Raw genomic sequence first — 54,174 nt, forward strand, 5'->3', positions numbered from 1 at the left:
GCTGCTGCGCGCCCAGCTGGCCGCCCGCCGCTTCGAACCGGCCAAGGTCCTCAACACCTATCCGGACCGCCGCCTGGCGCGCGCCTGCGGCATCGTCACCGTGCGCCAGCGCCCCCAGACCGCCAAAGGCACCATCTTCGTCACCATCGAAGACGAAACCGGCCCGGTCAATGTGGTGGTCCGCAATGAACTCATCGAACGCCAGCGCCGCGAACTGCTCGGCGCCGTCCTGCTCGGCGTCTACGGCACCTGGCAGAACATCGACAACGTCCGCAACCTCGTCGCGCAGCGCCTGGTCGACCTGTCCGCCCTATTGCAGCAGCTCGACGAAGACGGCCTGCAAACGCAGAGCCGGAATTTTCATTGACCTCACGGTGCCTGACACCTGCCCTATCGACCACGCATGGCCGACACCGCCTAGCCCAACACCGCCCGCCAGGCTTGCAGCTTCTCCTCAAACCCCTGCGCCGCATGCGCGGGGCTGGTCGAAGGCAGGGCCAGCACGCGCAGGCGGCTGTCGCGGCCGGCCAGCATGGGGCCGACGTGGCGGCGGTAGAGCTGGGCGGCCTTGGCGCCGTTCAGGCCGATGACTTCGAGCCTGGGATGGCGGGCCAGGAAGCCGGCGAAGTCATTGGGCACGGCGCTGGCCGCGACGATGGCCGCGTCCAGGCTGCCGGGCCGCTCGCAGGCGGCCAGCACGTCCCACAGGGCCACGCCCGCCTCCTGCAAGGCCCGCAGGCGGGCGTGGTAGGGCGCGGCGGCGTCCACCCCGAACAAGGCCTGGGCGATGCGCCAGAAGGCATTGCGCGCATGGGCGTAGTACTCGCCCCGCGCCAGCGAGACCGCGCCCGGCATGGTGCCCAGGATGAGGATGCGCGCATCGGCGCGGGCCGCCGGCGCAAAGCCCTGCACACGCGGCGAGGCGGCCTCAGCGCGCATGCAGGCGGTCCAGGCGCAGGCGGCCGCGTCCGTCGCTCAGGCGGTGCAGCGCCGCCCAGGACACGCCGATGGCCGCCAGGCCGCTGGCGCCGCACAGCAGGAAGAGAATGAGGATCTGGTACTTGACGGCCTCGACGGGATCCATGCCGGCGATGATCTGGCCCGTCATGATGCCGGGCAGCGTGATGATGCCGGCCGCCGCCATCTGGTTGATCGAAGGCACCAGGCCGCGCCGCACGGATTCGCGCATCAGCATCGAGAAGGCCTGCCTGGGCGTGGCGCCCAGGGCGATGCGGGCCTCGATGGCGGCGCGTTCGCGGCGCACGCCGACCAGCATATTGTCCAGCGCCAGGCTGCCGGCATTGAGCACGCTGCCCAGCACGATGCCGACCAGCGAAATCAGATACCGCGGGTCATACCAGGGATCGGGCCGCAGCGCGGTGCTGAGAATGAAGAGCGCGGTGACCGCCGTGGTGCTGACCACGGCCAGCGCGCCGATGCGCAGATTGCCCGCCGCGCTCAGGCGTTCGGCGGGCCGGGCCGCGACCTCGCGCGCGGCCAGCCCCATCATGATCAATACCACGATCGTGGTAAGCCAGGGCGCGGCGTTGGCGAAGACCACGCGCAGGATATGGCCGACCAGCAGCAGCTGCACCACGGTGCGCGCGGCCGCCCAGAGGATGCTGCGCTCCATGCGCAGCCGCAGGCCCAGGGAAATCAGGGCGCTCAAGGCCACCAGCGAGGCGGCGATGGCCAGGTCGCTGGCTTGCAGCGTGAGCACGCCCTGCACGGCGGGCTGGGTCAGGCTGTTCATTGCGGCTCCAGTCGGTGGTTGCGCAGCAGATAATGCCGGCTGGCCAGGCGCTGGGCCTGGGCGGGGTTGTGCGTGACCACCATGGCCGTCATGCCGCCGGCCAGCGAGCGCAGGATCAGGTCTTCGACGCGCTCGGTGGCGGCCTCGTCCAGCGAGGCCGTGGGCTCATCGAGCAGGATGACGGGCGGCCGGTCGCGCAAGGCGCGCGCCAGGCCCAGGCGTTGCCGCTCGCCGGTGGACAGCTCGTTGACCTGCGCCTGCAGGATGTCCTGGCGCAGGCCCAGCGCCTCGAACAAGCCCTCCAGGGCCGCGGCATCCATGCCCGGCCCGGGCGCGAAATGCGGCGCCACGGCGTCGTCCCACCAGCCGGCTTCGGCCTGGCAATAACGCACGAGACGGCGCCAGGCCGGCCCCGGCATGCTGGCGCGCGCCGCGCCGTCGAGCCAGATGTCGCCCAGCCCGGGATCCAGGTCGGCGACCTGGCGCAGGAAAAGGGATTTGCCGGCGCCCGAGGCGCCCATGATGGAGATGCACTCGCCGCGCGCCAGGTCCAGGTCGGCCGGCACGAAGCCGGCCGGCGCCACGCCGCGCAGACAGAGGTAGCCGCCCTTGGGCGGCAAGGACGAAACGCTCATGGCAGGAAAGCGGTGATGCGGGACATGGAGGGCATTATGCCGCCCTGCCCCGCATCCGGCCAGCCGGGGCTCAGGCCGCCAGGCGGCGCTCGATTTCCGACTTGGTCCGCGACAGCGCCGGCGGCAGGCCGCGGGCCAGCTGCGCGAACAGCTCGCCATGCAGGCCCAGCTCTTCGCGCCAGGCCGGCGCGTCCACCGAGATCACCTGCTGGAACTGGTCGGGCGTGAACTCCAGGCCGGTCCAGTCGATGTCGCCATAGGCGGGCGAAATGCCGAAGACCTGCTCCTGGCCGCCCGCCTCGCCGTCCAGGCGGCCCAGCATCCACTTCAGCACGCGCATGTTCTCGCCAAAGCCCGGCCAGACGAACTTGCCGTCCGGACCCTTGCGGAACCAGTTCACGCAGTAGATGCGCGGCAGCTTGGCGCCGGCATCGGACAGCCGTTGGCCCACGGTGAGCCAGTGGTTGAAGTAGTCGGCCATGTTGTAGCCGCAGAACGGCAGCATGGCGAAGGGATCGCGGCGCACCACGCCCTGCTTGCCCGCGGCCGCGGCCGTGGTTTCCGAGCCCATGGTGGCGGCCATGTAGACGCCTTCGACCCAATCGCGGGCCTCGGTCACCAGGGGCACCGTGGTCGAACGGCGGCCGCCGAAGATGAAGGCGTCGATGGCCACGCCCTGCGGGTTCTCCCATTCCGGATCGATGGACGGGCACTGCGAAGCGGGCGCCGTGAAGCGCGCGTTCGGATGGGCCGCCTTGCGGCCGGTCTCGCGCGCGATCTCGGGCGTCCAGTCCTGGCCCTGCCAGTCGATCAGGTGCGCCGGCGGCACGTCGGTCATGCCTTCCCACCACACGTCGCCGTCATCGGTCAGCGCCACATTGGTGAAGATGACATTGGCCTTGAGCGTGGCCATGGCATTGAAGTTGGTCTTCTCGCTGGTGCCCGGGGCCACGCCGAAATAACCGGCCTCGGGGTTGATGGCGCGCAGGCGGCCGTCGGCGCCCGGCTTGATCCAGGCGATGTCATCGCCAATGGTGGTGACTTTCCAGCCGTCCATGCCGGCCGGCGGGATCAGCATGGCGAAGTTGGTCTTGCCGCAGGCCGAGGGGAAGGCGGCGGCCACATGGTATTTGCGGCCCTTGGGCGAGGTCACGCCCAGGATCAGCATGTGCTCGGCCAGCCAGCCTTCGTCGCGGCCCATGGTCGAGGCGATGCGCAGCGCGAAGCACTTCTTGCCCAGCAGGGCGTTGCCGCCGTAGCCCGAGCCGAAGCTCCAGATCTCGCGCGTCTCGGGATAATGGACGATGTATTTGACCGGATTGCAGGGCCAGGCCACGTCGGCCTCGCCGGCGGCCAGCGGCTTGCCCACGCTGTGCACGCAAGGCACGAATTCGCCGTCGGCGCCCAGCACGTCCCACACGGCGCGGCCCATGCGGGTCATGATGCGCATGTTCACGACCACATAGGGGCTGTCGGAAAGCTCGACGCCGATATGGGCGATGGGCGAGCCCAGCGGGCCCATGGAAAACGGCACCACGTAGAGGGTGCGGCCGCGCATGGCGCCTTCGAACAGGCCTTGCAGGGTGGCGCGCATCTCGGCGGGCGCGGCCCAGTTATTGGTCGGGCCGGCGTCTTCCTCGCGCTCCGAACAGATGAAGGTGCGGTCTTCGACCCGGGCGACGTCGGAGGGATCGGACCAGGCAAGATAGGAATTGGGACGCTTCTCGGCGTTCAGGCGGCGCATGGTGCCGGCCTGCACCATCTGCTCGCACAGACGGTCGTATTCCTCTTGCGAGCCGTCGCACCAAACCACGCGATCGGGCTGCGTCAAGGCGACTACGCTCTGCACCCAGTCGACCAAGCGGGCGTGCTTGACATAGGACGGGACATTCAGCGGCGGCAGTTTGACCTCGGCGGTTTGCGTCATACGGTAAATCTCCTGGATATGGCTAAGGATTGCTGCGCGGCGCCCTTGGCGGCACCGCGAAAAAACGTGGCCCGGCAGACCAGGTCCCCGGGCAATGCGGCCATCATACTTGGGAGAATGCGGGCCGACCAAGCGACTTCATATCCGTTTACCGCTGGATACTACGGGTTTACCCGGGCCGATTCCGCCGTTGTTTGGGCCGGCCGCGGCCCGGCCCTGGCGCGCCGGCGCCCGCGGCGGCTATGACATAATCGGCCAGCCTCAGGGCCCTCTTTTTTTCCGCATATGAGCACCGCCGTTTTCCCTCCCTTGAATGCCGAGCGCCTGTGGGCGCGTGTCGAAACCCTCTCGCGCATGACGCTGCCGGGCCAGCCCTGGACACGCCGCGCCTTCAGTCCGCTGTTCGATCAGGCGCGCGCCTGGCTGCGCGCGGAATTCGAGGCCGCGGGCCTGGCCTGCCGCATCGATGCCGGCGGCAACCTGATCGGCCGCCTGGCCGGCCGCGACGCCGCGAAAAAACCCCTGGTCACGGGCTCGCATTGCGACACCGTGCTTGAGGGCGGCCGCTTCGACGGCATCATCGGCGTGCTGGCGGGCATCGAGGTGGCGCATACGCTCAAAGACCACGGCCTGAGCCTCGATCACGCCTTCGAGGTCATCGACTTCCTGTCCGAAGAGCCCAGCGACTACGGCATTTCCTGTGTCGGCAGCCGCGCCATCAGCGGCCATCTCACCCCGGACATGCTGGCCGCCCGCAACCCCGACGGCGAAACCCTGGCGCAGGGCATCGCCCGCGCCGGCGGCGACCCGGCCGCGCTGGACCGCGCCTTGCGCGGCCCGGGCGAGACGGCCGCCTTCGTGGAGCTGCATATCGAACAAGGCCCGGTGCTGGAGACGCGCGGCCTGCCCATCGGCGTGGTCAGCAATATCGTGGGCATCCGCCGTTCGCGCATCGTGGTGCAGGGCCGGCCCGACCATGCCGGCACCACGCCCATGGACATCCGCCGCGACGCCCTGGTGGGCGCGGCCCGCATCATCGACGCGGCCCATCGGCGCGCCAGCGGACTGGCCGGCAAGCCGCACTATGTGGTGGCCACCGTGGGACACCTGACGCTCACCCCCAATGCGGCCAACGCCGTGCCCGGCCGGGTAGACATGACGCTGGAGGTGCGCAGCGACAGCCACGAGGTGCTCGACGCCTTCACCCCGGCCGTGCTGCAAAGCGTGGCGGCCGACCTCGCGGCGCTGCGCCTGAGCGTGCAGGCTGAGCCCCTGTCGCGCGCCGAACCCACCGACTGCACGCCCCTGGTGATGGACGCGGTGCGCGGCGCCGCCCAGGCCCTGGGCTACGCCACCCTGACGCTGCCCAGCGGCGCGGGCCACGACGCCATGTATATGGCGCCCACCGGCCCCATGGGCATGATCTTCATCCCCTGCCTGGATGGCCGCAGCCATTGCCCCGAAGAATGGATCACGCCCGGGCAGCTGCTCGACGGCACGCGCGTGCTCTACCAGACCCTGCTCGAACTGGACAAACTGCCCTGAGACCATGGACCAGATCGATATCGATGACAGCACCGCCGACCGCAGCCTGCTCGACGCCCCCGGCCTCTCGCTGGTGGTCTTCCATAGCCTGACCTGCCCGAATTGCCGCATCGCGCGCCAGCGCCTGCCGGCGTTCGAACTGCCGGCCGAACGCATTTTCTGGATCGACGCCGGACGCAACGGCGGGCTGGTCGAACGCTATGAGGTCTTTCACCTGCCGGCCATCCACGTGGTGCGCGACGGCGCCTATTACGGCCCGATCAGCGCCCAGCTGGCCGACTGGGACCTGCGCCAGCAGATCGCCCAGGCCCTGGACAACCACCCGGCCGAATTGCCATGACGCCGGCCCGCCGGCCGCTGGACGGCTTCGCCACCGGCACCATGCTGGTGCTGTGCCTGTGCTGGGCCATGCAGCAGATCGCCATCAAGCTCGTGGCCCAGGACGTCGCGCCGCTATTGCAGATCGGCCTGCGCTCGGCCTTTGCCGCCGTGGTGCTGGGCCTGGTGCTGCTGCGTGCCGAAGGCCTGCGCTTCTGGCGCGACGGCAGCGCCCGCGCCGGCCTGGGCGTGGGCCTGCTGTTCGCCCTGGAGTTCGTCTTCGTGGCCCTGGGGCTGCACTACACCACGGCCTCGCACATGGCGGTGTTTCTCTATACCGCGCCCATCTTCGCCGCCCTGGGCCTGCACGCGCGCGTGCCCGGCGAACGGCTCAAGCCCCTGCAGTGGGCCGGCGTGGTCCTGGCGTTCGCGGGCATCGCGACGGCCTTCCTGGGCAAGCCCGCGCCCACCGCCGCCGCGCCCAATATGCTGCTGGGCGATGTCCTGGGGCTGCTGGCTGGCGCGGCCTGGGGCCTGACCACCGTGGGCATCCGCGCCAGCCGGCTGTCGGAGGCTCCGGCCGCCAAGACCCTGTTCTACCAGATGGCCTGCGCCGCCCTGGCGCTGCCGCTGCTGCACGGCCTGATGGGCGGCGCCTCGCCCGTGTGGACGGCGCCGGCCCTCTATAGCCTGGCTTTCCAGTGCGTGGCGGTGGCGCTGTTCAGCTATCTGGTGTGGTTCTGGCTGCTGCGCCGCTATCTGGCCACGCGGCTGTCGGTGCTGTCCTTCCTGACGCCGCTGTTCGGCGTCGGCCTGGGCGTGGCCTTGCTGGACGAGCCGCTCGACGGCCATTTCGCCGCGGGCGCCGCGCTGGTGCTGGCGGGCATCACCCTGGTGAGCGCCGCCGGCATGCTGCAGGCCTGGTGGGCGCGCCGCCAGGCCTGTTAGCCCGGCTCCTCAAGCGGCCTGGCCGCGCAGGGCTTGCAGGCGGACCCGCTGGCGGCCCTGGGCGTCGAAATTCTCCGGCGCCAGCCACTGCTCGAAGCCCGCGCGCAGGGCCGGCCATTCGCCGTCGATGATGGAAAACCAGGCCGTATCGCGCGAGCGGCCCTTGTAGACCACGGCCTGGCGGAAAATCCCCTCGAACTGGAAGCCCAGGCGCGCGGCCGCCTGGCGCGACGGCGCGTTCAGGCTGTCGCACTTCCATTCATAGCGCCGGTAGCCCAGCTCGTCGAAGACCCGCCGCATCAGGAGGAACTGCGCCTCCGTGGAAATCGGCGTGCGCTTGAGCAAGGGCGAGAAGGTCACATTGCCGACTTCGATCACGCCATTGGGCGGGTCGATGCGCATGAGCGACAAGGTGCCCACGGCCCGGCCGCTGGCGCGGTCGATGACGGCGAAATGCAGGGGGTCTTCGCTGGCCGAGGCGCGCTCGCAGTAATCGCGGTAGCGCTGCACCGTCTCGAAGGGCCCGACCGAAAGATAGGTCCAGTCGCGCCCATCGGGCGCGGCGCGGTAGGCGGCAAACAGGTCTTCGGCGTGGCGCTGGGCATCCAGGGGCTCCAGGCGGCAAAAGCGGCCCTCGACCGGCGTGCGCGGCGGGCGCGGGCGCGGCGTCCAATCCGGCAGGGGTTCGCCGATGGGCTGGTCATAGGGGTTCAGCAAGGCCATGTGAGTCTCCGCGCAACAAGGTTAGTAAACATGTCTGACTCTAGGGGAATCCGTGGCATCATAGAAAGCACCAGAACAAAGTATTTTGTTAGTGCCACGCCATGGAAGACCCCACCCGCCTCGTCCTGCTGGATGCGCCCCTGTCGCCGGGCGGCATGCCGCTGCAGCGCCAATTGCTGCAACGCCTGAAGACGGCCATCCTCGAAGGCCGCCTGGCGCCGGGCACCCGGCTGCCGGCCTCGCGCGGCTTGGCCGAGGCGCTGTCGATTTCGCGCAACACCGTCTCCATCGCCTATGAGCACCTGGCCGCCGAAGGCTATGTGCTGGCCGACCGCCAGGGCACGCGGGTCGCGCCGCTGACGCGGCAGCGCAAGGCCGGGACCGACCTGGCCGCCCAGGAACCGGCGCGCGTGGCGCGGCGCCTGACGCGGCTGGTGCGCACCCCGCACGGCACGGGCAGCTATCTGGCGCTGCGCCCCGGCCAGCCGGCGCTGTCGCACTTCCCGGCCGCAGCCTGGCGCCGGGCCCTGGACCGCGCCATGCGGCGCGGCGGCGCGGACAGCCTGTCCTATGGCGAGCCGGCGGGCGAGCCGGAACTGCGCGCCAGCATCGCCCGCTATCTGGGCGTGGCGCGCGGCGTGCACTGCCTGCCCGGGCAGGTCGTCATCACCGAAGGCACCCAGGAGGCGCTGGCGCTGTGCGTGCGCCTGCTGGCCGATCCGGGCGACATCGCCTGGGTCGAAGACCCCGGCTACCGCGGCGCCAAGACCGCCTTCTTCGCCGGCGACCTGGACGTGCGCCCCAAGCCCGTGGATGTCGAGGGCCTGCGCCTGCAGGCGCGGGACTGGGCCGAGGGCCCGCCGCGCCTGGTCTACGTGACACCCTCGCACCAATACCCCACGGGCGGCGTCATGCCGGCCGCGCGGCGCCTGGACCTGATCGCCCAGGCGCGCCGGCACCAATCGTGGATCATCGAAGACGATTACGACAGCGAATTCCGCCATCACGGCGAACCCATCGCCGCCATGCAGGGCATGGCCCCGCAGGCGCCGGTGCTCTATATCGGCAGCTTCAGCAAGACCATGTTCCCGTCGTTGCGCATCGGCTTCGTGGTGCTGCCCGAGCGGCTGGTCGAGGCCACCCGCGTGGCGGTGGCCGAGCTGCTGCGCGGCGGCCACCGCCATGAGCAGCTGGCCCTGGCTGATTTCATTGAAAGCGGAGAGTTCAGCCGCCACCTGGGACGCATGCGGCGGCTGTACCGCGAGCGCCAGCAGGCGCTGCGCGCGGCCCTCGCGCGCCACCTGGACGTCGCGCACACCGTCGAGGGCGGCCAATGCGGCCTGCACCTGACCTTGCGCCTGCCCGCCAAGCATGACGACAAGCGCATTGCCATGGACGCCCTGTCCCACGGCATGCAGCCCCAGCCGCTGTCCGGCTTTGCGCTGGCCGCGCCGGAAAACGGCCTGGTGCTGGGCTATGGCAATACGGCGGCGGAGCTGTTCGATCCGCTCGCGCGGCGCCTGGCGCAGCTCACCCGCCAGGCCAGGCGGGCGGCGCCGGCCTAGCCGATCAGGGCGCCCAGCAAGAGCGCGGTGAGCACCAGCCAGAAAATCCCGCTCAGGATGGAGCGCCGCGCAAAGGCCTTGATGCCGGCCCACAGCATCATCAGGCCGATCAGCAGCAGCGCGAAATTCATCACGTTCGGGCTCATGCCCAGGGAGGCCGCCATCCCGCTGAAAAAATCGCCCAGGGCGCCGAAAAAGCCGCCAAATAGCCAGTGCAGGGCGTCGGACACCCATTTGATGCCCTGGCCCACGGCCGCTCCCGCGCTACTGAAAAAACCCGTCTCTGCCTGCATGACGCCTCAGCTGTCCACTTTGCATGGTTATATCCGATTTGGCCGGCGGGGCTTGGTTTGGAGAAACGCCGGAACGCGGTTTAATAGCGATGGTCGCCGGCGCTGCCGGCCTTGCAACAAGGATACTCATGGCTTTCGATTTTGACCTGTATGTCATCGGCGCGGGCTCGGGCGGTGTTCGCGCAGCCCGTTTCGCGGCAGGTTTCGGCGCCCGCGTGGCGGTCGCCGAAAGCCGCTACCTGGGCGGCACCTGTGTCAATGTGGGATGCGTGCCCAAGAAGCTGCTGGTCTATGGCGCGCACTTCAGCGAAGACTTCGAGCAAGCCGCCGGCTTTGGCTGGACGCCCGGCCATCCCGGCTTTGACTGGCATACGCTGATCCAGAACAAAAACCGCGAAATCGAACGCCTGAACGGCATCTACCGCAATCTGCTGGTCAACAGCGGCGTGACGCTGCACGAGGGCCACGCCCGCATCGTGGACCCGCATACGGTCGAGATCAACGGCAAGCGCCATACGGCCGAGCGCCTGCTGATCGCCACCGGCGGCTGGCCCTTCGTGCCGGACATCCCGGGCAAGGAACTCGCCATCACCTCCAACGAGGCCTTCTTCCTGAAGCAATTGCCGCGCCGCGTGCTGGTGGTGGGCGGCGGCTATATCGCGGTCGAATTCGCCTCCATCTTCAACGGCCTGGGCGCCGACACCACGCTGGCCTACCGGCGCGACCTCTTCCTGCGCGGCTTTGACCAGAGCGTGCGCGAACACCTGCGCGACGAGCTGCAGAAAAAAGGCATGACGCTGCGCTTTAACACCGACATCGCGCGCATCGACAAGCTGCCCGACGGCACGCTGGCCGCCACCCTGCTCGACGGCTCGGTGCTGGAGACCGACTGCGTCTTCTACGCCACCGGCCGCCGCGCCATGCTGGACAACCTGGGCCTGGAGAACACCGCCGTCAAGCTCAATGAGCAAGGCTATATCGCGGTCGATGAGCTGTTCCAGACGGCCGAGCCGTCCATCCTCGCCCTGGGCGATGTGATCGGCCGCGTGCCGCTCACGCCCGTGGCGCTGGCCGAGGGCATGGCCATCGCCCGCCGCCTGTTCCGCCCCGAGGAATACCGCCCGGTCGACTATGACCTGATCCCGACCGCGGTCTTCAGCCTGCCCAATATCGGCACCGTGGGCCTGAGCACCGAAGAAGCCCTCAAGCGCGGCCACCGCGTCAAGCGCTTCGAGAGCCGCTTCCGCCCCATGAAGCTGACGCTCACCGATGCGCAGGAGCGCACGCTGATGAAGCTGGTGGTCGACGCCGACACGGACCGCGTGCTGGGCTGCCACATGGTGGGCCCGGAGGCCGGCGAGATCATCCAGGGGCTGGCCGTGGCCCTGAAAGCCGGCGCCACCAAGCGCATCTTCGACGAAACCATCGGCATCCACCCCACGGCGGCCGAAGAATTCGTCACCATGCGCACGCCGGTGGCCGACTGAGCGCCGCTCAATCGCGGGCGAGCAAGGCCTCGTAGACCGCCGCGTCGCCCGCCGAATAGCAGCAGAAGATGACGCGCCCGATGCCGGGCGCGGCGCGCAGGGTCTGGCGGACCGCGTCCAGGGCGACCGGCGCGGCAAGCTCCAGCGGATAGCCGTAGACGCCGGTGCTGATGCACGGAAAGGCGATGCTGTGCAGCGCCTGCGCCGCCGCCAGCTCGATCGAGCGCCGGTAGCAGGCGGCCAGCAGGGCCGCCTCGCCATGGCCGCCGCCGCGCCAGACCGGCCCCACGGCATGGATCACGAAACGCGCCGGCAGCGCAAAGCCCGGCGTGATCCTGGCTTCGCCCGTGGGGCAGCCGCCCAGCGCGCGGCAGGCCTGCAGCAGGCCCGGCCCGGCAGCCCGGTGGATGGCGCCGTCCACGCCGCCGCCGCCCAGCAGGCTGCGGTTGGCCGCGTTGACAATGGCGTCGACCGACAGGGTGGTGATGTCGGCCAGTTCGACTTCGAGGTTCACGCGGGCTCTCCGATGCGGCGCAGGAAGTCCATGGCCGCCGCCGGCGCCAGCGGCTTGTGCCCATTGATGAAAAAAACATAGACCTCGCGCGGCGTGCCGACGCCGATGTCGGGCAGGCGCCGCGGCAGATCGGGGCTGTGCCCCGCGGCCCATTGCCGCGCGCAGCGCGCCCAGGCGTCGAGCACGGCCGGCGCGTAGCCATGGGCGATGCCGGCGTCGGCGGCCATCAGGCGCACGTAGATCAGGTCGGCGCAAGTGCTGTCGGTGATCGACACGAACTTGGGGCTGTCGGTCAGCACGGTCGCCACCCCATGCTCGCGCGCCAGGCGCAGATAGTCTTCGCAGTCGAAGCTGGGATGGCGCACATCGAGGACATGGCGCAGGGTCCGCCCCTCCAGCCGCGCCGGCAGCAGGCCCAGAAAGGCCCGCACATCGTCATGATCGAAGACCTTGGTGTCGGGCAGTTGCCACAGCAAGGGCCCCAGCTTGTCGCCCAGGCGGTCGATGCCGCTTTCCAGAAAGCGCCTGACCGAATCGGCGCCCTGGCGCAGCGCGCTGCGATGCGTCGCATAACGCGGCGCCTTGAGGGCCAGCTTGAAGCCCTCCGGCACCTCGGCCGCCCAGGCCGCGAAGGTGGCCGGCTTCTGGCTGCCGTAGAAAGTGCCATTGACCTCGATGGCGCTCAACTGGCGCGAGGCATGATGCAACTCGCGGGCATGCGGCAGGCCGGGCGGATAGAACACGCCGTCCCGCCAGGGGGGATAGGTCCAGCCGCCGATGCCGGCACGGATAGAAGTCATGCGCGCGCTCCCGTCAGGTGAGCACTATGGTAGCGGTCATGGCCGCGCCTGATGTAATCTCGCGTAACACTCCCCCTGGCGGCCCTCATGCCCGATCTCAGCCATCTCCTCGGTTTTGCCCTCGTCTGCCTGGGCATGGTCCTCACACCCGGCCCCAATATGGTCTACCTGGTCTCCCGCTCGCTGTCGCAAGGCGTGCGGGCCGGCCTGATCTCGCTATGCGGCGTGGCCCTGGGGCTGGTGTTCTTCGTGCTCTGCGCGGCCCTGGGCATCACCGCCCTGCTGATGGCCGTGCCCTATGCCTATGAAGCCCTGTGCTTTGGCGGCGCCGTCTACCTGGCCTATCTGGCCTGGCAGGCGCTGCGTCCGGGCGGCCGCTCCCCGTTCGAGGTCCGCGCCCTGCCGCCCAGCTCGCCCCGGCGCCTGTTTTCCATGGGCCTGCTCACCAGCCTGCTCAATCCCAAGATCGCCGTGCTCTATCTGTCGCTACTGCCGCAATTCATCGATCCCGAGCGCGGCCATGTGCTGGCCCAGTCGCTGGCGCTGGGGTTCACTCAGGTCGGCATCAGCATCACGGTCAACGCGCTGATCACCGTCATGGCCGGCAGCATCGCCGTCTTCCTGATGCAGCGTCCGCGCTGGATGGCCGCGCAGCGCATCCTGATGGGCTCCGTGCTGGGCGCGCTGGCGCTGCGCATGGCGCTCGAAGCCCGCCGCTGACTCCCCGCGAAACGCCCCATGCCCTCGGCCGCCTGGCCGGCCGAAGTGCGATAATGGCGGTCTGCCCAACGCCTGCGCGCACGGAGAACCGCTTTGACCCGCATTGACGACGCTCTGCATGACCGGGAAGCCGGCCAGGCCGACTCCACCCAAGACACGACCCGCATCGACGGCACCCGCATTGGCGCGGTGCGTCCGCTGATTTCCCCGGCCCTGCTGCTGGACGAACTGCCCACGCCGGCCGCCGTCCAGGACCTGGTCGAGTCCCGCCGCGCCGAGATCGCCGACGTGCTGCACGGCCGCGACGACCGTCTCATCGTGGTGGTGGGCCCCTGTTCCATCCACGACCATGGCCAGGCCATGGAATACGCGCGGCAGCTCAAGACCGCCGCGGAGGCCCTCAAGGACGACCTGCTCGTCGTCATGCGCGTCTACTTCGAGAAGCCGCGCACCACCGTCGGCTGGAAGGGCTTCATCAATGACCCGCGCCTGGACGGCAGCTTCCGCATCAATGAAGGCCTGCGGCGCGCCCGCTCGCTGCTGCTGGAGATCTCCAGCCTGGGCCTGCCCATCGCCACCGAGTTCCTGGACCTGCTCAGCCCGCAATTCATCGCCGACCTGATCGCCTGGGGCGCCATTGGCGCGCGCACCACCGAGAGCCCCAGCCACCGCCAGCTGGCCTCCGGCCTGAGCTGCCCGCTGGGCTTCAAGAACGGCACCGACGGCGGCGTGCAGATCGCCGCCGACGCCATGGTGGCCGCCAGCGCCAGCCATGCCTTCATGGGCATGACCAAGATGGGCGTGGCCGCCATTTTCGAGACGCGCGGCAATGCCGACACCCACGTCATCCTGCGCGGCGGCAAGAATGGCCCCAACTACGATCCGGCCAGCGTGCAGGCCTGTTGCGAGGCGCTGCGCAAGGCCGGCCTGCGCGAACAGGTCATGATCGACTGCTCGCACGCCAACTCCAACAAATCGCATGAGCGCCAGGTGGACGTGGCGCGCGACATCGCCCTGCGTATCGCCGGCGGCGAGACGCGCATCAGCGGCCTGATGATAGAAAGCAATCTGCAGCCCGGACGCCAGGACCTCAAGCCCGGCGTGCCCCTGGCCCATGGCGTGTCCATCACCGACGCCTGCCTGGGCTGGACGCAGACCGAGCCGGTGCTGGCCGATCTGGCGCGCGCCGTGCGCGAACGCCGCGCGCGCCGCTAGGACCGCTGCGGGTTGGCGCGCTCTCAACTATCATGGACGCTCCGTCCGCTTCCCGTCACAGGAGTATTCATGAACCGGAAACTGCTGACCTTCATCCTCGCGGCTGGCCTGGCCGGCCTGGCCGGCTGCGCCGCCAACCAGCGCGCCGCGTCGTCTTCGTCCGCGCCGGCCAGCCCCAGCGGCTCCATGCTGCCCAGCGGCAAGAGCTGCGATGCCCAGCCCGCGCAGAACCTGGTCGGCCAGGCTTTCAGTGAGTCCGTGGGCGCCGATGTGCGCGGCCGCACGGGCTCGGACTCGGTGCGAGTGCTCAAGCCCGGCCAGGTCATGACGCTGGAGTACAACCCGGCCCGCGTGAACGTCATCGTCGACGGCCAGGGCAAGATCAGCGCGATCCGCTGCGGCTGATCGCCTTCAGCCTGGCGGGCGGCGGGCCTCGGCCAGCGCCACCGTCAGGTGCATGACTTTTTTCTTCAGCGCATCGCGCTCTTCGGTCAGGCGCTGGATGAGGCCGTTCAGGCGTGCCACCTCGGCCGGATAGTCCTCGATGGCCGGGCTCTCCCAGGGCGGCGCGGCGCCGCCCGCCGCCTCGGGCGGGGCTTCGGCCTCTTTGCGCAGCCTGGCCTCGTAGCGGGCCGCCTGCAGCTCCATGCGGGCCTGGCGCGCCGCCTCGCGCAGATTCTGCCTGCCGCCCTGGGCGGCCTGCTGCTGGCGTTCCTCGGGCAGGCTGGCCACGGCCGCCGCCGCATTGATGGAAATATCCCCCGCGCGCACCGCCCGCACCAGATCCGGCACGGCGCGCTGTTCGATGCGCTCGATCTGCGCCAGGGTGTTGCTGCTCACGCGGGCTTCGCGCGCCAGATCCTGGCGGCTAGGCAAGGGCGCGGCCGGCGCGGTCTCTTCCTGGATGGCCGGCTCGCGCGCCTGCAGGATCTGTTTCTTGCGCAGCGCCAGCACGCCTCGCTGGTAGTCCGATACGCTGCGCCGCCCGAGGTGGTTGTCTATCATCCACAAGCGCACGTCGTCCATGGACTGGAAACGCTCGTTTTGCAGCGTGCGGAATGCAATGCCGTGCTTGCGGCAGATTTCGTAGCGATTGTGCCCGTCGACCAGCACCTTGCCCCAGAGCACCAACGCATCGCGGCAGCCTTCGGCCAGGAGGCTGCGCTCCAGCGCGCTGTACTCATCCGGCGTGAGCGGGTCGATATAGGCCCGCAGTTCTTCATTGATCTCGATATCCATGGCGCGAAGCATAACCGCTTGCGCGCCCGCCCTACAGCAGGCCGCGCGCGGCCAGGTCGCCGGCCACTTCGCGCAGCCGCGCCACGGGGTCGCGCAGGGCCAGCAGCCTGGCCTTGTCGGCCGGCGCCAGCGGCAGCAGCTCGCACCAGCGGTCGGCCACCCAGCCGGCCTCGTCCAGGCGATAGGGCGGCGCCACCGGCATGTCGGCGTCGTCGTGGCCCTGGCGCTGCAGGCCGGCGATCAGGCGGCCCAATGCGCCCACGGCCTCGCGCAGCGTCTCGGGCACCGGCTCGACCGGGTCGGCGGCGATGGCCTGCGCCTGCCCCGTCCACAAGCCGTAGCGGCCGCGCTCGCAGCCGGCCAGCTGGAAGCGCTCGCCGCCCCGGCAGCGCAACTCGTACAGCGCGGGCATGGGCTGCTGCCAATGCTCGATGTGGGCCAGGGTGCCCACCGGCGCCAACACCTCCATGCCGTCGGGCGTGCGCACCTCCTGCCCGGCCAGCAGGATCACCACGCCAAAAGGCTGGCCCTCGGCCAGGCAGCGCTTGATCATGTCCAGGTAGCGGATCTCGAACACCCTCAGGCGCAGGACCCCATCGGGAAACAGGGCATTGGTCAGGGGAAACAAGGGGATGCGGGACATGCGCTTATCTTGGCATGAAACCCTGCCGCCCGGGCACCGCTGGCGACACAGTGAAACATCCTTGCCGCGGGCCCGGACTTATCATCGTTGCGCGGCCTGGGCAAAAACAGCAACAGCAAAAAAAGATGATTTAGTTAGTTTTTAGGACTAACATGCCAGGCGGCATCCTCCAGGAGACGATCATGCCCGAGATTTCCGCTTACCTGACCTTCGACGGCGATTGCGCCCAGGCCATGCGCTTTTACGAGCACGCCCTGGGCGGCAAGCTCGAAGCGATGATCCGCTTTGCCGACGCTCCGCCCGAAGTGCCCCGCGATCCCCAGGACAGCGAACGCATCATGCATGCCCGCCTGACGCTGGACGGGCAGGCCATCATGGCCTCGGACGCCGGCAGCTGTCAGCCCTATGAGGGCAAGAAAGGCGTGTCGCTGGCCCTGACCTACCCCACGGTCTCCGACGCGCAGCGCGTCTTCCGCCTGCTCTCGGAAAACGGCAATGTGATCATGGACATGCAGCCCACCTTCTGGGCCGAGTCCTTCGGGATGGTGATCGACCAGTTCGGCACCTCCTGGCTGATCAACGGCGCCATGAAGAAGACCTGAATCCCACGGGCGCCCGCGCCCTTTTTTGGCTGACCTCCATGCCACCTTCCCTCACCGGGCGCCAGCGCTGGTGGGCGCTCATGGTCTTGTGCCTGGGCGTGCTCATGATCGTGCTGGACACCACCATCGTCAACGTCGCCCTGCCCTCGATCAAGGCGGACCTGGGCTTCACCGAAGCCAGCCTGGTCTGGGTGATCAACGCCTATATGCTGACCTTCGGCGGCTTTCTGCTCTTGGGCGGACGGCTGGGCGACCTGCTGGGCCACCGCCGCGTCTTCCTGGCCGGGCTGACCCTGTTCACGCTGGCCTCGGCCGCCTGCGGCCTGGCCCAGGGGCAGGCCGCCCTGGTGGCCGCGCGCGCCGCCCAGGGGCTGGGCGGCGCCGTGGTGTCGGCCGTCGCGCTATCGCTCATCATGACCCTGTTCACCGAGGCAGCCGACCGCGCCCGCGCCATGGGCGTCTACGGCTTTGTCTGCGCTGGCGGCGGCAGCCTGGGCGTGCTGCTGGGCGGCCTGCTCACCAGCACCCTGAGCTGGCACTGGATCTTCCTGGTCAACCTGCCGCTGGGGCTCATCGTCTTTCTCCTCTGCCTGTGGCTGCTGCCGGCGGGCGGCGGACAGCGGCCCTCGGGCGCGCTGGACGTGGCCGGCGCCGTCACGGTCACGCTATCGCTCATGCTGGCCGTCTACGCCGTGGTCAATGCCAACGAGGCGGGCTGGCTGTCGGCGCAGTCCCTCACCCTGCTCCTGCTGGCGGCCGCGCTGATGGCGGCCTTTCTGCGCATCGAGGCGCGCGCCGGCTCGCCGCTGATGCCGCTGTCGCTGTTCGCGCTGCGCAATGTCGCCACCGCCAATGGCGTGGGCGTGCTCTGGGCCGCCTCCATGTTCGCCTGGTTCTTTCTGTCGGCCCTCTATATGCAGGCCGTGCTCGGCTACACGCCCATGCAGGTGGGGCTGGCCTTCCTGCCGGCCAATCTCATCATGGCCGCCTTTTCGCTGGGCGGCTCGGCCCGGCTGGTCATGCGTTTCGGGATCCGCCCGCCCCTGGCCGCCGGCCTGGCCCTGGCCGCGCTGGGCCTGGCCTGGTTCGCCCGCGCGCCGGTCGACGGCAGCTTCATGCTCGACGTGCTGCCCGGCATGATCGCCCTGGGCGTGGGCGCCGGCATCGCGCTCAACCCCATCCTGCTGGCGGCCATGAGCGATGTCGATCCCGCCGACGCCGGCCTGGCCTCGGGCGTGGTCAACACGGCCTTCATGATGGGCGGCGCGCTGGGCCTGGCGGTGCTGGCCAGCCTGGCCGGCGGCCACAGCGCCCGCCAATTGGCCGCCGGCGCCCAGCCGCTGGCCGCGCTGACCTCGGGCTACGCCCTATCTTTCGCCGCCGGCGCGGTCAGCGCCGGCCTGGCCGCGCTGGCCGCCGTCGTATTCCTGCGCCGCGGCCGCCACGCCGCCGCCCCCTTGGGAGATCCCTCATGAACTACCACGGCAGTTGCCATTGCGGCGACGTGCGCTTCGCCTTCGAAGGCGAGTTCGGGCCCGCGCTGGCCTGTAATTGCTCCATCTGCCAGCGCAAGGGCTCGCTGCTGTGGTTCATGCCGCGCGAGGCGCTGCGCCTGGAAACCCCCGACACGCCCCTGTCCGCCTATACCTTCAACAGCCATCGGATCGCGCACCAGTTCTGCCCGCGTTGCGGCATCCATCCCTTCGCCTGGGCCCAGGACCCTTCGGGCAAGGAGATGGCCGCCGTCAATATCCGCTGCCTGGAAGACATCGACCTGGACGCCATCGAGGTCAAGCACTACGACGGCCGCGCGCGATGATCGCCATAGGCGCCAGGATTGGTCTGAAAACCTCGTCCGGCGCGTGACCCCGCGCATGAAATCGTAGACATTGCCAGAGCAGCACGCGCCTGGCCTGGCGGAGGGTTCTCGCCGGTACCCGCCGCCCAAGGCTGGGCGCCGCGTTGCGGCGCCGACCCGCGCCGGTATTTCCTGGAGGCATCGCGCCTCCTTTTTTTCGCCTGGCGCCGTTCAGTGGTAGCGGTCGCGGTAACTCAGGGGCGACATGCCGCAGTGCTTGCTGAAAATATCGCGGAAGGCCTTGGTATCGCTGTAGCCGACTTCGTACATCACTTCGGCCACGCTCTTGCGCGTATGTTCGAGCTGCTGCTTGGCGGCCTCCACCCTCACTCTTTGCTGGTACTCCACGACGCTGTTGCCCGTGGCATGGCGGAAGCGCCGCTCCAGCGTGCGGCGGCCCACGGCATGGCGCAAGGCCAGCCCTTCGATGCCCAGCCGCTCCGAAAAATGCGTCTCGATGTGTTCCTGCACCGCCAGCACCACGGCGTCGCCATGGGTTTTCTGGCCGGCGAACACCAAAAAGGGCAGCTGGCTCTGGCGGTCCCAGTCCAGCTGGAATAGCTTGGCGCACCAGATGGCGATGTCGCGTCCGGCATGTTTTTCGATGAGATGCAGCACCAGGTGGGCGGCCGAAAAAGCCCCGCCGCTGGTATAGAGGCCCCGCTCGGCCAGGACCACGCGGTCGCAGATCCACGACACCTTGGGAAACAGCGCGGCATATTGGTTGCGCACGACCCAGTGCACCACGGCGCGCCGCCCGTCGAGCAGCCCGCCGGCGGCCGGCAGCGCCGCGCCCAGGCAGAGATTGGCGAGTTCGCCCCCCTCGCGGTAATGCGCGCACAGCCACTGGATGAGCGCGGTGTTGGCCGCCACGGCGCGGCCGACGGCCGCGGCGTCCGGCGCCATCAGGGGCGGCACCAGGCAGATATCCACCTGCCCGGGCTGGGCCAGCGTGGCGTCGGCCCTGACGGTGATCCGGCCCTCGTCCAGCGACATGGTGGGCTCGGCCGCCAGCAGGCGCACCGAAAAAGCCGGATCGCGCCCGCAATCGCGCAGCCGCGCGTTAGCCGCCTGGAATCCCTGGCGCGCTGTCTCCAGCGAAGCGATATTGGCGCCGGCCGGCACCAGCATGGCGATGCGTTTCATGGCTGCAGCATAGCGCGCCGGGCTGTCGCGATCCACCCGCCAGAATGTCGCAAACCCCCTTCGCCGGCGGGTGCCTCGCGCCGCTACAGTGATTCTCCGGCGCACCAGGCGCCAAGGAGACCATGATGAAAGAGTATGTAGACGGATATCTGCTTGCCGTGCCCAGCGACCAGCTGGACACCTACCGCGCCATGGCCTCGCGCGCCGGCGAGATCTGGAAGGAGTACGGCGCGCTGGACTATCGCGAGTGCGTGGGCGAATCGCTGGAGCACAACCATGGCATGCGCAATTTCCGCCACGCGGCCGAGGCCGGGGACAACGAAACCGTGGTGTTTTCCTGGATCGTCTTCCGCGACAAGGCCGACCGCGACCGCATCAACGCGGCCGTCATGACCGATCCGCGCCTGCAGGATGTATGCATCGAAGGCGTGTTCGACCCCAAGCGCATGGCCTGGGGCGGCTTCGACACGCTGGTCCAGGCCTAGGAACGCCGCGGTCGGGTACGATTCACCCCCTGCACACAACCATTGCAAGGGGAAATCATGAAACGCTTTCTGGCGGCCGGCGCCACCGCGCTGGCCTCTTTCCTGTCCGCGCAAGCCTGTTCGCAGACCACCCAGGCGATGACCATCACCGTGCCTTATGGCGCCGGGGGCATCGTGGACAACACCGCGCGCGCCTATGCCGAGCGGCTGGGCCAGGAGCTGGGCCAGCCGGTGGTGGTCGAGAACAAGGGCGGCGCCGGCGGCATGATAGGCATGGCGGCGGTCGCCAAGGGGCCGGCCGAACGCAGCCTGGCCTTCTCGGCCATCAGCCCGGTGACGCTGTCGCCTCACCTCATGAAGACCCAGTATGACCCCCTCAAGGACCTCAAGCCGGTGGCCGCGGTCATGTATTCGCCGGTCTTTCTGGTGGCCGGGCCCAAGTTCAGCGGCGCGAGCTTCGCCGATATGCTGGCCCAGGCCCGCCAGGATCCGGGCGGCCTTAGCCTGGCCACGGCAGGCGTGGGTTCGCTGGGCCACCTGATGCTGGAGCAGATCAACCGCCAGGCCGGCGTGTCCATCACGCACGTGCCTTACAAGGGCATGGCGCAGCTGGTGCCCGACGCCCTGGGCGGCCAGTTCAGCCTGGCGCTGGTCAACGCCTCCGGCCCGGTCAATGGCCTGATCGACGAGGGCAAGCTCAAGCTGCTGGCCGTGGGCGCGCCCGCCCGTCTGGCGGCCCGCCCCGGTACGCCCACGCTGGCCGAGCTGGGCTATCCCGCGGCCAATATGAGCTCGACCTTCGGCTTTTTCGCGCCGGGCTCGGCCTCGCCGGCGCATATCGCGCGCATGAACGCGCTGATCAACAAGATCTCCGCCATGCCCGAGATCAGCAAGCCGCTGACCGACGCGCTCAACGTCATGCAGATCGGCAGCGCCGAGACCTTCGCCGCCCAGGTGCGCAAGGAATACGAAGCCAGCGGCCGCATCGTCAAGGACGCCGATATCCGCGTGGACTGAAGCCGCTCAGGCCGCCGTCCCGCCTCTCGGCGGGCGGCGCATGAGGAATTCGATATCGGTCTCCTCCTGGATCGCGAAGCCCAGGCGCTCGTACAGGCGCCGCGCCGGATTGCCCTTGAGCACGTATAGGCGCGTCGCCTCGCCGCCCTCGTCGGCGCGGGCCAGCACGCCGCGCAGCAGCCGGGCGCCCAGGCCCTGGCCTTGGCGGGCCGGATCCACCTGGATCTGGATCACATACCAGCCCGCCTCATCGTGACGCACCTTGAACAGGCCCGTCGGCGCCTGATCGATGAGGACGATGCGCGCGTCCTCCCAGTGATAGCGGATGCGCCGCATATGCGCGGCCTCGTCGAAAGGCACGCCGTCCTGCCGCAGATGCGGCTCCATGGTGCGGCGGCGCAGGTCCAGCAGAAAAGGCAGGTCCGCTTCGACGGCGGGACGCAGGATGAGTTCGGGCAGGGGCATGGCAAAGGCAGGCAGACGCTGAAAACCAAGGCGGCCAGATGGTAGCGCCGCCCGCCCCGCCGCGCCAGCGGCCGGCGTTTGCAGTATGCTCTGGCCCGGCCGCGCGCCTTGCCGCGGCATCGGTGGAGTGTTTCAAGTGGGCCACGGACTGGGCTGGCTGCGCGTTTTCTATTTTCTGTTCTACGGGCTGCAGGGCATCAGCATCCCCTTTCTGCCGCTCTGGCTCGCCAGCCAGGGCCTGGACAAGGATGCGATCGGGCTGATCGTGGCCACGGCCTTTCTGCCCAAGATACTGTCGGCCCCCGCGCTGGCGCATGCCGCCGACCTCACCGGCCGGCTGCGGCTGCTGATCGCCCTGCCCCTGGCCGGCACCGCCCTGCTCTTTGCCTGCTATCCCTGGCAGCAGTCCCCGGGCTGGATGTTCTGGACCACGCTTGGGGTCAATCTGCTGCTGCCCGCCGTGCAGCCCATATTGGACCGCATCGCGCTGGCCGGCAACCGCGGCGGCCGGCCGCTCTACACCACCGTCCGGGTCTGGGGATCGCTGGGCTTTGCCGCGCTGACCCTGGTGGGCGGCCATGTCATCCGCGCCACCGGCCCGCTGTCCATCATCCTGATGAGCGTGGCGCTGGGCCTGGCCTGCCTGGCCTGCCTGAGCGTCCTGGATGTGGGCGATGCCCCGCCCCGGCGCGCCCACGCCGGGCAGCGCTGGCCCTTGCTGCAGGTGCTGCGCCAGCGCCCCGTCGTGCTGTGCATCCTCGCGGCCTCGCTCACCCAGGCCAGCAATGGTTTCCTGTACTCCTACGCGACGCTGTTCTGGACCGACCATGGCCTGTCCACCTCGGATATCGGCCTGCTGTGGACCGTGGGCGTGGGCGCCGAGGTGGTGTTCTTTTTCCTGGCCTTGCGCATTCTTGCCGCGGTCCGGCCCGAGCGCCTGATCTGGATCTCGGCGGCCATGACGGCGCTGCGCTGGCTGGGGCTGGCGGCCTTTGTCGATCTGCCCGTGCTGCTGGCCTTCCAGCTTCTGCAGGCCTTCACGCTGGGCGGCAACAACTCGGCCATCATGGCCTATATCTCGCGCCAGGTGCCGGCCCACTGCCAGACCTCGGCCATCGCGCTCTACACCATGCTGTCGGGCGGCATCCTGATGTTCTTCAGCGTCAACGCCGCGCGCCTGGTCTACCCGCGCGTGCCCTGGGGCGGTTTCGCCATGATGGCGGTGTTCGCGCTGTGCGCCATTCCCATCGTCCTGTGGGCCGGCCGCAGGCCCCTGGACACCCCTGAAACCCGCTGAAATCCCCCTAAAGTCTGGTCACACCCGCCGCATGCCCCAGGGAGTAAATTAGCTCTGTGAGACCGGAAAGGCCGCCGTCGCGGCCCACCCCGGCGCTCTGGAGTCCTGAAATGAAATCGCGTTTGATGCGCCTGGCCGGCGCTGCCGCCCTGGCGGCCATGACGGCCGCCGCCGCGACGCCCGCGCTGGCCGGCGGCCCGCGCGGGGGCGGAGGCTATTACGGAGGCCATGGCGGCCATGGCGGCTATTACAGCGGCCACGGCGGCTATTACGGCGGCCACCGGGGCGGCCACGGCCACTCCAGCGGCTGGTCGTCCACCGACACCTGGATCGTCGGCGGCGCGCTGGCCCTGGTGACGGCCGGCCTGCTGCTGTCGGCCAACTCCCAACCCAGCTATGCGCCCACGGTGCAAGCCGGCGGGGACGGATACATGTATACCTCGCCGGGCTACAACACGGCGCTCACCCAGACGCCCAGCTATGCGCCGCCGCCCCCGGTCTACGAGCCGGCCCCGATGGCCGACCCCGCGGACCCGGCTTCGGCCAATCTGGCCCCGGTGGCCGTGGCCCAGGCCGCCCCCCCTGCCGGGCAGGCCGATTGCGGCCGCTACGCCATGAACCAGAGCGGTTTCGATCCGGCCAACGCAGGCCCGTGGACCACCCAGGTCATGGTGGACACGTACAACCGCGCCTTGCAGACCTGCCGCGACAACAACTGGGGCGGCTGACCCGGCTCAACCCAGCGCGGTATCCAGGAACATCATCACCCCGAAACCGGCCATCAGGCCCACCGTGGCAAAGGTCTCATGGCCGTTGCGGTGGGTTTCGGGGATGACCTCGTGCGAGACCACGAAAATCATGGCGCCCGCCGCCAGGCCCATGCTGGCCGGATAGGCCAGCGCATAACCGCTGGCCATGCCCACGCCGATCAGGGCGCCCAGCGGCTCCATCACTCCCGACCCCACCGCGATCAGCACGGCCTGGCCCCGCGTCAGGCCGATGGCGCGCAGCGCGACCGCCACGGCCAGACCCTCGGGGATGTCCTGGATGGCGATGGCCGAGGTCAGCGGCAGCCCCACGCTCAGATCGCCATTGGACAGGCTCACGCCGATGGCCATGCCCTCGGGCAGGTTGTGCAGCACGATGGTCAGCACGAACAGCCATACGCCATTGATGCGCGCGCTCTCGGGGCCGCGCAGGCCGGTGTTCTCGTGCAAATGCGGCGTGAAGTAGTCCAGGCCCAGCATCAGCAGCACCCCCATGGCCATGCCCAGCACCACCACGCCGGCGGCCATGGGGCCGCTGCCCACCAGGGACTCGGCCGCGTCCAGCCCCGGCAGGATGAGCGAAAACGCGCTGGCCGCCAGCATCATGCCCGCAGCAAAGCCCAGCATGCAATCCTGGGTGCGCGTCGAGATGCGGCCGAACACCCCGGCCACCAACGCGCCCAGCGCGGTGGCGGCAAAGCCGGCGAAACCGCCCGCCACGGCCAGGCCGACATGGGCGCTGTTGCGGCCGGTCAGGGCCTCGTAGACGCTGCTGGCGCACAGCCAGGCCACGGCCAGCAAGCCCAGCATCAGGCCGCCCGTCACAAGGGGATGGGCCTGCGCCTGGGCCATCCAGGCGCTGCGCAGACTGGCGGATGTCGAACGGCTCATGGACTCTCCCTGGCTACGGTGCAGGCCTCATCTTGCCAGACCCTGGCCCATCCTGCTGCCTGGCCGGCATTCAAGCGCGAGACCGCCGTGCCGGTTTGGACGGCGGCAGCTTGCACACCTCGGTGTCCTCGGGACGCAAGACCCCGCCGGCCTGGCAGCGCGGCTGCATGTCGGCCAACGGCTTGCCATGCCGTTTGTCGACCAGCACCGAGTGCGCCTCGCCCGGCGCATAGAGGTGGCGCTCGCCCCACTGGCGCAGGCTGACGATGAGCGGAAACAGATCGCGGCCCATGTCGGTGAGCTGGTACTCGTGATGCGGCCCGGCCGGCACGGTCTCCAGGATGCCGGCCTGCACCAGCTTGCGCAGCCGGTCGGCCAGCATATTGCGCGCGATGCCCAGGTTTTTCTGGAACCCATTGAAACGGCGCTCGCCGTCGAAAGCGTCGCGCAGGATCAGCAAGGCCCAGCGGTCGCCCAAGAGGCCCGCGCCGCGCGCCACCGGGCAGGGGGTGTATTCGGACGCCATGTCCCGGCCTATATCCCTACGATTGACAAGGTTGCATTTTAAAACTTCGGTCTCTACACTCGCAACGGTTTTAATTTGAAACCGACATCATGCAAACCGCGCGAGACCTCCCCGCCCCGCTGGTGGCCCTGTTTGCCGTGGCCTGCGGCATCAGCGTGGCCAATGTCTATTACGCCCAGCCGTTGCTCGACGCCCTGGCGGCCGACTTCGGCATCGCGCGCGGCGCGGTGGGCGGCGTCATCACGGCCACGCAGATCGGCTGCGGCCTGGCCTTGCTGTTTGTCGTGCCCTTGGGCGATATCTGGCCGCGCAAACGCCTCCTGCTCATCCAGCTGGCCTTGCTCACCCTCACCCTGCTGGGCCTGGCCGCGAGCCGCCACGGCGGCCTGCTGCTGGCCGGCATGCTGGCCCTGGGCCTGCTGGGCACGGCCATGACCCAGGGCCTCATCATCTACGCGGCCGCCGCCGCGGGCGAGCACCAGCGCGGCGCCGTGGTGGGCGCCGCCCAGGGCGGCGTCATGGCCGGCCTGCTGCTGGCGCGCACGGTCTCCGGCCTGATCGCCGACCTGGCGGGCTGGCGCGCCGTCTACCTCGTTTCCGCGCTGTTCTGCCTGCTGCTGTCGCTCTGCCTGGCGCGCCTGCTGCCCGCGCCGGCGCCCGCCCAGGCCATGCGCTACCGCGATCTGCTGGCTTCGCTGGCGCAGCAGCTGCGGCGCAATCCCGTGCTGCGCGCGCGCGGCCTGCTGGGCTTCTGGATTTTCGCGGTGCTGGGCCTGTTCTGGAGCGCCATGGCCCTGCCGCTGGCCGATGCCGGGCTGTCGACCGCGGCCATCGGCGCCTTCGGCCTGCTGGGCGTGGCCGGCGCGCTGGGCGCGGCGCGCGCCGGACGGCTGGCCGACCAGGGCCATGCCCAGGCCACCACGGGCTGGGCCCTGGCGCTGATGCTGCTGTCCTGGCTGCCGCTGGCCGCCCTGGGCCAATCGCTCTGGTGGCTGGCCCTGGGCATCGTCATGCTGGACCTGGCCGTGCAGGCGGTGCATGTGACCAACCAAAGCCTCATCCTGGCCGCGCCGCCCGCCTTGCATGGACGGTTGATCGGCGGCTACATGCTGTTCTATGCCGCCGGCAGCGGCGCCGGCGCCCTGCTCACCACCCATCTGTACGCCTGGGCCGGATGGCCGGCCGTCTGCGCCGCGGGCGCGGCGGCCAGCGCCTGCGCCCTGCTCTGCTGGCGCGCCGCCTTCAGCGCAGAAAGCGCTGCTCCAGCTCGCGCATCGCGGCATCGCCCTGCAGGGCGATGATGTCGTTGACCGTGGGCAGCTGCGCATCCACGCCAGCAATGCCGCCTTCGGCGCGGATGCGCGCGAAGACCTCGCGCATGGCGCCGACCGCGGCGCGGATGGCATGATTGCCGTAAATCACCACGCCCACCTTGCCCAGCGCCGCGATATCGGCCTCGCGCAATTGCGGATAGGCCGTGGGCACCAGGACCAGCGGCGCCTCGCCGCGCCAGGCGCGCACGAAGTCCAGGATCTCGTCCGGGGTCTTCTGCTTGGAATGGATGAGGATGGCGTCGGCGCCCGCCTCGACATAGGCGCTGGCGCGCCGCAAGGCCTCGGCCTGGCCGAGGCCGGCGATCAAGGCCTCGACGCGCGCGATGACCACGAAATCCGGATCGCGCCGCGCCGCCACCGCGGCCGCCACCTTGCCCTGGAAGGTCTCGATGGGCACCAGCTCCTGGCGCGCGCGCTCGCGCAGGCTGGTGTCCTTGGGAAAGTGCTTGTCCTCCATGACGACGGCCGACACGCCGGCGGCTTCGAACTGCGGCAATACATAGGCGACGTTGACGGCGTTGCCAAAGCCGGTGTCGATGTCGGCGATGACGGGCGCGCGCACGCGCGCGGCCATGGCGCGCATCATGTCCAGATGCGTGGACAGCGACAGAATGCTGGCGTCGGGCACGGCATGGCTGGCCGACAGCTCGAAGCCGCTGCCCCAGATCCCGTCGAAGCCGGCCTGCTCGGCCAGCAAGGCCGACAAAGGATTGTGGGCCGCCATGGCGGTGAACAGCCGGCCTTCGCGCAGCGCCTGGCGCAATACCTGGTGACGATTCATTCAAAGTCTCCGCATCGGATGCTGGCGGCCACTGTAATGCCAGCCGCCGCCGGCGCGCAAACCATGCCGTTGCATCCGGCGACGAGACGTAACCCCAGGGGCCGCATCGGCGGCGATAGCATGGAATCGCAGGCCCGCCCTGCCCATCGCCAACCTGTCCTGCAAGGAGGATGCCATGCCCGCCAAATCGAAAGCCCAGCAGATGGCCGCCGGCGCCGCCCTGGCCGCCAAACGGCATGAAACACCGGTCGGATCGCTCAAGGGCGCCTCGCGCCAGATGTACGACTCCATGACCGAAAAACAGTTGGAAGCATTCGCCCATACCAAGCGGCGCGGCAAACCGCGTCACGCTTGACAGCATTCCATATTCGGGAAAAACTCCCGAATATGGAAAACACCCAACAAGCCCTCGACCAGCAGCTCGCCCAGCGCCTGAAGGCCCTGCGCATGGAGCGCGGCTGGTCGCTGGACGAACTGGCGCGGCGCAGCGAGGTCAGCCGAGCCACGCTGTCGCGGCTGGAAAACGCCGAAGTCAGCCCCACGACCAGCGTGCTCGGCCGCCTGTGCGCGGCCTTCGGACTCACGCTATCGCGCCTGCTGCGCATGGTCGAGGAAGACTTCCCGGCCCATGTGCCGCTGGCCGGCCAGGCCATCTGGCGCGATGCCGGCTTCACCCGCCGCTCGGTCTCCCCGCCCGCGCGCAACCTCGCCGGCGAAGTGCTGGCCTGCGAGCTCGCCCCCGGCACCTGTATCGATTACGACGCGCCGCCGCGCCCCGGTCTGGAACATCATCTGGTGCTCATGCAGGGCGATCTCGACATGACGGTCGATGGCCGGCGCCACCTGCTGGCGCCCGGCGACTGCCTGCGCTACCAGCTGCATGGCGCCAGCCGCTTTCTCACCCGCGCCGGCGCGCAGTATTTTCTCTTCCTCCTCTGACCCCAGCCATGACCACCCTCCAAGCCACGCGCATCAGCGCCCTGTCGGCCAGCGAGCTCGACACCCACCTGCCGGCCCTGGCCGACGTGCTGCACGCCTGTGTCGCCGGCGGCGCCAGCGTCAACTTCCTGCTGCCCTACTCGCGGGAAAACGCCGCGGCCTTCTGGCGCGACAAGGTCAGGCCCGGCGTGCAAAGCGGCGGGCTATGCCTGCTGGCGGCCTGGCGCGGCGACGTGCTGGAGGGCACGGTGCAACTGGACCTGGACACCCCGCCCAACCAGCCGCACCGCGCCGAAGTCCGCAAGCTGCTGGTGCATCCGCGCGCCCGCCGCCTCGGCCTGGCGCGCGCCCTGATGCGCGAAGTCATGGCCGAGGCGGCGCGGCGCGAGCGGCATTTGCTGACCCTGGATACCGTGAGCGACAGCCCGGCCGAGGCCCTGTACCGCTCGCTGGGTTTCGAAGTGGCGGGCCGCATCCCCGGCTACGCCATCGAACCCCACGGCGCGCGCGCCGAGTCCACCACGCTGATGTACCGCCGGGCCTGAGGCCTCGCTCACAGGCGGCGCAGGGCCTGCATCACCGCCTCGGTGGACATGACATCGGCATATTTCTGGTTCATGTCGAACAGGCTGGCCTTGTGCGGCGTACTGCCGCGGTCGTAGACGCATTCGGCCGGCACGACGACATGGAAGTTGTACGAGAAGGCGTCGACCACACTGGCCCGCACACAGCCGCTGGTGGTGCAGCCCGCCACCACCAGCGTGTCCGCGCCCAGGTCCACCAGATGGCTGACCAGCGCCGTGCCGAAGAAGGCACTGGGATGTTTCTTGGGCACCAGGATATCCCTCTCGCGCGGCGCCACCGCCTCGACAAAGTCGTAGCCATGCGCCGGGATGTCCATGATGGCGGGCACCTTGGCGCCGAGCCGACCGGCATCGGTGCTCACCTTGAGCGCGACATGCGGATACAGCACCGGCCAGTCGCGCTCACGAAATAGCGCCAGCAATGGCCGCAGGGCGTCGACCGCCTGCCAGCCGGCCTCGCCGCAGGCCGTGGGATACTCTTTCATCGCCTCGCCAATCGGCTGGCGCAAGGTGCCAACCGTGCGGTACTGCACGTCGATGATCAGCAGCGCGGGCCGCCGGCCCAGCCCCGCCCGCCGGCCAAAGCCGGCCTGTTGATAGATCTCGATTTCCTGCGCGGGAATCACGTCGGACCAGATACTCATTCTCTTCTCCATCGATTTACACTAGCGTGGTTATGGGTAATGCATACAGGCCGGCAGGCCGCCCGACTCCATGAGCCATTTCGATGAGCACGGCAGCGGCCAGGGGAAGTTCACCCTGCTGCGCCGCATCCCTTCCCTGATTACCTTGCGCGCCTTCGAAAGCGTGGCCCGGCATGGCTCCTGCACCCGGGCGGCCGACGAACTGGGCGTATCGACCGCCGCGGTCAGCCAGCAGATCAAGCTGCTGGAAAATCTCCTGGGCTGCGAACTGTTCAAGCGCCATGACCGCAAGTTCATCCTCACCAACGCGGGCGAAGCCTGCCTGCCGGAGCTGCGCAAAAGCTTCGATCACCTGATCAACGCCATCGGCCAGGTCAACGCCCGCAAGTTCCGCCGCCGCTTCAACCTTTCCTCGCCGCCATCGCTGGCCGCGCGCTGGCTCATCCCCCACTTCAACGAACTCGTCGAAGGCCTGGAGGAATGCGACATCTGGGTGTCCACCTCGCTGGTGCCTTTTCATCTCGACGACACCAATATCGACCTGGCCATCATTCACGGCAGCGGCAAGTTCTTCAATCAGCAAAGCACGCTGCTGATGCCCTCGCTGGAGGTGCCGGTCTGCGCGCCCAGCCTCTTGCAACATCATCCGCTGGACCGCCCAGCGGACCTGCGCCACCACTGCCTGGTGCACGAGATGGCCGAGGTCGACGACACGGCCGTACCCTCCTGGAAAAAATGGCTCGAAGACCGCGACATCCGTGACGTCGACCATGAAACCGGGCCGCGCTTCTCCAACCCCAATCTGGTCGTCGAGGCCGCCCTGGCCGGCGCGGGCGTGGCGCTGGCGCGCGGCGCCTTGGTCACCCGCGAGCTGGCCAGCGGCCAACTGCTCAGCCCCTTCGGCCGCCCGGAGCCCGGCCACGCCGGCTATTACCTGGTGCGCAATCCCACCTCCGAGCACCAGGACCTGGCCGATGTGCTCGGCGAGCGGATCAAGCATCTGGTGGCCCGCAGCGGCTTCGCCGGCTAGCCGATCTCCAGCAATTCACGGTCGGTCGGCACCAGTGCGGCGGCGCCCTGGGCGCCGATCCGCACCGAGTCTTCCAGGTGGGCGCCGCCATGCTCCGAGTCGCGGTAGAAGACCTCGAAATTGACCACCGAGTCTGGTTCGAGGACCCAGCCCCGCGAGACATGCCCAGGCTCGGCGTAATCGAAGATGTCCAGCCCGATCGGATGCAGCGTGAGCGTGGTGGCTTCGGGTCGAAAACCATGCTTGCGCATGACCTCCGCGGCCAGGCCGGCGATCTCCGCCGTATGCACGCCCGCCTTCATCGCGGCCTCGCCCACCTCGAGCGCCGTCCGCACCGCCTGGAACATACGGCGCTGCGCCGCCGAAGCCGGGCCGATGATGGCGGTGCGGGCCATGTCGGCGCGGTAAAGACGGTATTCGCAGATCGCGTCCATCACCACCACGTCGCCCGGCGCGAAGCGCTTGCGCTCCACATAGTCGTGATCCAGGACAAAGCTTCCGTCCGGGCCGCTGTTGAACAGCATGCCGCGCTCCCCCAAGGGCTTGGCGCCCTGCGCGGCCAGGGCATTGCGATAGGCCTGGACCATGTCGGCCCAGGGACCATCAGCGCGCACCGCGCCGGCGGCGGCGCCCAGGGCGGCGATGTTGATCCGCGCGGCCCGAGTCAGCAGCGCGATCTCGTTTTCGGTCTTGACCGCCCGGATACGCCGCAGCAGGGGCCGCGCGTCGATGATCCGAGCACGCCCGCCCAAAGCCGCTCTCAAAGTGTCGTGGTAGCGCATGTCGTCGCAGGCCACCACCAGCTCGCGATCGCCGAAATGCTGCTGGACATAACCGACGATGGCGCTGGCTAGATCCTCGCTTCGGTTGCCCGCCGTGCGGGCGATGAGCTCGCGCAAAGGCTGGCGCAAATCGGTCTCCACCCCCTGCCCGGCCGCGATGTCCTTGAGCAGGGTGCCGGCGCTGGACCAGGGCGACCCGTAGACACGCAACTCGGGCAGCCAGGTCGGCTTGGTGGCCTGATAGGCCAAGTCATACTCCTGGATCACCAGGGCGGCATCCACCCCGGCGCTTGCGGGGATCAACGCACAGGCCCAGTCATCGTAAAACTGGCACAGCGTCGAATCGGAATAGTGCCCGGATAGGTAATACAGCGCATCATTTTCCTTGGCGCAGATCAGGTCCACCCCGTCAGCTTTCATGAAGGCGCGCACGCGCGCGAGATCGGCCAAGGCCTGGGCGGGCGCGGCGATGGCGTTGTCCGGTGTGTTCATAGCTTCGATTCCTGCAAAGAAGGGATGAGGTCCAGCGTGGCCGCATGCTCGGCGATGCGTCCGGGCGTGGTGAGCCACACATCGCCAGCGTGGCGGGCGATGTGCGCCAGTACGCGGCGCAGGATGCCGACCCGATGAGGCTGCCCCATCAGAAAGGTATGGATGGAGACCGCGTAGACCTGGGGCGTGTGCGCCGATTCGCGCAACTGCTGGTCAAAAGCCGCGATCAGCATGGCCTCGAAATCACGGTCCGACAGGCCGCGATTGATGAGCGCCGGGATGTCATTCAGTTCCATCGAGGGATAGGGCACGGCCAGGATAGGACCGTTGTCGGTGCGGAAGTACTGAGGCTGGTCGTCGAACCACCAATCCAGCATGTAACGGTAGCCGGTCTCCACCAGCAGCTCGGGCGTCTGCGCGCTTTGCGAAATGAACGGCCCCAGCCAGCCCTGCGGACGCTTGCCTTCTTCCTTGAGCATCCGTTCACGTACGGCGATAAGGACCTCGCGCTCCTGCTCGGGCGTCATGTCCAGCTGTCTTTCCGAGTTGGTCCGACCATGCCCGACGAACTCGTCGCCGCGCGCGCGAAACGGCTCAAGAATCTCGGGGCAGGCGTCATAGACCGACAGATTCACCAGCACGGCCAGCGGACAAGCCTCGAAGGCTTCGACGATGCGGCCGATACCAACGCGATTGCCGTAGTCGCGATAGGCAAACCCCCGGTGATAGGGCGCCGCCGGCATGGTGGTGAAGTCGGGCCCGGGATTGCGGCCGAATTCGAAGGCTTCCACGTTCAGGGCAAAGTAGACCGCCAGGCGGCTGCCATTGGGCCATTCATAGGCCGGCCGGCCATGCATCTGCGAAAACGGGTAGCGCGTGTGCTTGATATCGAAAACCATAGGGTCTCCTGGCTAGTGAATCAGGTAGCCGCCGTCGGCGATCAGGGTCTGGCCGTTGAACGAGCGCGCCTGGCCAGAAATCAGGAAGGCCGCGATACGCGCGATCTCCTCCGGCTCGATCATTCGGCCATCCGGCACCCGCGACATCAGCCGCTCGCGCGCCTGCTGGCTCAGGTTGTCCGTCATATTGGTGCGCAGCACGCCCGGGGCGAGCGCGAAGCTGCGGATGCCGAAAGGCGCCCATTCGCGCGCCGCGTTGCGCGTGAACTGCACCAGGCCGGCCTTGCTCACGCTGTAGATGGCACGATCGGCCTCGCTGGCGAAGGCCAGCTGCGAGGCGATATTGACGATGGTGCCGCCCGCCTGTTTCATCCGCTGGGCGGCGATCATGGCCAGGATGATGGCGCCGGTGAGATTGACCCCGAGCAAGTGGCCGACCTCGTCGATCGCGGTATCGAACAACGGTTTGCGCAGCATATAGCCGGCGTTGTTGATCAAGACGTCGATCTGGTCCAACCCCGAGAGGGCCTGGACCAGGGACGCGGGCTGCGCCTGGTCGCAGGCCGCGAAATCGTGTCCGCCGCCCAGTTCGCCGACCAGCGCGGCCAGCGTGTCGGCTTGCTGATCCAGCAGCATCAGGCGGGCGCCCTGCCCGGCGAACTCGCTGGCGAAGGCGCGGCCGAGCCCGCCGCAAGCGCCGCTGATCACGATGCGCTTGCCGGTAAATTCGTTTTTGTTCACGTTTGTCTCTTGGAGGTCGGCCTTACTCGGCCTTGATATTGGCCCGCTTCACCAGGACGCCCCATTGCTTGTTCTCATCGCGGAGATAGCGGTCCATTTCGCTCGGGCTCAACGGAATCGGCGCATAGCCCAGGTCGACCAGGCGCGCGGCGAAGGCGGCGTTCTTGGTCGCCGCGGTGATTTTGTCGTAGAGGAAATCAATGGCCGGCTGCGGCGTGCCCGGTGGCGCCAGCACGCCGTATAGCGTCTCGGCGTTGACATCGAATCCGAGCTCACGCAACGTGGGCAGATCCGGCAGCAAGGGCACGCGCTCGACCGAACTGACCGCATACATCTTCAGGCGCGAGCGGCTGGCATCGGCCAGACTCGGCGGAATGAAGGCGTAGTCGACCTGGCCCGCCACCACCGCGTTCATGACATCGGCCGACCCCTTGTAGGGAATGGCCTGCAGCGCCGGCACGCCGGCGGCCAACTTGAATTGCTCCATGGCCATCTGGGACATGCTGCCCGGTCCCCAGTGCCCATAGTTCAGTTGCGTATTGCCCGAGCGCAGGTCGGCCAGGACCTCCTGGAAGCTGCCCTTGGCTTTGGCCAGCGGCGACACCAGCACATAACCGCCCCGGCCGACTGGCGCGACCGAGCGGAATTCCTCGGGCTTGAAACGGATCACGTCGGGCTGAACGTGCGGCATCGTCGACACGACGTCCGAGGTGGCAAAGAACAGCGTCAGGCCATCGGGCTTGGCCGCGAAGGAGAGATTGGCCCCGATGACGCCATTGGCGCCCGGGCGGTTTTCCACCACCAGCGGCTGGCCCAGCGTATCGCCTACGGCGGTGGACATCAGGCGCGCGGCCACATCGGTGCCGCCGCCAGGCGGATAAGGCACGATCAGGCGCACCGGCCCCGCCGGCTGCCAGGCGCCGGCGGCCGCAACCAACTGCGCGCCCCCCACGCCGCAAAAAATGCCGCCCAGCGCCAGGACCGTACGCAAAACGCGCGAAGACACATGCAAAGCAACCATGGCTACCCCTTGATTTTGTCGGCGGGCTGGCTGTTGCCGGCCCGGCGTCACCGCGTGAGGGATGACGTTTCAAATCCTAGGGAAGCTTGTATGCAGGGTCAAAACATCAATATTTAACGCCGATTAAGCTGGCCTTGAACAGGGTGGACGGACCGGCCCTAGCCCTTGCGCGCGAACACCAGCAAGGTCGAGGTGGCCGACGCCAGCAGCCGCCCCTGGGCATCGGTCAGGCGCGCTTCGGAATAGCCCACGCGCTGGCCCAGGCTCAGCACCCGGCCTTCGGCGCGGATCAGGCCGGTCTCGCGCGTGATGGCCTTGTGATAGGCCACCTTGAGTTCCAGCGTGGTGTAGGCCTGTTCGGCGCTGAGCTGCGAATGCACCGCGCAGCCGCAGGCCGAGTCCAGCAAGGTGGCGGCATAGCCGCCATGCACGGTGCCGATGGGGTTGTAGGCATGGGCGCCCGGGATGCCGGCAAAGACGGCGCGGCCGGGCTCGACTTCGACGAATTCGAAATCCAGCGACTCCAGGATGCCGGGCTTGCGGCCCGAGGCCATCAAGGCGCGCAGCTGCGCCAGGCCGTCCAGGCCGGAACCGATTTCTTCTACCAGACTCATGTTTGCATCTCCCCGGGCAGGCCCAGGCGTTGTTTGAGAAATTGCCGCGCGCGCGCCAGCGATTGCGCGGCGCGCGCCTCATCGGGTTCGGCGCGGGCCAGCGTCAGCTGCCCCACCAGCTCAGCCAGGAGGGCGCGCGCCTGGTCGGCCGGATCGTCGCGGCCCAGGCCGGCCAGCGCTTCGGCCAGGGCGGCCTCAAGCGCCCGCGAGCCGGCATGGAAGGCGTCGCGGGCCGGCGGCGCCAGCCGCGGCGGCTCGCCGGCCAGGGCGGCCAGCGGGCAGCCGCGGCCGGGCGCGGCGCGATGCTCGGGCGAAAGATAGCGGTCGATATAGTGCGCCAGCGCGGCGCCGGGCTCGCGCCCCTGCCGGCTGCGCGCCCACCACTGCAGGCTTTCCTCGAACATGCGCGCAATGGCGGCCGCGACCAGGGCGTCCTTGTTGGCGAAGTGGGCATAGAAGCCGCCGTGGGTCAGGCCGGCGGCGCTCATCACCGCCGCCACGCCCACCTGCGCCGGACCGGCATCGCGCATGGCGCGCGCCGCCTCGGCGACGATGCGCTCGCGGGTTTTCTGTTTGTGCTCGCTGTCGTAACGCATGCTGTCCTCGTTCCAAGCCGCCACGATACGCCACTACACCGCCTCGAGCACGGTGGCGATGCCCTGGCCGCCGCCGATGCACTGCGTGGCCAGCGCATAACGGCAGCCCTCGCGGCGCAGGAGCTGGGCGGCCTTGCCCGTGATGCGCGCGCCGGTGGCGCCCAACGGATGGCCGAGCGCGATGGCGCCGCCGTCCAGGTTGACGCGCTCCGGATCCAGGCCCAGTTCGCGCATGCAGGCCAGGGCTTGCGAGGCGAACGCTTCATTGAGTTCCACCACGCCGATGTCCTCGATGGCCAGCCCCGCGCGTGCCAGGGCGAGGCGGCTGGCCGGCACCGGCCCCATGCCCATGAATTCCGGCGCGCAGCCGGCCACGGCCGTGGCTTTCACCCGCGCCAGGATGTCCAGGCCATGCCGGCGCGCGAAGGCCTCCGAGGTCAGGAGCACGCCGGCCGCGCCATCGGTCAGCGGCGAGGCGGTGCCGGCCGTCACCGTGCCGTCAAAAGCCGGGCGCAGCGCCGCCAGGCCCGGCAGACTGGTCTGCGGCCGCAGGCACTGGTCGGCCACCACATGCTGCCCGTCGGGTGTGGCGACCGGCGCCAGCTCGCCGGCCAGGCGGCCCTGCGCCTGGGCGCGCGCGGCCTTCATCTGCGAGTCGAAGGCAAAGCGCTCCTGGTCGGCGCGCGAGACGCCATGGCGCGCCGCGACGTTTTCGGCCGTGCGCCCCATCGGGATATAGGCCTCGATGCCGATGGGCGCATCGGGATGGTCGGGCGAGACGAAACGCGGATTGGGCGAAAAATTCAGGCCGCCCTGCGGCACCATGCTCATGCTCTCCACGCCGGCGGCGATGAAGGCCTCGCCCGCGCCCATGGCGATCTGGCCGGCCGCCATATGCACGGCCGACATGGACGAGCCGCAGAAGCGGTTCATGGTCATGCCTGGCACGCTGACCGGAAACCCCGCCAGCAAGGCGGCGATGCGCGCGATGTTGTTGCCCTGCTCGGCCTCCGGATAGGCGCAACCCATGAACACATCGTCGATCAGCGCCGGATCCAGGCCGCGCGTCAAGGAGCGCAGCACCACGGCGGCCAGGTCATCCGGGCGGGTCTGCGCCAGCACGCCCTTGCGGGCGAAAGCGAAAGGGGTGCGGGCAAAGCCCGCGATAACAGCGGTGGACATCTCGACTCCTCGCCATGGCGGCTTGATATGACGATCATCATATTAATATGATGATCGTCATATCAACAAGCGCCACCGCGGCGCCGCCGAGGGCGCCGCGCCCGTTTCGCCTGGTTTACCGCCGCGTCGAAGGCCCGCCCTGGCCGCCGGCGGCCGGCGCGGCGGTCTCGCGCACCGCCTCGGCCAGATAATCGACAAAGGACGCGATGCGCGCCGAGATCGCCGTATTGCGGTAGTAGACCGCGTTGACCGGCTGGCGCTCGTCGATGGTGTGGCGCGCCAGGATCTGCTTGAGACGGCCGCTGGCGCGGTCCTCGCCCGTCATGAAGTCGGACAGGCAGACGATGCCCATGTCTTGCAAGGCCAGCTGGCGCAGGGTTTCGCCATTGGAGGCCCAGATCGTGGGCGTGATGTAGCGGCGCTCGCCCGCTTCGTCGCGCAAGGGCCAATAATTGAGCGACTCGGGCTGGTTAAAACCCAGCAGGCTGTGGCCGCTCGACAGCTCCGAAGGATGGCGCGGGGTGCCGTGGCGGGCCAGATAGGCGGGGCTGGCCAGGATGCGCAGCCGGCTGCTGCCGATGGACCGGCTGTGCAGCGTGGAGTCCTTCAGGTGGCCGATGCGGATGGCCACGTCGGTGCGCCGCTCCAGCAGATCGATGAAGCGTTCGCTGCTGTTGAGTTCCAGCTCGACCTGGGGATAGCGTTCGCGATAGCCCTGGATCAGCGGCACGATGACATGCAGCATAAAGGGCGTGGCGGCGTCGACCCGCAGCCGTCCCGAGGGCTGGCCGCGCCGCACCGCCATGGCCTCTTCGGCGCCCTCGACCGCCTCGACGATGGCGCGCGCCTGGACCAGGAAGGCCCGCCCTTCTTCGGTGAGTTCGATGCGGCGCGTGGTCCGGCGCATGAGCGTGGTCTGCAGTTTTTCTTCCAGGCGGCCCAGGGCGCGGCTGGCGGCCGAGACGGTCTGGCCCAATTGCTGGGCCGCCGCCGTGAGCGACCCGCTGTCGACCACGGCCAGAAAAGCCTGGAGTTCTTCGAGCGTAATCTTCATTTTTGATTTTTTATCAAAAGTATTTCGCTTATAAACGGGTTTTTCTGCAAAAGTAAAGGGCGCAGACTTCCGCCATCGTCTTTCATCCAGGAAGTTTGTCCATGAACCCCTCCTCCACCGCCGAGCCCTCCGGCGCCAAGGCCACCCTGCCCCTGCTGGCCCTGGCGGTCGGCGCCTTTGGCATCGGCACCACGGAATTCGGCCCCATGGGGCTGCTGCCGGTCATCGCCGACGGCGTCGGCGTCTCCATCCCCACGGCCGGCATGCTGGTCAGCGCCTACGCCATCGGCGTGATGGTGGGCGCACCCCTCATGACCCTGGCGCTGGCGCGCTGGTCGCGCCGCAAGGCCCTCATCGTGCTGATGGGCATTTTCACGCTGGGCAATCTGCTCTCGGCCATGGCGCCCGGCTACACCACGCTGCTGCTGGCCCGCCTGGTCACCAGCCTGAACCACGGCGCCTTCTTCGGCCTGGGCTCGCTGGTGGCGGCCAGCCTGGTGCCGCGCCACCGGCAGGCCAGCGCCGTGGCGGCCATGTTCATGGGCCTGACCATCGCCAACATCGGCGGAGTGCCCGCGGCCACCTGGCTGGGTCAGGCGCTGGGCTGGCGGCTGTCCTTCGCGGCCACGGCCGGCCTGGGCCTGATCGCCATGCTGGGTCTGCGCTTCGCGCTGCCGGCCGGACAGGCCGGCAGCCGCCCCAATGTCCGCGCCGAACTGTCGGTGCTGACCCGCCCGGCCGTGCTGGCCGCCCTGGCGACCACCGTGCTGGGCGCGGGCGCCATGTTCACGCTCTACACCTATATCTCGCCCACCCTGTCGGCGCTGACCGGCGCTTCGCCCGCCTTCATCACTGGCATGCTGGTCCTGATCGGCGTGGGCTTCTCGCTGGGCAATATCGCCGGCGGCCGGCTGGCCGACCGCTCCCTGGACGGCAGCCTGATCGGCTTTCTGACGCTATTGATCGCGGTGATGCTGGCCTTCCCCTGGCTGGCGGCCACGCATGCCGGCGCGGCCATCGCCTTGCTCATCTGGGGCATCGCCACCTTCGCCGTGGTGCCGCCGCTGCAAATGCGCGTGATGCGCGCCGCCGCCGACGCCCCCGGCCTGGCCTCCTCGGTCAATGTGGGCGCCTTCAATCTGGGCAATGCGCTGGGCGCGGCGGCCGGCGGCGGCGCCATCTCGGCCGGCCTGGGCTATGCGGCCGTGCCGATCGCCGGCGCGCTGATCGCCGCGGCCGGCCTGCTGCTGGTGCTGTCGCAGCTGCGGCGTTCGCGCCGCGCCCTGGGCGCCCAGACCTGCTGATGCTTTTTTCAATCTCTTACGCGACACCTCTCATCATGAGCATTGTTCCTTCCTTCGGCCTGGGCACCTTCCGCCTGCAAGGCCAGACCGTCATCGACGCCGTGCGCACTGGCCTGGAGCTGGGCTATCGCGCCATCGACACCGCGCAGATCTACGGAAACGAGGCCGAAATCGGCCAGGCCATCGCCGAATCCGGCGTGGACCGCGACGATCTCTTTCTCACCACCAAGATCTGGGTCGACAACTACGCCCACGACAAGCTGATCCCCAGCCTGCGCGACAGCCTGTCCCGGCTGCGCACCGACCGCGTGGACCTGACGCTGATCCATTGGCCCGCTCCGGGCAAGGGCGTGCCGCTGGCGGCCTATATGAGCGCCCTGGCCGAGGCCCGCGAACAGGGCCTGACGCGCCATATCGGCATCTCCAACTTCAATATCGCCCTGACCGGCGAAGCCATCGCCGCCGTCGGCCGCGAGGCCATCGCCACCAACCAGGTCGAGCTCAGCCCCTATCTGCAAAACCACAAGCTCGCGGCCTATCTGCGGGCCCAGGGCATCGGCCTGACCTCCTACATGACCCTGGCCTATGGCAAGGTGCTCAAGGACCCGGTCATCGGCGCCATCGCGCAAGCCCGCCAGGCCACGCCGGCCCAGGTGGCCCTGGCCTGGGCCCTGCGGCAGGGCTATAGCGTCATCCCCTCGTCCACCAAGCGCGAAAACCTCGCCAGCAATCTGCTGGCCCGCCAATTGCGCCTGGACGACGAGGACATGGCGCGCATCGCCACGCTGGAGCGCAATGGGCGCGAAGTCGATCCCGAAGGGCTGGCGCCCGAATGGGACTGAGGCCAGAGCCGAGGCGGCTCATCGTTGCGCGGCGATAGCGGGCGGCGTGCCCAGCAGCCGCGCGCGGCCGGCCAGCGCGCCAAAGCCCGCCATGGCCAGGCAGAGCGCCACGCCGATGGCCAGCGGCCGGTCCCAGCCCTGCGACCAGGCATAGGCCTTGCCCGCCAGCCAAGGGCCGCTGGCGGCCAGCAGATAGCCCAGGCACTGGGCCATGCCGGACAGCGCGGCCGCGGTGCGCGGATCGGCCGCGCGCAGGCCCATGAACATCAAGGCCAGGATGAGCCCGGCGCCCGAACCCGCGCCCAGGCAGCAGGCCCACAGCGGCGCGAGCGCGGGCCAGCGCGCCAGGCCCAGCAAGGCCAGCCCCATCAGCAGCCCGCTGCCGGCCGCCAAGGCCTTCTGGTCCTTGAAGCGGGCGACCAGCGGCGCGAGCACCAGCCCGGGCAAAGCGCAGGCCAGCTGCATCAGGCCATGCACGGAACCGGCCGCCTGCGGCGAAAAACCGGCCTCGGCCAGGATGGCCGGCAGCCAGGCCACCGTGGCGTAGTAGAGCGTGGAATTCAAACCCATGAAAAGCGTGAGCTGCCAGGCCAAGGGGCTGCGCCAGACGGGCGCGCCCGGCCCGGCGGCGGCCCGCGGCGGGATGGCGGGCGCGGCCAGCTGCGCCCACCAGGCCAGCATGGCCGCCAGCGGCAGGAGCAGCAGCACGCCCAGGGCCGGCGGCCAGCCCCAGCGCCCGGCCAGCGGGACGGCGCTGGCCGAGGCCAGCGCCGCCGCGCCGCCCATGGCCAAGGCGCAGGCCGACGTCACGGCCGCGACCTTGGCCGGAAAGTCGCGCTTGATGAGGCTGGGCAGCAGCACATTGCCCAGGGCGATGCCCACGCCGGCCAGCAGCGTGCCCGCATAGAGCGCGAGCATGGGGCCCGCCGAGCGCAGCAGGATCCCGGCCGCGATCACGGCCAGCGCCGCCAGCACCGTGCGCTCCAGGCCGTGGGCGCGCGCGATGGCGCCGGCAAAGGGCGAGACCGCCCCGAAAGCCAGCAGGGGCAAGGTGGTCAACAGCCCGGCTTGCGCCGCGGACAGCTTGAATTCGCCTTGCAGCAGCGACAGCACGGGCGCCACGGCCGTGACCGGCGCGCGCAGATTGGCTGCCACCAGCAGCAGCCCGGCCAGCAGCCACAGGCTGCGTGATCGATTCGACATAACACGCTCACAAAAAACCACAGCCTAGCGCGGCCCGGGCGATTCTGGATTAAGCTATAACGACAATAAATCGCTGAATCCTGCCAACCATGCTTCTGTTCCCGGTGCGCACGGCCGGCCTGGCCCACCCCCTGCGCGATGTCGATATGGACACCGTGCGCGGCCCTGCCGTTGGCATGCGGGTCGAGGTCTCCGACATCAAGCGCGAGATGCCGGTGCACCGGCACCGCCAGGGCCAGCTGGTGCTGGCCCTGAACGGCGCGGTCATCTGCGAAGTGGCCGATGCCCTGTGGATGGTGCCGCCGCATTGCGCCGTCTGGGTGCCGGGCATGCTGCCGCACAGCATCCGCGCCACGGCCAATGCGCGCCTGGCCTATCTCTTCGTACAGCCCGGCGCGGCGGTCCTGCCCGCCCACTGCTGCACCCTGGGCATCACGCCGCTGGTGCGCGAGCTCATCCTCGACATGGCCGCCCAGCCTGCCGACTATCCCCCCGACAGCCCCAGCCACCGCAAGGCCGCCGTCCTGCTGGAAGAACTGGCGCGCATGCCCCTGGCCACCCTGCACCTGCCGGTCTCTCAAGAACCGCGCGTGCGCAGGATCGCCAAGCGCCTGGCCGAGCATCCCGCCGACCGGCGCACGCTGGCCGAATGGGCGGCCTGGGTCGCCATGAGCGAACGCTCCCTGGCCCGCCTCATCCAGGCCGAAACCGGCTTGAGCTTCGGCCGCTGGCGCCAGCAGATCCATCTCATCGAAGCGCTGCGCCTGCTGGCCGCCGGCCGCAACGTGCAGCAGGTCGCCGGCGCCCTGGGCTATGACTCGGTCACGGCCTTCATCACCATGTTCAAGAAAGCCCTGGGCAAGCCGCCGGCGCGCTATTTCGCCGAGATGGGCCAGCCGGCGGCGCCGGCGCCCGGGCGCGGCGTGCTCAAGCCGCCGCCTCGTTCAGCGTGATGAGCGCATCCAGGCAGACCGCCCCGTCGGGCCGTATCACGAAGGGATTGACGTCGATGCCCTGCAGGGCCGCGCGCCAATCCACGGCCAGATAGGACAGCCCGATCAAGGCCTGGCGCAAGACCGCGGTATCCAGCGCCGGCTGGCCGCGCCACCCCTTGAGCAGGCGCGAGGCGCGCACCGAGTCGATGAGCGCCTCGGCGCCGGCGTCATCGAGCGGCGCGCTGGCGAAAGCCACGTCCTGGAAAAGCTCGACCGCCACGCCCCCCAGGCCGAACATCACCATGGGGCCGAACAGCGGATCGATATGCACCCCCAGGATGGTCTCCGTGCCCGGCCGGCTCATGGGCGCGACCAGCACGCCGCTGATCCGCGCCTCGGGCGCATGCCGCCGGGCCCGCGCCAGCAGGGTCTCATGGGCATGCTCGACGGCCGGCGCATCGGCCAGGTTGAGCATCACGCCGCCGATCTCGGTCTTGTGCGCAATATCGGGCGAAACAATCTTGGCCGCCACCGGGAAACCCATCTCGCGGGCCGCGGCCGCCGCCTCGGCGGGCGTGGCGCAGAGGCGCTCGGGCAGGATGGGCAGGCCGTAATGGGCCAGCGCCTGCTTGGCCTGCAGCTCATCGAAGCGGGCCTGCGGCAGGGGCAGCGCGGGCGGCCGCGCCGAGGGTGTCCGGCCGCGCGGCGCGCGCCAGCGCCCGGCCAGGGCGCATAGCGCGCCCACGGCCGCCATGGCCCGTCCGGGGTCGGCGAAGATGGCCAGCCCCGCGGCCTCCACCTGCTCGCGCACCGGCGCGCTATGCGGACCCACCAGCACGATCAGGCGGTCGGGATGCTCGCGCCGCAAGGCCGCCAGCGAGGCCAGAATAGGCCCGAACCGGCGCTCGTCGCAGGGGATCTGCGCCAGATACAGACAAAGCGTGGACCAGGCCGTGCCGCGCAACAGCAGGCCGGCCAAGCCGGCGATGCCGTCCTTGACCGCGCCGATCTGGGCCGTGGTATCGAGCGGATTGTCGCCGATGGCAAAGGGCACCTGGGCGCGCAGGCTCGCCGCCAGCGGCCCCGGTATCGGCGGGATCTCGACGCCATGGCGCTCGGCGTCGTCGGCCATCAGCACGCCTATCCCGCCGGAGACCGTAAGCACGCCGGCCTGCGCGTTGGCGGGCATGGAGAACTGCGTGCACAGATACGCGATATCAAGCATCTGCTCTATGGTCGCCGCTCGCCAGGCGCCGCACTCGCGCACCACGGTGTCGAACACCCGGTCGTCGCCGGCGATAGCGCCGGTGTGCGTGGCCGCGGCCAGCTGGCCGCGCGAGGAGGCGCCGACCTTCATGAGAATGACGGGCTTGCCGGCGGCCGCGGCCTTGCGCAAGGCGCCGCGCAGGACATCGCCATCGCGGCAGCCTTCGATGGCCGCGCAGATCACGCGGGTCTGCTCATCCTCGGCCAGAAAGTCGATGGCCTGGGCCACGTCCACATCGGCCTCGTTTCCGGTGGCGACGATGCGCGCGATGCCCAGGCCGCGCTGGATGGCCTGCGCATAGGCGCAGGAGCCAAAGGCGCCGCTCTGCGTGGCGAAGCTGATGCCGCCGGGCTGGGGCGACAAGGCTTCCAGCGCGGTCGAGAAGGTGGCGTGGAAATGATTGCGCACGCTCACGATACCCAGGCAATTGGGGCCCAGCAGGCGCACGCCATGCTCGCGCGCCAGGGCCAGCAAGGCGGCCTGCCGCTCGCGGCCGGCCTCATCCTCTTCGGCAAAGCCGGAGCTCAGCACCTGCACATGGCGCACGCCTTTGGCGATGCAGTCGCGCAAGGCCGCGACCGCCGCCGCCGCGGGCACGATGATGAGGGCATGGTCCACCGGACCGGGCACATCGGCCAGCGCCGCATAGGCTGTCAGCCCCTGCACCTCGCCCACCTTGGGATTGATGGGATAGATGCGGCCGGCGTAGCCGGCCTCGCGCAGAAAGCGGATGGGGCGTCCCCCCAGCTTGTCGGGATCCGTCGAGGCGCCGATGATGGCCACCGACGCCGGATCGAAGAAAGGCCACAGAGGATGGCGGCTCATGCAGGACTCCCGGTCAAAAGCGCATGCAGGCTGCGCCGATGGCGCAGCGGGTCGGTATGGAGCAGGCTGTTGGCGATCAGGCGCGTGGCCAGGCGGGCGGCCGGCATCTCGCGCGTCATGCCCATGCCGCCGTGCAGCTGGATCACCGTCTCCGCAAAGGGCAGCGCCTGCTCGCCCACGCACAGGCCCAGCAGATCGAAGGCCGCGTTGTCGCCCGGCGCGGCGTCGAGCGAGCGCAGCGTGGCCTGCAGAAGGCCGGCCGCCGTTTCATAGCGGATGTACAGGCGGGCCACTTCATGGCGCAGCGCCTGGAAGCCGGCCAGCGCCTGGCCGAATTGTTCGCGCTGCGCCAGATAGGCGATGGTCTGAGCCAGGGCCGCGCCCATGGCGGCAACCGTATCGGCCGCGCTTGCCGCCACCTCCACACGCCAGCCGGCCTCCTTGGCGGCGGCCGCCGGCGCGCCAAGCGCGAGCACGCCATCGACGGCAAAGCGTCTCAGTTGGCAGACCTGCAGCGGCCGCTCGTCCATGGAGCGGCAGGGCCGCGCGCAATCGCGCAGACGCTGCGCCGCCGCCCAGGCCAGCAAAGGCCCCTGGGCGGTGCGCGCGGCGAGCAGCACATGGCTGCAATCCTCATCCAGCGACATGGCCGCCGTGCTGCCCGACAGCAGCCAGTCCTGGCCGTCGGGCTCGCCATGCAAGGCATCGTGGTCCAGGCGGCTGCCCAGTTCGATCACGGCCGCGCCGCTGGCCAGGTCCCGCAAGAGCCGGTCCGCCTCGCCAGCCAGTCTGCCCAACAGGGCCGGCGCCACGCCGCAGCGGCTGATGACAGGCAAATTGACGCCCTGTCCCGCCAGGCCCTCGACGATCGCGGCCAGGTCGGCGAACCCGCCGCCGGCGCCGCCCTGTTCTTCGGCCACCAGCACGGCATTCCAGCCGAGCTCGCGGATGCGCGCCACGGGCGGACGGGCCTCGCTCTGGGCCAGGCGCGAAGCGCTTTCCGACAGCAGGCCGGGAAACAGCAATTTGGGTTGGAAAGACATGCTTCAGACTCCGAAAAGCGCGCGCGCGATGACATTGAGCTGGACCTCGGTCGTCCCGCCGGCGATGGTCTTGGACCGTGCGAAGAGGTAGTTCTGCACGGCCAATCCTTCGGCGCCCGCCTGTCGCGCCTCGTCCAGGAAGCGCGCCGCGCCCACGGGGCCGTGCACCATCAGGGCGATGCGGGAGATGTCCTGCGCAATGCTGCTGCACGCCAGCTTCAAGGCCGAAGGACGCGCGCCCAGCGGCTCCTGGCGCATCATCGCGTCGATGGCCGAAGCCAGCATTTCGCGCGCGCTCTTGATGCGCGCGGCCAGCGACAGCAGCTCATTGTCCAGCCCGCCATAGTCGCGCGCCGCATCCCTGTGCTGCGTCAGCAGGCGCGCCAGGCCCCGCCACTGCCGCATCAGCTGGGCCACGCTGGCCGGCGGCAGGCGCTCCCGCTCCAGGAGATACTTGGCGCAGGTCCAGCCCTCGCCCTCCGGCCCCAGCAGTCTCGCGGCCGGCACGCGCACATTCTCCAGAAAGACCTCGTTGACATGATGCCAGCCGTCGATGGTGTGTATGGGCCGGTGACTGATGCCCGGGCTGTCCATATCGATGAGGAAAAGCGATATGCCCTCCTGCTTGCGACCTTGGTTCGAGGTGCGCGCCAGCAGATAGATGCGGTCGGCCTCATGCGCATGCGAGGTCCATATCTTCTGGCCGTTGATGACATAGTCGTCGCCGTCGCGCTCGGCGCGGGTGCGCAGCGAAGCGAGGTCGGAACCGGCGCCGGGCTCCGAATAGCCCTGGCACCACCAGTCGCTGGCGTCGACGATGCGCGGCAGGAACTCCGCTTTCTGCGCCGGCGTGCCGAAGCGCATGATGACCGGCCCGATATGGCCCAGCCCATGGTGGTAGAGCGGCGGACAATCCTCGTCGGCCATGACTTCTTCGAAAATCATGCGCTGGCGCAGGGTCCAGCCCGTGCCGCCCTGTTCGCGCGGCCAGCCTGGCGCGGCCCAGCCTTGCGCATGCAAGAGGCGCTGCCAGCGGCTGTAGACCGCGCGCGTGATCTTCTCGCCCGCGGCCACATGACGGCGGATCTCGGCGGGACATTGTTCGCGGGCGAAGGCGCGCAGCTCGGCGCGGAACGCCGCATCCGCCTCGCTTTCGGCATAGCCGCCCGTGGGCAGGGCCAGCAGGCGGGCATCGATCTCCAAGGCCATGTCAGCGTCCCTTGTAGACGGGTTGACGTTTCTCCAGGAAGGCCTGCTGGGCCTCGCGCGCATCCTCGGTGTCCGACAACGCCACCGTGATGTTCTGCTCGAAGCGATAGCCCTCGCGCGGCGGCATCGCCACGGTCACCTGGGCGGCCTGCTTGGCATAGCGCAGCGCGATCGGCGCCTTGCCGGCGATCTCCTGGCCCAGGGCCAGCGCATAGGGCATCAGCTCCTCGGGCGGCAGGCTGGCCTCGATCAGGCCCAGGCGATAGAGCTCATCGGCGGACACCTTCATGCCGGTGAAGAACATGCGCCGCGCCCGCGACTGGCCGAAGATGCGCTGCAGCAGCGCGGTGCCGCCGGCCAGGCCGACGTTGATCTCGGGCATGGACACATAGGCATTGTTGGACGCCACCCAGATATCGCAGGCGGCCATGAGACCGAAACCGGCGCCCAGGGCCGGGCCATTGACCGCGGCGATGACGGGCTTGCCGCACTCGCTGATCGCCAGGGCCGACTCGCGGACCAGGCGGTTGTGGCGCCAATAGGCGCCCGGGCCGCGCTGCTTGATGGCCGGCCGTTCGGAGACGTCGGCGCCGGCCGAAAACACCTTGGCCTTGCTGGTCAGGATCACGCAGCGCACATCGGCGTCATCATTGAAGCTGTCGAAGACGTCGATGATTTCGGCGCGCATCTGCGCGTTCTGGGCATTGACCGGCGGACGGTCGAGATAGACGATGGCGACATGGCCGTCGCGCTCGATTTTCAGGCACTCGAGATTCATGATGCGCTCCATGGGAAAGATCACTGCAGGTCCACGCCGCTATCGACCAGCGCCTTCAGGCGGGCCGATTCATAATCCAGGAAACGGGCAAAGGCCTCGGGCGTGCCGCCCTCGACAAGCAGCGAGGTCCTGTCGATGGCCGCCCGCGTGGCGGGGTCCGCGACAGCGGCCCGCAGATCCGCATTGATCTGCCTCAGCACCGCGTCGGGCGTGCCCTTGGGCACGAAGAAACCAAACCAGCTGCCGAACACCAGGTCCACGCCCAGCTCGCGGAAGGTCGGCACGCCGGGCGCGCCCGGGTGGCGTTTCTCGCTGGCGATGGCGATGGCGCGCAGGCGCCCGGCCTGGACGTTGACCATGGACGACGGCCCGTCGAAGATGCCGTCGACCATGCCGCCCAACACATCGTTCATGGCCGGGCCGGTGCCCCGGTAGGGCACGTGCGTGATCTGCACGCCCTCGGCCTTGGCCCATAGTTCGGCGGCGATATGCGGGCTGGAAGCCATGCCCGAAGAGGCCAGGCGCAGATTGCCCGGCGACTTGCGCGCCTTGGCCAGCACGTCATCCAGCGTATGCAGCTCGCCCTTGGCCGGCACCACCAGCAGATTGCGGCTGTTGCCCAGCAGCATCACCGGCCGCAGGGCGTCCTTGCCATAGTTCATATCCTTGCGCAGCACGGGATTCGAGGTATAGGCATAGCTGGTGAGCAGCAAGGTATGCCCGTCCGGCTCGGCGCGCGCCACGCTCTGCGTGCCGAGCATGGTCGCCGCCCCGCCCTCGTTCTTGACGATGACCGGCACCTTCCAGCGCCGGCCCAGGAACTCGCCGATGGCGCGCCCATAGAGATCCGTCACCCCGCCCGGCGCATAAGGCACCACGATGGTCACCGCGTGGTCGGGAAAAGCCTGGGCGCTGCCCAGCCCGCACATGGCCAGCGCGCAGGCGGCCAGAAACCGTTTCATCATTTTGTCTCCTCTCCTTATTCGGCTTTTATGCCGGCGCGTTCGATGAGCGCGCGCCATTTCTGTTGTTCGCTCTCGACCAGGCGGCCCATGTCGGCGGGCGAGCCGCCCGCCAGCGACGTGCCTTGCGCGAAACCCGCCTTGACCGCCGGATCGCGCAGCACGCTGTTCAAGCTGGTATTGAGTCTTTCGATGATGGCCGGCGGCGTGCCCGCCGGGGCGGTGATGTAGTTGACCGGCACCGCCTCGAAACCGGGCAAGGTCTCGGCGATGGCCGGCACCTGCGGCGCGGCCTCATTGCGCGCCAGCGAAGAGACGCCCAGGGCGCGGACCTTGCCGGCCTGGATCAGCGGCAGATAGACCGACAGCGTGTCTATGGTCATGGGCACCTGCCCGCCGATCAGGTCGTTCTGCGCCGGCCCCGTGCCGCGATAGGGCACATGGAAAATATCCACGCCCGCGGCCTGCCGGAAGAGTTCGCCGGCCAGATGGCTGGTCGAGGCGACGCCGGAGCTGGCAAAGCCCAGCTTGCCGGGATGGGCCTTGGCATAGGCGATCAGCTCGGCCACGCTGCGCACCGGCAAGCTATTGCTCACCACCAGCACATTGGCGCCCTCGCTCACCCGCCCTACCGGCACGAGATCGCGCGAGGGGTCATAGCTCAAGTGCTTGAACAGAAAGGGCGCGGTCATCTGCTGGCCCGGCGTGGTGTACAGCAAGGTGTAGCCATCGGCCGGCGATTGCGCCACATGGCCAGCGCCCAAGGTGCCGCCGCCGCCAGGCCGGTTCTCCACCACGACCGGCTGGCCCAGCGCCTTGCCCCAGGGCTCGGCGATGCGGCGCGCATTGGCGTCGGCGCCGCCGCCGGGCGCGAAAGGCACGATGAGCCGCAAGGCGTGATCGGGAAAGCTGCCGTCCGCGGCCCCGGCCGGCGCCGCGAACTGCGCGGCCGCCGCCAGCGCCAGCGGGATCAAAAGTCCGCTGCGCATGCTTGTCTCCACCTATATCGGGGTTTTGTCGCCGCAAAACTTGTCCGGCCTCCCGGTTTTTTCCTTATGCTTGGAACTTACCGACCGGTCGGTTGGTTCCAAGGATAGACCTGAATGCCAGGGAAATTCAATCCCGGTGGATTCCCTTATCATCACCCCGTCTTCTTCTACAGGGCCCTTTATGACCGCGCGCGACCCAGGACGCTACGACCAGATCATCCATGCCGCGCGGCGCCTGATCGCCCGCCACGGCTACCGCGGCACGTCCTTGAACATGATTGCCGCCGAGGTCGGGGTCTCCAAAGCCGCCCTCTATCATCACTTCCCGGACAAAGACACGCTCTACCGCAGCCTGATCGCGGCCGGCATGGAGCATTTGTTCAATGAGGTGCGGGCCGGCATGCAAGCCGCGGGAGAGGACCCGCGCGAACGGCTCTATGCCTTCATGCGCGCCTCGGTCGATTACTACGAGCAGCACCACGACAGCTGGATGTCGGGCTCGCAGTTGTTCTGGACGGCGGAAAGCCCCGAACACCGCGCCCTGGTCCTCACCTGGCGGGATGCCTACGAAACCTTGCTCAAGGACGTCCTGCGCGACGGTGTGCGCGGCGGGCAATTCCGGGCCGACACCGACATCAGCCTGGCCAGCAAGTTCCTGCTCTCATCGCTGAACCAGCTGTCGCGCTGGTACCGCCCCGGCGGCGGCAAGAGCGCCCGCGAGATCATGGACCGCTTCGTGGACATGTTTCTGCACGGCGTGCAGGCTCCCGGCTGAGCGGCCCCGGCGGCGGGCGGCCGCCCTGCCCTCAGAAACGGATCGAGCAGCGTATCCCGGCCGGGATGACGTGATCCTTGTTGGGAATGGTGAGCAGCACCGTGAAGGTGCCGCTGGCCGCGTCCATCACCCGGTCGATGCGCCAGACCTTGGCCTTGAGCGCCTGCCCGCTGATGGCCGGATTGACGTTGACCTGGGCTTCGGCCTCGTGCTTGATCTGTCCGTACAGGCCCTCGGGCACCACCACCTTGACCACCAGCGGATCGATCTGCGCCAGCTTGACGATCTTGTTGTCGTTGACGCGGTCGCCCGGGCCGGCGTAGCGCTCGGCCACCACGCCGTCAAAAGGGCTTTTGATGCTGCGTTCGGCCAGGATGGCCTGCTGCAGGGCTACCTGCAATTGCGCCTGGCGGCTGCGCGAACTCATCTCGTCGTAGTCGCCGGCCGGCAGCAGCTTGCGCTTGTAGAGATCGGCATTGCGGTCCACGACGCGGCTCAGATAGGCCGCCTCGGCGCGGCGCAGGCCCAGCGTGGCCTCGTCGACATGGGTGTTCAACTCCGCCACGACCTGGCCTTTCTTGACCGAATCGCCGCGCTGCACCAGCACCCGTTCAAGCACGCCGGCCGAAGGGCTGCCCAGTTCCGACACCTGGAAGGGCTCGATCAAGCAGGCCATGGGATGGCCCAGGCTGTCCTGGGGCGCCGCCCCGGTCAGCGGCGGCAGCGTGGCGTCCGGCGGCAGGCCCTGGGCCAGGGCGGCGGATGCCAGGGAAGCCAGACAGGCGGAAAGGACGAGCGTGGAAATCTTCATGATGGGTCTCAGTCGCCCTGCCCGGAAAATGACAGGGAATTTTCGAGTTCTTCGTCCGCGGCCACCATTTGGCGTCGCTCGCGGGCCAGCTTGCTTTCGGTGCGCGCCTGGGCATGGCGCAGCCAATGGACGGCGATGCGCCGCCAGCCCGGGCCCTGGGCGGCCAGGAGCGCGCCCACCGGCCGCGCCCACAGGCTGTCCTTGACGCTGTCGAGCACGGCGTCTTCCAGCGAGAGGATGGCCTCGGCATGGCCGGGATCGCCCTGGCGGCCGCTGCGGCCCTCCAGCTGGCGGTCGATGCGGGCCGACTCATGCCGCTCGGTCAGGATGACATGCAGGCCGCCCGCCTCGCGCGCGGCCTGCGACAGCGGAATGTCCGTGCCGCGGCCCGCCATATTGGTGGCGATCATGATGCTGCCGATTTCGCCGGCGCGCGCGATGAGCGCGGCCTCGTCGGCATCCTGCTTGGCATTGAGCACGACGGCGGGCAGTTGCGCCTCGGCCAGCACCCTCGCCGCGGCCTCGGAAGCCGCCACCGAGCGCGTGCCGATCAGCACCGGCACGCCGCGCGCGTGCAATTCGCGGCAGCGCTCGCGCACGGCCGCCCACTTGTCCGCCATGCTTGCATGCACGCTGTCCGGCGCATGCAGCCGGCGCGACTTGCGGTGCGTGGGAATGCGGACCACCGGCAGGTTGTAGACGCGGCCGAGCTCCGCGCGGATCTCGGCCGCCGTGCCCGTCATCCCCGCCAGCAGCAGGTAGTGCTTGAAAAAGCGCTGATAGCTGATGCTTTTCAAGGTGGCGCGCGGATCGCTGAGTTCCAGCCCCTCCTTGTGTTCGAGCATCTGGTGCACGCCCTGGCCCCAGGAGCGGTCCGGCATCACCCGTCCGGTGAATTCATCCACCACCATGACCTTGCCGTCGCGCACGATGTATTGCTCGTCCAGCTTGTACAGATGCAGCACGGTCAGCGCGCTGAGGATGAGCTCTTCGCGCCGGAAGGGAATGCTCCACGGCGCGGGCAAGGCCGCGCAGGCCTGGCGCAGATGCTCGCGTCCGGACTCGGTGAGCACGGCGCGCCGCTCCGCGGGCTGGATGCGGTAATGCAAGGCCTGCATGGCGCCGGCCAGCGCCATGGCCTGTGCGGTCACCGCGCCGCCGTCCTCTTCCTGCACGCCGGAGATGATGAGCGGCGTGCGCGCCTCGTCGACCAGCACGCTGTCGGCCTCGTCGACGATGGCAAAGCACAGTCCGCGCAGAAAGAGCTGCTGCAGGCGCCCGCCCTCGCCGCGCAGACGCTCCAGGCGCAGACGGTCTTCGTCGCGGTCATCGTCCAGCACGATGAGGTCGCGCAGATAATCGAAGACCAGGGTCTTGTTGGAGCAATAGACAATATCGGCCTTATAGGCCTCGCGCCGGGCCTGCGGGGTCATTTCCATGCTGACCCAGGCCACGCTCAGGCCCAGCGCCTCATAGAGCGGCGCCATGATCTGGGCATCGCGCTCGACCAGATAATCATTGGTGGTGATGACATGCACGGGCAGGCCGGCCAGCGCCGCCGTGGCCGCGGGCAAGGTCGCCGTCAGCGTCTTGCCTTCGCCGGTATTCATTTCCGCCACCATGCCCTGCAGCATGGCCCAGCCGCCCAGCAGCTGCACGTCGAAATGCGCCTTGCCCAGCGCCAGCTTGCCGGCCTGGCGCACCAGCGCGAAGGCGCGCGCCGCGCCGGCCGTGGTGATGCCATGGCAGCGCAGGTCGAAAGCGACCTCGTCGGCCCGCGCGCGCACGCCGGCCAGGTCCAGGTCCGCCAGCCGCGCGGCCTCGCGATGCACCCGCGGCAGGATGCGGCGGGTCAGCCACAGCGGCTGGCGCCGCTTGCGCGACAGCCAGCGCAGCATGCCCGTGCCCCAGGCCTCCAGCTTGTTGTCGGGCCGCTCGCTCTCTTTTTCGGGATAGAGCGGATCGGGCGCGAGGGCGGCGAAGCTGTCCATGTCAGAGCTTCAGCTGGCGCAGCACCATCTGGCGCACGGCATCATAGGCCTGCAAGGCCAGCGGCCGGGGCTCATGGGAAAACTTCACATAGACGCGCGCGCCCAGATAGGCGCGCGGCGCGTCCTCGGGCAGCAGCAGGTCCATGACAAAGAGATTCTCGGCCGACTTGGCGCGCCCTTCCTGCGATTTGCGCGGGTCCACCCCTATGCTGCCGCCGCCTTGCAGACTCAGGGCCAGGCTGGGCAGCTCATCGGTGGCCGCCGGCACTTCGCGCGCGATGCGCGCCGCGAATTCCCGGCCTGGATCCTGCACCAGGCGCACCCGCAGGCCGGCCAGGGAGCGGTGGATGCGCTCCAGGCTGGATTGCGGCACCACCACCCGCACCGTCTCGGCCGCGGTCAGCACATAGCCCAGCAGTTCGCCGCGCTGGACATAGCGCCCGGTCATGTCCTCGGGCTGGGCCGAGACATAGCGCCCGGCATGCTGGCTGCGCACCTGCTGCGACTGCACCTGCTCGGCGATGGCGCGCCGCTCGGTCTGCAGGCTTTGCCACTGGTGGCGCGCGATGGCCGCCTGCACCTGGTTCTGGGCATAGGCCTGCACATAGCGCGCCTGGTATTCATCGGCCTGGGCGGCCAGCATGGCGTTGCGCCGCTGCAGCTCGTCGTTTTCGAGCAGCAGCAGCGGCGTGCCGGCGGCGACCGGCGCATCGTCGGCGGCCTGGCGCTCGCGCACGAAACCGGCCACCGGCGCGCGCACCTGCGCCGTGGGCGGCACCCAGACCACGCCTTCGGTATCGGTCGAGGATGGCATCGGCAAGAGGCCCACCAGGCCGGCGGCGGCCAGCACGCACAGCCCGGTGATCAGGTAGGAGCGGCCCCGGCGCGCCTGGATCTGCGGATCGGTGAACAGATGGCGCGCCAGGCGCCACAAGGGCATCACGAGGGTGTTCAGGATGGCCCAGCAGGCCAGCAGCACGCCGAAGAAAAAGAACTGCCCCGCCACCAGGAAGATGGCCAGGAACATGACGAACATGCGGTAGACAAAGGACAGCAGCGCATAGCCCGCGAACCACCATTGCTCGCCCCGGGTGGCGCGCGGCGCCTCCACGGCGGCCAGGCCCAGCACATAGCGCTTGAACAGATAGCCCAGCCAGGCATTGGCGCG

General features: G+C 69.1%; 58 protein-coding genes and 1 pseudogene (2 of these 59 cut by a window edge). 25 read left to right on the forward strand and 34 right to left on the reverse strand.

Translation table 11 applies throughout. From position 1 onward, the window contains the following. Nucleotides 1–367, forward strand: the 3' end of a protein-coding gene (locus L540_RS00760) for an error-prone DNA polymerase (protein ID WP_043209262.1). It extends 2,795 nt beyond the left edge of the window; the window shows 367 of its 3,162 coding nt (coding positions 2,796–3,162); its start codon lies beyond the left edge, outside the window; the stop codon is at nt 365–367. A 50-nt stretch (nt 368–417) separates the two neighbouring features. Here L540_RS00760 and L540_RS00765 read toward each other — a convergent pair whose 3' ends face one another. The 4 genes from L540_RS00765 to L540_RS00780 all read right to left on the reverse strand — a co-directional run bounded on the left by L540_RS00765 (nt 418) and on the right by L540_RS00780 (nt 4,315). Continuing rightward, on the reverse strand, nt 418–939 hold the full coding sequence (locus L540_RS00765) for a DNA-deoxyinosine glycosylase (RefSeq protein WP_043209265.1): 522 nt from the start codon (nt 937–939) through the stop codon (nt 418–420). Then, nucleotides 929–1,753, reverse strand: coding sequence for an ABC transporter permease (locus tag L540_RS00770; protein ID WP_048025714.1), 825 nt, complete (start codon nt 1,751–1,753; stop codon nt 929–931). Before L540_RS00770 ends, L540_RS00765 begins: the two co-directional genes overlap by 11 nt. Continuing rightward, nucleotides 1,750–2,388 carry an ABC transporter ATP-binding protein gene (locus L540_RS00775; RefSeq protein WP_043209266.1) on the reverse strand — a complete coding sequence of 213 codons (639 nt, stop codon included), beginning with the start codon at nt 2,386–2,388 and terminating at the stop codon, nt 1,750–1,752. The genes L540_RS00770 and L540_RS00775 overlap by 4 nt, the downstream gene beginning before the upstream one ends. A 70-nt stretch (nt 2,389–2,458) precedes the next feature. Continuing rightward, complete coding sequence (locus L540_RS00780) at nt 2,459–4,315, reverse strand: phosphoenolpyruvate carboxykinase (GTP) (RefSeq protein WP_043209267.1); 1,857 nt, start codon at nt 4,313–4,315, stop codon at nt 2,459–2,461. A gap of 285 nt (nt 4,316–4,600) precedes the next feature. Between L540_RS00780 and L540_RS00785 the strand changes: the two genes are divergently transcribed. From L540_RS00785 to L540_RS00795, 3 genes are read left to right on the forward strand one after another with little or no spacing between them, the layout of a single operon-like run. Further along, a complete protein-coding gene (locus tag L540_RS00785; protein ID WP_043209269.1) occupies nt 4,601–5,860 on the forward strand; it encodes a Zn-dependent hydrolase in 1,260 nt (419 codons plus the stop codon). Nucleotides 5,861–5,864: 4 nt separating this feature from the next. Next, nucleotides 5,865–6,200 (forward strand): thioredoxin family protein, encoded by a 336-nt coding sequence (locus L540_RS00790; protein WP_029580679.1) that lies wholly within the window; start codon nt 5,865–5,867, stop codon nt 6,198–6,200. Continuing rightward, entirely contained in the window at nt 6,197–7,126 is a 930-nt protein-coding gene (locus L540_RS00795; protein ID WP_043209271.1) for a DMT family transporter, read from the forward strand. The genes L540_RS00790 and L540_RS00795 overlap by 4 nt, the downstream gene beginning before the upstream one ends. Before the next feature lie 24 nt (nt 7,127–7,150). On the opposite strand, the pseudogene L540_RS00800 reads toward L540_RS00795, so the two are convergent. After that, nucleotides 7,151–7,849 (reverse strand): annotated as a pseudogene (locus tag L540_RS00800) (GNAT family N-acetyltransferase); the annotation flags it as partial. A 101-nt stretch (nt 7,850–7,950) separates the two neighbouring features. Here L540_RS00800 and pdxR point away from each other — a divergent pair. Further along, complete coding sequence (gene pdxR, locus L540_RS00805) at nt 7,951–9,414, forward strand: MocR-like pyridoxine biosynthesis transcription factor PdxR (RefSeq protein ID WP_043209274.1); 1,464 nt, start codon at nt 7,951–7,953, stop codon at nt 9,412–9,414. Here the strand turns inward: pdxR and L540_RS00810 are convergent. After that, complete coding sequence (locus tag L540_RS00810; RefSeq protein WP_043209277.1) at nt 9,411–9,707, reverse strand: hypothetical protein; 297 nt, start codon at nt 9,705–9,707, stop codon at nt 9,411–9,413. The two genes, pdxR and L540_RS00810, sit on opposite strands and share 4 nt — an antisense overlap. Nucleotides 9,708–9,835: 128 nt before the next feature. Here L540_RS00810 and gorA point away from each other — a divergent pair, with 128 nt between their 5' ends. Then, nucleotides 9,836–11,194, forward strand: coding sequence for a glutathione-disulfide reductase (gene gorA, locus L540_RS00815; RefSeq protein WP_043209278.1), 1,359 nt, complete (start codon nt 9,836–9,838; stop codon nt 11,192–11,194). 7 nt (nt 11,195–11,201) lie between these two features. On the opposite strand, the gene L540_RS00820 is transcribed toward gorA, so the two are convergent. Both L540_RS00820 and L540_RS00825 read right to left on the reverse strand, forming a co-directional pair. After that, nucleotides 11,202–11,708: an O-acetyl-ADP-ribose deacetylase gene (locus tag L540_RS00820; protein ID WP_043209280.1), complete on the reverse strand. Its 507-nt coding sequence runs from the start codon at nt 11,706–11,708 to the stop codon at nt 11,202–11,204. Then, nucleotides 11,705–12,508, reverse strand: coding sequence for a DUF72 domain-containing protein (locus tag L540_RS00825; protein ID WP_043209283.1), 804 nt, complete (start codon nt 12,506–12,508; stop codon nt 11,705–11,707). The genes L540_RS00820 and L540_RS00825 overlap by 4 nt, the downstream gene beginning before the upstream one ends. A gap of 87 nt (nt 12,509–12,595) precedes the next feature. Between L540_RS00825 and L540_RS00830 the strand changes: the two genes are divergently transcribed. From L540_RS00830 to L540_RS00840, 3 genes are all read left to right on the forward strand, one after another. Next, a complete protein-coding gene (locus L540_RS00830; RefSeq protein WP_043209286.1) occupies nt 12,596–13,228 on the forward strand; it encodes a LysE family translocator in 633 nt (210 codons plus the stop codon). Nucleotides 13,229–13,321: 93 nt separating this feature from the next. Further along, nucleotides 13,322–14,443 carry a 3-deoxy-7-phosphoheptulonate synthase gene (locus L540_RS00835; protein ID WP_043209287.1) on the forward strand — a complete coding sequence of 374 codons (1,122 nt, stop codon included), beginning with the start codon at nt 13,322–13,324 and terminating at the stop codon, nt 14,441–14,443. A 69-nt stretch (nt 14,444–14,512) separates the two neighbouring features. Then, nucleotides 14,513–14,848: an I78 family peptidase inhibitor gene (locus L540_RS00840; protein WP_043209289.1), complete on the forward strand. Its 336-nt coding sequence runs from the start codon at nt 14,513–14,515 to the stop codon at nt 14,846–14,848. Between the two features lie 6 nt (nt 14,849–14,854). On the opposite strand, the gene L540_RS00845 is transcribed toward L540_RS00840, so the two are convergent. Further along, the gene (locus L540_RS00845; RefSeq protein ID WP_043209292.1) at nt 14,855–15,694 is read right to left on the reverse strand and encodes a ParB N-terminal domain-containing protein; all 840 of its coding nucleotides are present in this window, start codon (nt 15,692–15,694) and stop codon (nt 14,855–14,857) included. Between the two features lie 19 nt (nt 15,695–15,713). Next, a complete protein-coding gene (locus tag L540_RS00850; protein WP_043209295.1) occupies nt 15,714–16,325 on the reverse strand; it encodes an LON peptidase substrate-binding domain-containing protein in 612 nt (203 codons plus the stop codon). A 182-nt stretch (nt 16,326–16,507) separates the two neighbouring features. On the opposite strand from L540_RS00850, the gene L540_RS00855 reads away from it, so the two are divergent. The 3 genes from L540_RS00855 to L540_RS00865 are packed head-to-tail and all read left to right on the forward strand — an operon-like array spanning nt 16,508 to nt 18,746. Beyond that, nucleotides 16,508–16,927: a VOC family protein gene (locus L540_RS00855; RefSeq protein ID WP_043209449.1), complete on the forward strand. Its 420-nt coding sequence runs from the start codon at nt 16,508–16,510 to the stop codon at nt 16,925–16,927. A 38-nt stretch (nt 16,928–16,965) separates the two neighbouring features. Beyond that, nucleotides 16,966–18,402: an MFS transporter gene (locus tag L540_RS00860; protein WP_043209296.1), complete on the forward strand. Its 1,437-nt coding sequence runs from the start codon at nt 16,966–16,968 to the stop codon at nt 18,400–18,402. Beyond that, nucleotides 18,399–18,746, forward strand: coding sequence for a GFA family protein (locus L540_RS00865; RefSeq protein ID WP_043209298.1), 348 nt, complete (start codon nt 18,399–18,401; stop codon nt 18,744–18,746). Before L540_RS00860 ends, L540_RS00865 begins: the two co-directional genes overlap by 4 nt. Before the next feature lie 210 nt (nt 18,747–18,956). Here L540_RS00865 and L540_RS00870 read toward each other — a convergent pair whose 3' ends face one another. Next, nucleotides 18,957–19,931 carry a GlxA family transcriptional regulator gene (locus L540_RS00870; RefSeq protein WP_197085618.1) on the reverse strand — a complete coding sequence of 325 codons (975 nt, stop codon included), beginning with the start codon at nt 19,929–19,931 and terminating at the stop codon, nt 18,957–18,959. A gap of 125 nt (nt 19,932–20,056) precedes the next feature. Here L540_RS00870 and L540_RS00875 point away from each other — a divergent pair, with 125 nt between their 5' ends. Both L540_RS00875 and L540_RS00880 read left to right on the forward strand, forming a co-directional pair. Beyond that, nucleotides 20,057–20,416: a DUF1428 domain-containing protein gene (locus L540_RS00875; RefSeq protein ID WP_043209303.1), complete on the forward strand. Its 360-nt coding sequence runs from the start codon at nt 20,057–20,059 to the stop codon at nt 20,414–20,416. Between the two features lie 57 nt (nt 20,417–20,473). Continuing rightward, nucleotides 20,474–21,433, forward strand: coding sequence for a Bug family tripartite tricarboxylate transporter substrate binding protein (locus L540_RS00880; RefSeq protein ID WP_043209306.1), 960 nt, complete (start codon nt 20,474–20,476; stop codon nt 21,431–21,433). 6 nt (nt 21,434–21,439) lie between these two features. Here the strand turns inward: L540_RS00880 and L540_RS00885 are convergent, their stop codons facing one another. Next, nucleotides 21,440–21,898, reverse strand: coding sequence for a GNAT family N-acetyltransferase (locus L540_RS00885; RefSeq protein WP_043209308.1), 459 nt, complete (start codon nt 21,896–21,898; stop codon nt 21,440–21,442). A 136-nt stretch (nt 21,899–22,034) separates the two neighbouring features. Between L540_RS00885 and L540_RS00890 the strand changes: the two genes are divergently transcribed. Further along, entirely contained in the window at nt 22,035–23,195 is a 1,161-nt protein-coding gene (locus tag L540_RS00890) for an MFS transporter (RefSeq protein ID WP_043209454.1), read from the forward strand. Nucleotides 23,196–23,305: 110 nt separating this feature from the next. Further along, a complete protein-coding gene (locus tag L540_RS00895; protein WP_043209309.1) occupies nt 23,306–23,923 on the forward strand; it encodes a hypothetical protein in 618 nt (205 codons plus the stop codon). A 6-nt stretch (nt 23,924–23,929) separates the two neighbouring features. Here the strand turns inward: L540_RS00895 and L540_RS00900 are convergent, their stop codons facing one another. Beyond that, nucleotides 23,930–24,853: a ZIP family metal transporter gene (locus tag L540_RS00900; RefSeq protein ID WP_043209311.1), complete on the reverse strand. Its 924-nt coding sequence runs from the start codon at nt 24,851–24,853 to the stop codon at nt 23,930–23,932. 70 nt (nt 24,854–24,923) lie between these two features. Then, nucleotides 24,924–25,379, reverse strand: a complete 456-nt coding sequence (locus L540_RS00905) for a winged helix-turn-helix transcriptional regulator (RefSeq protein ID WP_043209314.1) — start codon at nt 25,377–25,379, stop codon at nt 24,924–24,926. 89 nt (nt 25,380–25,468) lie between these two features. Here L540_RS00905 and L540_RS00910 point away from each other — a divergent pair, with 89 nt between their 5' ends. Next, entirely contained in the window at nt 25,469–26,680 is a 1,212-nt protein-coding gene (locus tag L540_RS00910; RefSeq protein ID WP_043209316.1) for an MFS transporter, read from the forward strand. Here the strand turns inward: L540_RS00910 and L540_RS00915 are convergent. Beyond that, a complete protein-coding gene (locus tag L540_RS00915) occupies nt 26,622–27,494 on the reverse strand; it encodes a phosphonopyruvate hydrolase (protein WP_043209318.1) in 873 nt (290 codons plus the stop codon). The two genes, L540_RS00910 and L540_RS00915, sit on opposite strands and share 59 nt — an antisense overlap. 175 nt (nt 27,495–27,669) lie before the next feature. Between L540_RS00915 and L540_RS00920 the strand changes: the two genes are divergently transcribed. From L540_RS00920 to L540_RS00930, 3 genes are read left to right on the forward strand one after another with little or no spacing between them, the layout of a single operon-like run. After that, nucleotides 27,670–27,849 (forward strand): DUF3008 family protein, encoded by a 180-nt coding sequence (locus L540_RS00920; protein ID WP_043209320.1) that lies wholly within the window; start codon nt 27,670–27,672, stop codon nt 27,847–27,849. A gap of 32 nt (nt 27,850–27,881) precedes the next feature. Further along, a complete protein-coding gene (locus L540_RS00925; RefSeq protein WP_043209322.1) occupies nt 27,882–28,433 on the forward strand; it encodes a helix-turn-helix domain-containing protein in 552 nt (183 codons plus the stop codon). A gap of 8 nt (nt 28,434–28,441) precedes the next feature. Continuing rightward, complete coding sequence (locus L540_RS00930; RefSeq protein ID WP_043209324.1) at nt 28,442–28,978, forward strand: GNAT family N-acetyltransferase; 537 nt, start codon at nt 28,442–28,444, stop codon at nt 28,976–28,978. Nucleotides 28,979–28,986: 8 nt separating this feature from the next. Here the strand turns inward: L540_RS00930 and L540_RS00935 are convergent, their stop codons facing one another. Beyond that, nucleotides 28,987–29,661, reverse strand: coding sequence for an isochorismatase family protein (locus tag L540_RS00935; protein ID WP_109842420.1), 675 nt, complete (start codon nt 29,659–29,661; stop codon nt 28,987–28,989). Nucleotides 29,662–29,731: 70 nt separating this feature from the next. Here L540_RS00935 and L540_RS00940 point away from each other — a divergent pair, with 70 nt between their 5' ends. Continuing rightward, the gene (locus L540_RS00940; protein WP_053073146.1) at nt 29,732–30,691 is read left to right on the forward strand and encodes a LysR family transcriptional regulator; all 960 of its coding nucleotides are present in this window, start codon (nt 29,732–29,734) and stop codon (nt 30,689–30,691) included. Here L540_RS00940 and L540_RS00945 read toward each other — a convergent pair. The 8 genes from L540_RS00945 to L540_RS00980 form a co-directional block, all read right to left on the reverse strand. After that, a complete protein-coding gene (locus L540_RS00945; RefSeq protein WP_043209329.1) occupies nt 30,688–31,965 on the reverse strand; it encodes a M24 family metallopeptidase in 1,278 nt (425 codons plus the stop codon). The genes L540_RS00940 and L540_RS00945 overlap by 4 nt on opposite strands. Continuing rightward, nucleotides 31,962–32,864 (reverse strand): polysaccharide deacetylase family protein, encoded by a 903-nt coding sequence (locus tag L540_RS00950; RefSeq protein ID WP_043209331.1) that lies wholly within the window; start codon nt 32,862–32,864, stop codon nt 31,962–31,964. Before L540_RS00950 ends, L540_RS00945 begins: the two co-directional genes overlap by 4 nt. A 12-nt stretch (nt 32,865–32,876) precedes the next feature. Continuing rightward, nucleotides 32,877–33,605: an SDR family NAD(P)-dependent oxidoreductase gene (locus L540_RS00955; protein ID WP_043209333.1), complete on the reverse strand. Its 729-nt coding sequence runs from the start codon at nt 33,603–33,605 to the stop codon at nt 32,877–32,879. A 22-nt stretch (nt 33,606–33,627) separates the two neighbouring features. Further along, nucleotides 33,628–34,626 (reverse strand): Bug family tripartite tricarboxylate transporter substrate binding protein, encoded by a 999-nt coding sequence (locus tag L540_RS00960; RefSeq protein WP_053073147.1) that lies wholly within the window; start codon nt 34,624–34,626, stop codon nt 33,628–33,630. Nucleotides 34,627–34,784: 158 nt separating this feature from the next. Further along, entirely contained in the window at nt 34,785–35,240 is a 456-nt protein-coding gene (locus tag L540_RS00965) for a PaaI family thioesterase (protein WP_043209336.1), read from the reverse strand. Beyond that, entirely contained in the window at nt 35,237–35,836 is a 600-nt protein-coding gene (locus L540_RS00970; protein WP_043209338.1) for a TetR/AcrR family transcriptional regulator, read from the reverse strand. The genes L540_RS00965 and L540_RS00970 overlap by 4 nt, the downstream gene beginning before the upstream one ends. 33 nt (nt 35,837–35,869) lie before the next feature. Next, the gene (locus L540_RS00975; protein ID WP_043209341.1) at nt 35,870–37,018 is read right to left on the reverse strand and encodes a thiolase family protein; all 1,149 of its coding nucleotides are present in this window, start codon (nt 37,016–37,018) and stop codon (nt 35,870–35,872) included. A 115-nt stretch (nt 37,019–37,133) separates the two neighbouring features. After that, nucleotides 37,134–38,072 (reverse strand): LysR family transcriptional regulator, encoded by a 939-nt coding sequence (locus tag L540_RS00980; RefSeq protein WP_043209344.1) that lies wholly within the window; start codon nt 38,070–38,072, stop codon nt 37,134–37,136. Nucleotides 38,073–38,173: 101 nt separating this feature from the next. Between L540_RS00980 and L540_RS00985 the strand changes: the two genes are divergently transcribed. Next, entirely contained in the window at nt 38,174–39,376 is a 1,203-nt protein-coding gene (locus tag L540_RS00985; protein WP_043209346.1) for an MFS transporter, read from the forward strand. A 35-nt stretch (nt 39,377–39,411) separates the two neighbouring features. Further along, nucleotides 39,412–40,218 (forward strand): 2,5-didehydrogluconate reductase DkgB, encoded by an 807-nt coding sequence (gene dkgB, locus L540_RS00990; protein WP_043209348.1) that lies wholly within the window; start codon nt 39,412–39,414, stop codon nt 40,216–40,218. 18 nt (nt 40,219–40,236) lie between these two features. Here dkgB and L540_RS00995 read toward each other — a convergent pair whose 3' ends face one another. After that, nucleotides 40,237–41,421: an MFS transporter gene (locus L540_RS00995; protein WP_043209350.1), complete on the reverse strand. Its 1,185-nt coding sequence runs from the start codon at nt 41,419–41,421 to the stop codon at nt 40,237–40,239. A gap of 89 nt (nt 41,422–41,510) precedes the next feature. Here L540_RS00995 and L540_RS01000 point away from each other — a divergent pair, with 89 nt between their 5' ends. Beyond that, a complete protein-coding gene (locus tag L540_RS01000) occupies nt 41,511–42,374 on the forward strand; it encodes an AraC family transcriptional regulator (protein WP_043209352.1) in 864 nt (287 codons plus the stop codon). Here L540_RS01000 and L540_RS01005 read toward each other — a convergent pair. Genes L540_RS01005 through L540_RS01030 form a run of 6 tightly spaced genes read right to left on the reverse strand, consistent with a single transcriptional unit; the run spans nt 42,349 to nt 49,429 of the window. Continuing rightward, entirely contained in the window at nt 42,349–44,448 is a 2,100-nt protein-coding gene (locus L540_RS01005) for an acetate--CoA ligase family protein (RefSeq protein ID WP_043209354.1), read from the reverse strand. The genes L540_RS01000 and L540_RS01005 overlap by 26 nt on opposite strands. Continuing rightward, nucleotides 44,445–45,491 (reverse strand): acyl-CoA dehydrogenase family protein, encoded by a 1,047-nt coding sequence (locus L540_RS01010; protein WP_043209357.1) that lies wholly within the window; start codon nt 45,489–45,491, stop codon nt 44,445–44,447. Before L540_RS01010 ends, L540_RS01005 begins: the two co-directional genes overlap by 4 nt. A 3-nt stretch (nt 45,492–45,494) precedes the next feature. After that, complete coding sequence (locus L540_RS01015) at nt 45,495–46,700, reverse strand: acyl-CoA dehydrogenase family protein (protein WP_082149498.1); 1,206 nt, start codon at nt 46,698–46,700, stop codon at nt 45,495–45,497. Between the two features lies 1 nt (nt 46,701). Next, a complete protein-coding gene (locus L540_RS01020; RefSeq protein WP_043209462.1) occupies nt 46,702–47,478 on the reverse strand; it encodes an enoyl-CoA hydratase/isomerase family protein in 777 nt (258 codons plus the stop codon). 20 nt (nt 47,479–47,498) lie between these two features. Further along, complete coding sequence (locus L540_RS01025) at nt 47,499–48,443, reverse strand: Bug family tripartite tricarboxylate transporter substrate binding protein (RefSeq protein ID WP_043209359.1); 945 nt, start codon at nt 48,441–48,443, stop codon at nt 47,499–47,501. A 14-nt stretch (nt 48,444–48,457) separates the two neighbouring features. Beyond that, nucleotides 48,458–49,429, reverse strand: a complete 972-nt coding sequence (locus L540_RS01030; protein ID WP_043209361.1) for a Bug family tripartite tricarboxylate transporter substrate binding protein — start codon at nt 49,427–49,429, stop codon at nt 48,458–48,460. Between the two features lie 181 nt (nt 49,430–49,610). On the opposite strand from L540_RS01030, the gene L540_RS01035 reads away from it, so the two are divergent. Next, nucleotides 49,611–50,204: a TetR/AcrR family transcriptional regulator gene (locus L540_RS01035; RefSeq protein WP_043209364.1), complete on the forward strand. Its 594-nt coding sequence runs from the start codon at nt 49,611–49,613 to the stop codon at nt 50,202–50,204. Between the two features lie 31 nt (nt 50,205–50,235). Here the strand turns inward: L540_RS01035 and L540_RS01040 are convergent, their stop codons facing one another. The 3 genes in view from L540_RS01040 to L540_RS01050 are tightly spaced (at most 8 nt apart) and all read right to left on the reverse strand, a layout consistent with a single transcriptional unit that may run on beyond the window. Further along, nucleotides 50,236–51,015, reverse strand: coding sequence for an efflux RND transporter periplasmic adaptor subunit (locus tag L540_RS01040; RefSeq protein ID WP_043209366.1), 780 nt, complete (start codon nt 51,013–51,015; stop codon nt 50,236–50,238). Nucleotides 51,016–51,023: 8 nt separating this feature from the next. Next, entirely contained in the window at nt 51,024–53,006 is a 1,983-nt protein-coding gene (locus L540_RS01045; RefSeq protein WP_043209369.1) for a preprotein translocase subunit SecA, read from the reverse strand. Between the two features lies 1 nt (nt 53,007). Next, on the reverse strand, nt 53,008–54,174 hold the 3' portion of the coding sequence (locus tag L540_RS01050; RefSeq protein WP_043209371.1) for an efflux RND transporter periplasmic adaptor subunit. It continues 987 nt past the right edge of the window; only the last 1,167 of its 2,154 coding nucleotides appear in the window; its start codon lies beyond the right edge, outside the window; it ends in the stop codon at nt 53,008–53,010.

This window comes from Bordetella pseudohinzii (genome assembly GCF_000657795.2).
Taxonomy (GTDB): domain Bacteria; phylum Pseudomonadota; class Gammaproteobacteria; order Burkholderiales; family Burkholderiaceae_B; genus Bordetella; species Bordetella pseudohinzii.

Excerpts from the sequence above, each read along its gene's own strand:
- L540_RS00780 (WP_043209267.1), bottom strand. The coding sequence starts at position 4,315 with ATGACGCAAACCGCCGAGGTCAAACTGCCGCCGCTGAATGTCCCGTCC.
- L540_RS00945 (WP_043209329.1), bottom strand. The coding sequence starts at position 31,965 with ATGAACACACCGGACAACGCCATCGCCGCGCCCGCCCAGGCCTTGGCC.
- L540_RS00985 (WP_043209346.1), top strand. The coding sequence starts at position 38,174 with ATGAACCCCTCCTCCACCGCCGAGCCCTCCGGCGCCAAGGCCACCCTG.
- L540_RS00885 (WP_043209308.1), bottom strand. The coding sequence starts at position 21,898 with ATGCCCCTGCCCGAACTCATCCTGCGTCCCGCCGTCGAAGCGGACCTG.
- L540_RS00860 (WP_043209296.1), top strand. The coding sequence starts at position 16,966 with ATGCCACCTTCCCTCACCGGGCGCCAGCGCTGGTGGGCGCTCATGGTC.
- gorA (WP_043209278.1), top strand. The coding sequence starts at position 9,836 with ATGGCTTTCGATTTTGACCTGTATGTCATCGGCGCGGGCTCGGGCGGT.
- L540_RS00900 (WP_043209311.1), bottom strand. The coding sequence starts at position 24,853 with ATGAGCCGTTCGACATCCGCCAGTCTGCGCAGCGCCTGGATGGCCCAG.
- L540_RS00935 (WP_109842420.1), bottom strand. The coding sequence starts at position 29,661 with ATGAGTATCTGGTCCGACGTGATTCCCGCGCAGGAAATCGAGATCTAT.
- L540_RS01000 (WP_043209352.1), top strand. The coding sequence starts at position 41,511 with ATGCTTCTGTTCCCGGTGCGCACGGCCGGCCTGGCCCACCCCCTGCGC.
- L540_RS01005 (WP_043209354.1), bottom strand. The coding sequence starts at position 44,448 with ATGAGCCGCCATCCTCTGTGGCCTTTCTTCGATCCGGCGTCGGTGGCC.
- pdxR (WP_043209274.1), top strand. The coding sequence starts at position 7,951 with ATGGAAGACCCCACCCGCCTCGTCCTGCTGGATGCGCCCCTGTCGCCG.
- L540_RS00975 (WP_043209341.1), bottom strand. The coding sequence starts at position 37,018 with ATGTCCACCGCTGTTATCGCGGGCTTTGCCCGCACCCCTTTCGCTTTC.
- L540_RS01025 (WP_043209359.1), bottom strand. The coding sequence starts at position 48,443 with ATGATGAAACGGTTTCTGGCCGCCTGCGCGCTGGCCATGTGCGGGCTG.
- L540_RS00925 (WP_043209322.1), top strand. The coding sequence starts at position 27,882 with ATGGAAAACACCCAACAAGCCCTCGACCAGCAGCTCGCCCAGCGCCTG.
- L540_RS00775 (WP_043209266.1), bottom strand. The coding sequence starts at position 2,388 with ATGAGCGTTTCGTCCTTGCCGCCCAAGGGCGGCTACCTCTGTCTGCGC.
- L540_RS01010 (WP_043209357.1), bottom strand. The coding sequence starts at position 45,491 with ATGTCTTTCCAACCCAAATTGCTGTTTCCCGGCCTGCTGTCGGAAAGC.
- L540_RS00790 (WP_029580679.1), top strand. The coding sequence starts at position 5,865 with ATGGACCAGATCGATATCGATGACAGCACCGCCGACCGCAGCCTGCTC.
- L540_RS01015 (WP_082149498.1), bottom strand. The coding sequence starts at position 46,700 with ATGGCCTTGGAGATCGATGCCCGCCTGCTGGCCCTGCCCACGGGCGGC.
- L540_RS00855 (WP_043209449.1), top strand. The coding sequence starts at position 16,508 with ATGCCCGAGATTTCCGCTTACCTGACCTTCGACGGCGATTGCGCCCAG.
- L540_RS00995 (WP_043209350.1), bottom strand. The coding sequence starts at position 41,421 with ATGTCGAATCGATCACGCAGCCTGTGGCTGCTGGCCGGGCTGCTGCTG.
- L540_RS00870 (WP_197085618.1), bottom strand. The coding sequence starts at position 19,931 with ATGAAACGCATCGCCATGCTGGTGCCGGCCGGCGCCAATATCGCTTCG.
- L540_RS00840 (WP_043209289.1), top strand. The coding sequence starts at position 14,513 with ATGAACCGGAAACTGCTGACCTTCATCCTCGCGGCTGGCCTGGCCGGC.
- L540_RS00830 (WP_043209286.1), top strand. The coding sequence starts at position 12,596 with ATGCCCGATCTCAGCCATCTCCTCGGTTTTGCCCTCGTCTGCCTGGGC.
- L540_RS00980 (WP_043209344.1), bottom strand. The coding sequence starts at position 38,072 with ATGAAGATTACGCTCGAAGAACTCCAGGCTTTTCTGGCCGTGGTCGAC.
- L540_RS00810 (WP_043209277.1), bottom strand. The coding sequence starts at position 9,707 with ATGCAGGCAGAGACGGGTTTTTTCAGTAGCGCGGGAGCGGCCGTGGGC.
- L540_RS00940 (WP_053073146.1), top strand. The coding sequence starts at position 29,732 with ATGAGCCATTTCGATGAGCACGGCAGCGGCCAGGGGAAGTTCACCCTG.
- L540_RS00915 (WP_043209318.1), bottom strand. The coding sequence starts at position 27,494 with ATGAATCGTCACCAGGTATTGCGCCAGGCGCTGCGCGAAGGCCGGCTG.
- L540_RS01045 (WP_043209369.1), bottom strand. The coding sequence starts at position 53,006 with ATGGACAGCTTCGCCGCCCTCGCGCCCGATCCGCTCTATCCCGAAAAA.
- L540_RS00970 (WP_043209338.1), bottom strand. The coding sequence starts at position 35,836 with ATGCGTTACGACAGCGAGCACAAACAGAAAACCCGCGAGCGCATCGTC.
- L540_RS00950 (WP_043209331.1), bottom strand. The coding sequence starts at position 32,864 with ATGGTTTTCGATATCAAGCACACGCGCTACCCGTTTTCGCAGATGCAT.
- L540_RS00905 (WP_043209314.1), bottom strand. The coding sequence starts at position 25,379 with ATGGCGTCCGAATACACCCCCTGCCCGGTGGCGCGCGGCGCGGGCCTC.
- L540_RS00825 (WP_043209283.1), bottom strand. The coding sequence starts at position 12,508 with ATGACTTCTATCCGTGCCGGCATCGGCGGCTGGACCTATCCCCCCTGG.
- L540_RS00785 (WP_043209269.1), top strand. The coding sequence starts at position 4,601 with ATGAGCACCGCCGTTTTCCCTCCCTTGAATGCCGAGCGCCTGTGGGCG.
- L540_RS00895 (WP_043209309.1), top strand. The coding sequence starts at position 23,306 with ATGAAATCGCGTTTGATGCGCCTGGCCGGCGCTGCCGCCCTGGCGGCC.
- L540_RS01040 (WP_043209366.1), bottom strand. The coding sequence starts at position 51,015 with ATGAAGATTTCCACGCTCGTCCTTTCCGCCTGTCTGGCTTCCCTGGCA.
- L540_RS01030 (WP_043209361.1), bottom strand. The coding sequence starts at position 49,429 with ATGCGCAGCGGACTTTTGATCCCGCTGGCGCTGGCGGCGGCCGCGCAG.
- L540_RS00920 (WP_043209320.1), top strand. The coding sequence starts at position 27,670 with ATGCCCGCCAAATCGAAAGCCCAGCAGATGGCCGCCGGCGCCGCCCTG.
- L540_RS00850 (WP_043209295.1), bottom strand. The coding sequence starts at position 16,325 with ATGTCCCGCATCCCCTTGTTTCCCCTGACCAATGCCCTGTTTCCCGAT.
- L540_RS00765 (WP_043209265.1), bottom strand. The coding sequence starts at position 939 with ATGCGCGCTGAGGCCGCCTCGCCGCGTGTGCAGGGCTTTGCGCCGGCG.
- L540_RS00930 (WP_043209324.1), top strand. The coding sequence starts at position 28,442 with ATGACCACCCTCCAAGCCACGCGCATCAGCGCCCTGTCGGCCAGCGAG.
- L540_RS00880 (WP_043209306.1), top strand. The coding sequence starts at position 20,474 with ATGAAACGCTTTCTGGCGGCCGGCGCCACCGCGCTGGCCTCTTTCCTG.
- L540_RS00845 (WP_043209292.1), bottom strand. The coding sequence starts at position 15,694 with ATGCTTCGCGCCATGGATATCGAGATCAATGAAGAACTGCGGGCCTAT.
- L540_RS00965 (WP_043209336.1), bottom strand. The coding sequence starts at position 35,240 with ATGAGTCTGGTAGAAGAAATCGGTTCCGGCCTGGACGGCCTGGCGCAG.
- L540_RS00795 (WP_043209271.1), top strand. The coding sequence starts at position 6,197 with ATGACGCCGGCCCGCCGGCCGCTGGACGGCTTCGCCACCGGCACCATG.
- L540_RS00910 (WP_043209316.1), top strand. The coding sequence starts at position 25,469 with ATGCAAACCGCGCGAGACCTCCCCGCCCCGCTGGTGGCCCTGTTTGCC.
- L540_RS01035 (WP_043209364.1), top strand. The coding sequence starts at position 49,611 with ATGACCGCGCGCGACCCAGGACGCTACGACCAGATCATCCATGCCGCG.
- L540_RS00770 (WP_048025714.1), bottom strand. The coding sequence starts at position 1,753 with ATGAACAGCCTGACCCAGCCCGCCGTGCAGGGCGTGCTCACGCTGCAA.
- L540_RS01020 (WP_043209462.1), bottom strand. The coding sequence starts at position 47,478 with ATGAATCTCGAGTGCCTGAAAATCGAGCGCGACGGCCATGTCGCCATC.
- dkgB (WP_043209348.1), top strand. The coding sequence starts at position 39,412 with ATGAGCATTGTTCCTTCCTTCGGCCTGGGCACCTTCCGCCTGCAAGGC.
- L540_RS00875 (WP_043209303.1), top strand. The coding sequence starts at position 20,057 with ATGAAAGAGTATGTAGACGGATATCTGCTTGCCGTGCCCAGCGACCAG.
- L540_RS00960 (WP_053073147.1), bottom strand. The coding sequence starts at position 34,626 with ATGGTTGCTTTGCATGTGTCTTCGCGCGTTTTGCGTACGGTCCTGGCG.
- L540_RS00865 (WP_043209298.1), top strand. The coding sequence starts at position 18,399 with ATGAACTACCACGGCAGTTGCCATTGCGGCGACGTGCGCTTCGCCTTC.